The sequence below is a fragment of the Streptomyces sp. NPDC127100 genome (assembly GCF_042724095.1).
Taxonomy (GTDB): Bacteria; Actinomycetota; Actinomycetes; order Streptomycetales; family Streptomycetaceae; genus Streptomyces.
The window spans coordinates 1-56,715 of record NZ_JBHXFL010000017.1 but is presented as its reverse complement, the minus strand read 5'-3'; the positions used below and the strand labels follow the sequence as shown (position 1 = coordinate 56,715).

General features: G+C 72.2%; 48 protein-coding genes, 1 tRNA gene, 2 pseudogenes and 1 riboswitch (1 of these 52 only partly in view). Of the genes and pseudogenes, 16 read left to right on the top strand and 35 right to left on the bottom strand.

Annotated elements, in window-relative coordinates:
- The 10 genes from ACFWJB_RS18045 to ACFWJB_RS18000 form a co-directional block, all read right to left on the bottom strand.
- On the bottom strand, positions 1-832 hold the 5' portion of the coding sequence (locus ACFWJB_RS18045; RefSeq protein WP_386923247.1) for a diiron oxygenase. The gene continues 296 nt to the left of window position 1, outside the view; 832 of the gene's 1,128 nt are visible here — the first part of the coding sequence; it begins with the start codon at positions 830-832; its stop codon lies beyond the left edge, outside the window.
- A complete protein-coding gene (locus tag ACFWJB_RS18040) occupies positions 829-2,361 on the bottom strand; it encodes a class I adenylate-forming enzyme family protein (RefSeq protein ID WP_386923245.1) in 1,533 nt (510 codons plus the stop codon). The genes ACFWJB_RS18045 and ACFWJB_RS18040 overlap by 4 nt, the downstream gene beginning before the upstream one ends.
- A gap of 1 nt (position 2,362) precedes the next feature.
- Complete coding sequence (locus ACFWJB_RS18035; RefSeq protein ID WP_362497771.1) at positions 2,363-2,608, bottom strand: phosphopantetheine-binding protein; 246 nt, start codon at positions 2,606-2,608, stop codon at positions 2,363-2,365.
- The gene (locus ACFWJB_RS18030) at positions 2,605-3,624 is read right to left on the bottom strand and encodes a hypothetical protein (RefSeq protein ID WP_385458974.1); all 1,020 of its coding nucleotides are present in this window, start codon (positions 3,622-3,624) and stop codon (positions 2,605-2,607) included. The genes ACFWJB_RS18035 and ACFWJB_RS18030 overlap by 4 nt, the downstream gene beginning before the upstream one ends.
- Positions 3,621-3,878 (bottom strand): acyl carrier protein, encoded by a 258-nt coding sequence (locus tag ACFWJB_RS18025; RefSeq protein ID WP_385458976.1) that lies wholly within the window; start codon positions 3,876-3,878, stop codon positions 3,621-3,623. The genes ACFWJB_RS18030 and ACFWJB_RS18025 overlap by 4 nt, the downstream gene beginning before the upstream one ends.
- A complete protein-coding gene (locus ACFWJB_RS18020) occupies positions 3,875-5,548 on the bottom strand; it encodes an AMP-binding protein (protein ID WP_385458978.1) in 1,674 nt (557 codons plus the stop codon). The genes ACFWJB_RS18025 and ACFWJB_RS18020 overlap by 4 nt, the downstream gene beginning before the upstream one ends.
- 5 nt (positions 5,549-5,553) lie before the next feature.
- Positions 5,554-7,152 carry a class I adenylate-forming enzyme family protein gene (locus ACFWJB_RS18015; protein ID WP_385458980.1) on the bottom strand — a complete coding sequence of 533 codons (1,599 nt, stop codon included), beginning with the start codon at positions 7,150-7,152 and terminating at the stop codon, positions 5,554-5,556.
- 252 nt (positions 7,153-7,404) lie between these two features.
- Entirely contained in the window at positions 7,405-8,325 is a 921-nt protein-coding gene (locus ACFWJB_RS18010; protein WP_385458982.1) for an alpha/beta fold hydrolase, read from the bottom strand.
- Between the two features lie 227 nt (positions 8,326-8,552).
- The gene (locus ACFWJB_RS18005; protein ID WP_386923242.1) at positions 8,553-9,809 is read right to left on the bottom strand and encodes a 3-deoxy-7-phosphoheptulonate synthase; all 1,257 of its coding nucleotides are present in this window, start codon (positions 9,807-9,809) and stop codon (positions 8,553-8,555) included.
- A gap of 179 nt (positions 9,810-9,988) precedes the next feature.
- On the bottom strand, positions 9,989-10,585 hold the full coding sequence (locus tag ACFWJB_RS18000; protein ID WP_385458986.1) for a 4'-phosphopantetheinyl transferase superfamily protein: 597 nt from the start codon (positions 10,583-10,585) through the stop codon (positions 9,989-9,991).
- A gap of 352 nt (positions 10,586-10,937) precedes the next feature.
- Here ACFWJB_RS18000 and ACFWJB_RS17995 point away from each other — a divergent pair, with 352 nt between their 5' ends.
- The gene (locus ACFWJB_RS17995; protein ID WP_386923240.1) at positions 10,938-11,441 is read left to right on the top strand and encodes a hypothetical protein; all 504 of its coding nucleotides are present in this window, start codon (positions 10,938-10,940) and stop codon (positions 11,439-11,441) included.
- Here ACFWJB_RS17995 and ACFWJB_RS17990 read toward each other — a convergent pair.
- The gene (locus tag ACFWJB_RS17990; protein ID WP_385458990.1) at positions 11,418-11,954 is read right to left on the bottom strand and encodes an RNA polymerase sigma factor; all 537 of its coding nucleotides are present in this window, start codon (positions 11,952-11,954) and stop codon (positions 11,418-11,420) included. The two genes, ACFWJB_RS17995 and ACFWJB_RS17990, sit on opposite strands and share 24 nt — an antisense overlap.
- 662 nt (positions 11,955-12,616) lie before the next feature.
- Between ACFWJB_RS17990 and ACFWJB_RS17985 the strand changes: the two genes are divergently transcribed.
- The 3 genes from ACFWJB_RS17985 (at position 12,617) to ACFWJB_RS17975 (ending at position 14,243) form a co-directional block, all read left to right on the top strand.
- Positions 12,617-13,183 carry an RNA polymerase sigma factor gene (locus ACFWJB_RS17985; protein WP_385458992.1) on the top strand — a complete coding sequence of 189 codons (567 nt, stop codon included), beginning with the start codon at positions 12,617-12,619 and terminating at the stop codon, positions 13,181-13,183.
- Positions 13,180-13,671, top strand: coding sequence for a hypothetical protein (locus ACFWJB_RS17980; protein ID WP_386923237.1), 492 nt, complete (start codon positions 13,180-13,182; stop codon positions 13,669-13,671). Before ACFWJB_RS17985 ends, ACFWJB_RS17980 begins: the two co-directional genes overlap by 4 nt.
- A gap of 146 nt (positions 13,672-13,817) precedes the next feature.
- Entirely contained in the window at positions 13,818-14,243 is a 426-nt protein-coding gene (locus ACFWJB_RS17975; protein ID WP_385459059.1) for a hypothetical protein, read from the top strand.
- A 334-nt stretch (positions 14,244-14,577) separates the two neighbouring features.
- Here ACFWJB_RS17975 and ACFWJB_RS17970 read toward each other — a convergent pair whose 3' ends face one another.
- A complete protein-coding gene (locus tag ACFWJB_RS17970) occupies positions 14,578-15,966 on the bottom strand; it encodes a cystathionine beta-synthase (RefSeq protein WP_385458996.1) in 1,389 nt (462 codons plus the stop codon).
- Positions 15,967-16,133: 167 nt separating this feature from the next.
- Here ACFWJB_RS17970 and ACFWJB_RS17965 point away from each other — a divergent pair, with 167 nt between their 5' ends.
- From ACFWJB_RS17965 to ACFWJB_RS17955, 3 genes are all read left to right on the top strand, one after another.
- Positions 16,134-17,159 carry an SGNH/GDSL hydrolase family protein gene (locus ACFWJB_RS17965; protein ID WP_385458998.1) on the top strand — a complete coding sequence of 342 codons (1,026 nt, stop codon included), beginning with the start codon at positions 16,134-16,136 and terminating at the stop codon, positions 17,157-17,159.
- 269 nt (positions 17,160-17,428) lie between these two features.
- A complete protein-coding gene (locus tag ACFWJB_RS17960) occupies positions 17,429-18,649 on the top strand; it encodes an acetyl-CoA C-acetyltransferase (RefSeq protein ID WP_386923235.1) in 1,221 nt (406 codons plus the stop codon).
- 293 nt (positions 18,650-18,942) lie between these two features.
- A complete protein-coding gene (locus tag ACFWJB_RS17955; protein ID WP_385459002.1) occupies positions 18,943-19,725 on the top strand; it encodes a hypothetical protein in 783 nt (260 codons plus the stop codon).
- Between the two features lie 19 nt (positions 19,726-19,744).
- Here the strand turns inward: ACFWJB_RS17955 and ACFWJB_RS17950 are convergent, their stop codons facing one another.
- On the bottom strand, positions 19,745-20,056 hold the full coding sequence (locus ACFWJB_RS17950) for a hypothetical protein (protein WP_385459004.1): 312 nt from the start codon (positions 20,054-20,056) through the stop codon (positions 19,745-19,747).
- Positions 20,057-20,159: 103 nt separating this feature from the next.
- On the opposite strand from ACFWJB_RS17950, the gene ACFWJB_RS17945 reads away from it, so the two are divergent.
- Complete coding sequence (locus tag ACFWJB_RS17945) at positions 20,160-20,390, top strand: DUF4287 domain-containing protein (protein WP_189234328.1); 231 nt, start codon at positions 20,160-20,162, stop codon at positions 20,388-20,390.
- A gap of 120 nt (positions 20,391-20,510) precedes the next feature.
- Here the strand turns inward: ACFWJB_RS17945 and ACFWJB_RS17940 are convergent, their stop codons facing one another.
- The 3 genes from ACFWJB_RS17940 to ACFWJB_RS17930 form a co-directional block, all read right to left on the bottom strand.
- The gene (locus tag ACFWJB_RS17940) at positions 20,511-21,422 is read right to left on the bottom strand and encodes a Bax inhibitor-1/YccA family protein (RefSeq protein WP_385459006.1); all 912 of its coding nucleotides are present in this window, start codon (positions 21,420-21,422) and stop codon (positions 20,511-20,513) included.
- Positions 21,423-21,580: 158 nt separating this feature from the next.
- On the bottom strand, positions 21,581-22,756 hold the full coding sequence (locus tag ACFWJB_RS17935; RefSeq protein ID WP_385459008.1) for a 4-hydroxybenzoate 3-monooxygenase: 1,176 nt from the start codon (positions 22,754-22,756) through the stop codon (positions 21,581-21,583).
- 240 nt (positions 22,757-22,996) lie between these two features.
- A tRNA-Leu gene (locus ACFWJB_RS17930) sits at positions 22,997-23,080 on the bottom strand.
- A 439-nt stretch (positions 23,081-23,519) separates the two neighbouring features.
- Here ACFWJB_RS17930 and ACFWJB_RS17925 point away from each other — a divergent pair.
- On the top strand, positions 23,520-24,290 hold the full coding sequence (locus ACFWJB_RS17925; protein ID WP_385459010.1) for an ABC transporter ATP-binding protein: 771 nt from the start codon (positions 23,520-23,522) through the stop codon (positions 24,288-24,290).
- Between the two features lie 45 nt (positions 24,291-24,335).
- Positions 24,336-26,867 carry an ABC transporter permease gene (locus ACFWJB_RS17920; RefSeq protein ID WP_386923231.1) on the top strand — a complete coding sequence of 844 codons (2,532 nt, stop codon included), beginning with the start codon at positions 24,336-24,338 and terminating at the stop codon, positions 26,865-26,867.
- Between the two features lie 78 nt (positions 26,868-26,945).
- Here the strand turns inward: ACFWJB_RS17920 and ACFWJB_RS17915 are convergent, their stop codons facing one another.
- The 14 genes from ACFWJB_RS17915 to ACFWJB_RS17850 all read right to left on the bottom strand — a co-directional run bounded on the left by ACFWJB_RS17915 (position 26,946) and on the right by ACFWJB_RS17850 (position 43,741).
- Positions 26,946-28,262, bottom strand: a complete 1,317-nt coding sequence (locus tag ACFWJB_RS17915; RefSeq protein WP_386923229.1) for a class I SAM-dependent methyltransferase — start codon at positions 28,260-28,262, stop codon at positions 26,946-26,948.
- Between the two features lie 233 nt (positions 28,263-28,495).
- Positions 28,496-29,887, bottom strand: a complete 1,392-nt coding sequence (locus tag ACFWJB_RS17910) for an NAD(P)/FAD-dependent oxidoreductase (RefSeq protein ID WP_385459016.1) — start codon at positions 29,885-29,887, stop codon at positions 28,496-28,498.
- A 418-nt stretch (positions 29,888-30,305) separates the two neighbouring features.
- Entirely contained in the window at positions 30,306-31,247 is a 942-nt protein-coding gene (locus ACFWJB_RS17905; protein WP_386923227.1) for an exopolyphosphatase, read from the bottom strand.
- Complete coding sequence (locus ACFWJB_RS17900; protein ID WP_385459020.1) at positions 31,244-31,783, bottom strand: DUF501 domain-containing protein; 540 nt, start codon at positions 31,781-31,783, stop codon at positions 31,244-31,246. The genes ACFWJB_RS17905 and ACFWJB_RS17900 overlap by 4 nt, the downstream gene beginning before the upstream one ends.
- 29 nt (positions 31,784-31,812) lie before the next feature.
- Entirely contained in the window at positions 31,813-32,295 is a 483-nt protein-coding gene (locus tag ACFWJB_RS17895) for a septum formation initiator family protein (RefSeq protein WP_385459022.1), read from the bottom strand.
- Between the two features lie 123 nt (positions 32,296-32,418).
- Entirely contained in the window at positions 32,419-33,705 is a 1,287-nt protein-coding gene (eno, locus tag ACFWJB_RS17890; RefSeq protein WP_385459024.1) for a phosphopyruvate hydratase, read from the bottom strand.
- Positions 33,706-33,981: 276 nt separating this feature from the next.
- The gene (locus tag ACFWJB_RS17885; RefSeq protein ID WP_385459026.1) at positions 33,982-34,701 is read right to left on the bottom strand and encodes a transglycosylase family protein; all 720 of its coding nucleotides are present in this window, start codon (positions 34,699-34,701) and stop codon (positions 33,982-33,984) included.
- Between the two features lie 3 nt (positions 34,702-34,704).
- Positions 34,705-34,871, bottom strand: a riboswitch (cyclic di-AMP (ydaO/yuaA leader).
- Positions 34,872-35,048: 177 nt separating this feature from the next.
- Entirely contained in the window at positions 35,049-36,104 is a 1,056-nt protein-coding gene (locus ACFWJB_RS17880; RefSeq protein WP_386923224.1) for a transglycosylase family protein, read from the bottom strand.
- A 143-nt stretch (positions 36,105-36,247) separates the two neighbouring features.
- Complete coding sequence (locus ACFWJB_RS17875) at positions 36,248-37,555, bottom strand: cytochrome P450 (protein ID WP_386923222.1); 1,308 nt, start codon at positions 37,553-37,555, stop codon at positions 36,248-36,250.
- Entirely contained in the window at positions 37,552-38,538 is a 987-nt protein-coding gene (locus tag ACFWJB_RS17870) for a nucleoside triphosphate pyrophosphohydrolase (protein ID WP_386923220.1), read from the bottom strand. The genes ACFWJB_RS17875 and ACFWJB_RS17870 overlap by 4 nt, the downstream gene beginning before the upstream one ends.
- 71 nt (positions 38,539-38,609) lie before the next feature.
- Positions 38,610-39,254: a SurA N-terminal domain-containing protein gene (locus ACFWJB_RS17865; protein ID WP_385459036.1), complete on the bottom strand. Its 645-nt coding sequence runs from the start codon at positions 39,252-39,254 to the stop codon at positions 38,610-38,612.
- Between the two features lie 151 nt (positions 39,255-39,405).
- Entirely contained in the window at positions 39,406-40,896 is a 1,491-nt protein-coding gene (gene pkaE / locus ACFWJB_RS17860; RefSeq protein ID WP_385459061.1) for a serine/threonine protein kinase PkaE, read from the bottom strand.
- Between the two features lie 38 nt (positions 40,897-40,934).
- On the bottom strand, positions 40,935-41,582 hold the full coding sequence (locus tag ACFWJB_RS17855; RefSeq protein ID WP_386923218.1) for a hypothetical protein: 648 nt from the start codon (positions 41,580-41,582) through the stop codon (positions 40,935-40,937).
- A 125-nt stretch (positions 41,583-41,707) separates the two neighbouring features.
- A complete protein-coding gene (locus tag ACFWJB_RS17850) occupies positions 41,708-43,741 on the bottom strand; it encodes an N-6 DNA methylase (RefSeq protein WP_385459041.1) in 2,034 nt (677 codons plus the stop codon).
- 189 nt (positions 43,742-43,930) lie between these two features.
- Here ACFWJB_RS17850 and ACFWJB_RS17845 point away from each other — a divergent pair, with 189 nt between their 5' ends.
- Both ACFWJB_RS17845 and ACFWJB_RS17840 read left to right on the top strand, forming a co-directional pair.
- A complete protein-coding gene (locus tag ACFWJB_RS17845) occupies positions 43,931-44,623 on the top strand; it encodes a hypothetical protein (RefSeq protein ID WP_386923215.1) in 693 nt (230 codons plus the stop codon).
- Between the two features lie 85 nt (positions 44,624-44,708).
- Complete coding sequence (locus ACFWJB_RS17840) at positions 44,709-45,512, top strand: hypothetical protein (RefSeq protein ID WP_386923213.1); 804 nt, start codon at positions 44,709-44,711, stop codon at positions 45,510-45,512.
- Between the two features lie 16 nt (positions 45,513-45,528).
- Here the strand turns inward: ACFWJB_RS17840 and ACFWJB_RS17835 are convergent.
- Positions 45,529-45,951 (bottom strand): annotated as a pseudogene (locus tag ACFWJB_RS17835) (HNH endonuclease family protein); the annotation flags it as partial.
- 123 nt (positions 45,952-46,074) lie between these two features.
- Between ACFWJB_RS17835 and ACFWJB_RS17830 the strand changes: the two are divergent.
- The 3 genes from ACFWJB_RS17830 to ACFWJB_RS17820 are packed head-to-tail and all read left to right on the top strand — an operon-like array spanning position 46,075 to position 50,002.
- Entirely contained in the window at positions 46,075-47,205 is a 1,131-nt protein-coding gene (locus tag ACFWJB_RS17830) for a tyrosine-type recombinase/integrase (protein ID WP_386923211.1), read from the top strand.
- Positions 47,202-49,406, top strand: coding sequence for a tyrosine-type recombinase/integrase (locus ACFWJB_RS17825; RefSeq protein ID WP_386923209.1), 2,205 nt, complete (start codon positions 47,202-47,204; stop codon positions 49,404-49,406). The genes ACFWJB_RS17830 and ACFWJB_RS17825 overlap by 4 nt, the downstream gene beginning before the upstream one ends.
- Positions 49,403-50,002: a DUF6262 family protein gene (locus ACFWJB_RS17820; protein WP_386923207.1), complete on the top strand. Its 600-nt coding sequence runs from the start codon at positions 49,403-49,405 to the stop codon at positions 50,000-50,002. Before ACFWJB_RS17825 ends, ACFWJB_RS17820 begins: the two co-directional genes overlap by 4 nt.
- A 114-nt stretch (positions 50,003-50,116) precedes the next feature.
- On the opposite strand, the gene ACFWJB_RS17815 is transcribed toward ACFWJB_RS17820, so the two are convergent.
- The 3 genes and pseudogenes from ACFWJB_RS17815 to ACFWJB_RS17805 form a co-directional block, all read right to left on the bottom strand.
- Positions 50,117-51,247: a DUF6183 family protein gene (locus tag ACFWJB_RS17815; RefSeq protein WP_386923205.1), complete on the bottom strand. Its 1,131-nt coding sequence runs from the start codon at positions 51,245-51,247 to the stop codon at positions 50,117-50,119.
- 66 nt (positions 51,248-51,313) lie between these two features.
- On the bottom strand, positions 51,314-52,084 hold the full coding sequence (locus ACFWJB_RS17810; protein ID WP_386923203.1) for an HNH endonuclease family protein: 771 nt from the start codon (positions 52,082-52,084) through the stop codon (positions 51,314-51,316).
- Positions 52,085-52,166: 82 nt separating this feature from the next.
- Positions 52,167-52,520 (bottom strand): annotated as a pseudogene (locus ACFWJB_RS17805) (HNH endonuclease); the annotation flags it as partial.
- A gap of 135 nt (positions 52,521-52,655) precedes the next feature.
- Here ACFWJB_RS17805 and ACFWJB_RS17800 point away from each other — a divergent pair.
- Positions 52,656-52,856 carry an antitoxin gene (locus ACFWJB_RS17800; protein WP_385459049.1) on the top strand — a complete coding sequence of 67 codons (201 nt, stop codon included), beginning with the start codon at positions 52,656-52,658 and terminating at the stop codon, positions 52,854-52,856.
- Between the two features lie 92 nt (positions 52,857-52,948).
- On the opposite strand, the gene mfd is transcribed toward ACFWJB_RS17800, so the two are convergent.
- Complete coding sequence (gene mfd, locus ACFWJB_RS17795) at positions 52,949-56,482, bottom strand: transcription-repair coupling factor (RefSeq protein WP_385459051.1); 3,534 nt, start codon at positions 56,480-56,482, stop codon at positions 52,949-52,951.
- Positions 56,483-56,715 lie beyond the last annotated feature (233 nt).

The window sequence follows — 56,715 nt, the reverse complement described above, 5'->3', positions numbered from 1 at the left end:
CCTCCTCCCCGTACCCGAGGTGCTGCCAGATCTCGTCGTCGACGTACCGGTCGCGCAGCGCCCAGCAGCCCTCGACGACGAAGTCCTCGCGCTCCCTGAGCTCCGCCTCGGACAGCTGCGGGTAGTAGGCGCGCAGCAGCAGCCGTCCGAAGGCCACGTGCCGGGCCTCGTCACGGGCGACGTAGGCGCTGAAGGCGCGGGCCAGCGGGTCGCGCAGCCGCTCGCGGTGCACGCCGAAGGTCGCCAGGCCCATGTTCTCGACGAGGATGTGCGCCGCCAGCACCCCGAAGTCCCAGCGGGGTTCGCGCATCGCCTGCTCGAACATGGCGGAGATCGACGGGGACAGGCCGTAGCGCAGCCCGATCTTCGTGTGCAGGAACCGGTTGAAGCCCTCCACGTGCCGGGCCTCGTCCATCATCTGCGTGGCCGCGTACAGCTTGGAGTCGAGGTCCTCGACGGTGAGCAGGATCTTGCCGACCGCGATGAGCGCGGCCTGCTCGGAGTGGAGGAACTGCGAGTACAGCCAGCCGCTGCTGTGCCGGCGCACGATCCGCCGCTCGCTCTCCGGCAGCCGGTCCCACAGCTTGGAGCCGGCGATGGAGATGAAGTCGTCGGGCAGGCCCAGCGGGTCGTCGGGGTCCACCTCGTGGTCCCAGTCCAGCCGCTCGTCCATGTCCCACTGGCGCTGCTTGCCCTGCTGGTACAGCCGGACCAGTTTGTCGTTGCGCCGGTCGTAGTCCCACTGGATGACGGCCCTGCCGTTGACCGGGACGGCCCACTCGCCGGCGAGGTCCGTCAGTACCTCGGGACGCGTGTAGTCGGTGGTGCTCATGAGGTGTTCTCCCTGTCGGCGGTGAGCGTCTGCCGGGCGATCTCGCGCAGGTCGGTGCGCAGGGCCTTGCCCGCCGGGTTGCGCGGGATGCGCTCGATCGGCAGGAAGTGGGTGGGCCGCTTGTAGGGCGCGAGTCCCGCCACGCACAGCCGCAGCAGTTCCTCCGCGTCGAACCGGTCCTCACCGGTGGGCTGCACGAACGCCACCGGCGTCTGGCCCCAGGTGTCGGACGGCACCGGTACGACGACCACGTCGGCGACGTTCCCGGACTGGCGCAGGACGTGCTCGATCTCGGCCGGGTAGACGTTCTGGCCGCCGCGCAGGATGAGGTCGTTGCGGCGGTCGACGACCCAGACCCGGCCGTCCCGGTCGACGCAGCCCACGTCGTGGGTGTTGAGCCGGCCGTCGCGCAGGACGTCGGCGGTGGCCTCCGGGTTCTTCCAGTAGGCCTGCATCAGCCCGTCGCCGCTCACCTGGAGCTCGCCGATGACACCGGCGGGCACCTCTCGGCCGTCGGCGTCGGTGACGCGCAGCCCGGCGCCGAGCATCGGCACGCCGACGCAGACCGCGCCGGGCACCGGCGGCGGCCCGACGGGGGTGTCCGGACGCAGGGTGAGGACGGGCCCGCCGCCCTCGGTGATGCCGAAGATGGTCTGCAGGTCGGCGCCGAGCCGCTCGCGGGCCTCGCGGGCCAGGTCCTCGGGCATCGGGGCGGCGCCGTGCAGCAGCAGCCGCAGCCGGGAGAGGTCGGTGCCGGGCAGGCCCTTGGCGCGCAGCAGCAGCCGGACCATGGACGGCACCAGGAAGGCGTGCTCGATCCGCCACCGCTCCAGGGCGGCCAGGCAGCCCTGCGGGGTGAAGCGGTCCAGGACGCAGACGGTGCCGCCCGCGGCCAGGTGGTCCAGCGCGATGACGACGCTGCCGTGGAAGAGCGGGCCGGCGTTGAGGAAGGCGGTGCCCGGGCGCGGGCCGACGTCGGCGATCCAGGACAGCGCGTTGATCTGGAGCGAGCGCTGGTCGACGACGACGCCCTTGGCGCGGCCGGTCGTCGCCGAGGTGTGCAGGATGAGCACGGGGTCGGCCATGCCGGTGCCGGTGCCGTCCGCGGGCCCGGCACCGTCCTGCCCGGCGTCCTCGTCGGGCAGTTCGGCGACGGTCGCGATGTCGGTGACGGGCAGCCCCGGGTACAGGGCGCCCAGCCGGGCCGCGTACGCCTCCTCGGCGACGGCCGCCGAGGGCTCGACGGACTCCATGATGGCGCCGATCTCGGGATCGGTCAGCGCCGGGTTGACCGGCACGGCGACCAGGCCGGCGGCGGCGCAGGCGAAGTAGGTCTCCAGCACCTCGACGCGGTTGGCGCTGAGCACCAGGACGCGGCTGCCGGGCAGGGTGTCGTGGCGCAGCCGGGCGGCCAGGGCCCGTACGTCCCGGTGCAGGGTGTGCCAGCTGACGTCACGGCGGGCGTCGCGCAGGGCGAGGGCGTTGGGGTCCCGGTCGAGACCCCGGCGCACCACGTGGTTCAGCCACATGTCAGCTCGCCTCCGCCCCGGCCAGCCGGGCGACGGCGCGGACCGTGGTGAGGCCGAGGAGCTCCTCGTCCTCCAGGGGCCGGCCGAGTTCGTCCTCCAGGCTCAGCGCGATGCGGATCAGCTCGCCCGAGCCGATGCCGGCCCCGGCGAAGTCGTCGTCGTCGCCGAGCCGGTCCAGCAGGACGGGGTGGTCCAGGCTGCCCCGGATCAGGGCGCGTACGTCGGTCAGGGAGCGGACGGCGGTCATGAGCTCCTCCTGGGGCGGGCGCCGACGCCGACCATCGCCCAGTAGGGGGCGGGTTCGCCGTCGAAGTACACGAGGGGTTCGGCGCTGTCGGTGCGGCAGGGCAGCAGCCGGTTGAAGCGGCTGCCGAAGCAGGCGGCGGCGAACTCGGGGGACTCGGCGACGCCCCGTTCGTCACCGACCGTGGCGACGAAGGCGAAGACCGGGTCGAGCGACTTGTGCACGCCGTCCTCGACGACGTCGCACCAGGCGTGGTCGCTGCCGAACAGGCCGAGCAGGTAGCCGCGGCGGGCGGTCGCCTCCAGTCCGGCGGCGCGCAGCCGGTCGGCGAGCAGCCGGGAGGCGACGACGCAGTCGGCGATGCCGAGTTCCCAGGCCCGGTGGTGGTCGGCGCGCAGGGGTTCGGGCACGGTCTGGTAGATGACCCGGCGGGCGGCCAGGGCGTCGACGACCTCGGACCACGCCTCGTGGATCCGCGGGTCGCGCACGGTGTGCCGGGCGCCGGTCAGCCGGACGGCCGCGGTGTACCCCGAGGGGCGCAGCGGCTCGTCGAACGGTCCGCCGTCCAGCAGTTCCACGCCGGGCGCGGACAGGTCGGGGACCCGCACGGTCACCTGCCGGCCCGTGTCGCCGGCGGCGCGGTCCTCCGCCGCCTCGCCGCCGGCCGTACGGGAGGGGTGGACGCCGATCTCCCAGTCGCGGGGTGCGAACCAGCTGTCCCGCTGGGCGGCGGCGAAGCGCATCAGGAAGCGCAGCCCGAGTTCGGGCACGGTCTGTCCGGTGCCGCAGAACATGCCGACGTTCATCAGGTCGTCGTAGTCGAACAGCGGCCCCCGCGCCGGGTCGACGACGTGCGGCAGTCCCGCCGCGGCGAGCCGCGCGACCTGCTCGGGGGCGGCCCGCAGGGCGCGGGCCGCGGTCGGGGTGTCGGTGTCGTAGCGGGCGACGTCCGCCGGCGCGGTGCGGAACCGGTCGAGGGCGCCGAGCAGGGTGTCGGCGGCGGCGGTCTCCACGGTCATACGGAGCTGCCCTCCCGGGTCAGCCGGGCCACGAAGTCCGCCAGTTCGCGCACGGTCGCGGTCTCGAAGAGGAAGTCGTCGGGGATGACGACGTCGCACTCGTCCTCGATCTCGGTGATGGCGCGCAGGGCCTTGACGGACTCGATGCCCGGCACGGCCGACAGCGGCTTCTCGGGGTCGACGGACGACTCGGCGACGCCGGCCTGTGCGGCCAGTGCCCGTACGACGATGTCCAGGGTCGCGGTGACGCTCACGAGTGCTGTCCTTCCGGTGCGGTGGGCAGTGCGCAGTGGTGCCGGCGGTAGAGGTCGGCGGCGCCGGAGCGCTTGACCTTGCCGGAGCTGGTGAAGGGGAGGGTCTGCGGGGAGACCGCGAGGGTCTCGACGGCGGTGAGGCCGAGGTGTTCGGCCAGCCGGGTGCGGATGGCCTCGCCGACCGCGTGGGCCGTTTCGGTGTCGAGCTTCGTCTCCCAGATCACGACCATGTACTCCTCCTGGCCGTCCTCCCAGGCGAAGGCGGCGCAGTGCCGGCGGTCGACCCCGGGGGTGGCCTTGACGATCTCCTCGACGTCCTCGGCGTAGTAGTTCTGGCCGCGGACGACGGCCATGGCCTTGACGCGGCCCATGACGTAGAGCTCGCCGTCGTGGCGGAAGCCGATGTCGCCGGTGCGGAGCATGCCGTCCGCGGTGAAGGGCTGCTGGTCGGCGGGGAGTCCGAGGTAGCCGGACGTGACGGGGGCGCCGCCGATCTGCACCTCGCCGACCACGCCGTCCTCGAGGGGGGTGCCGTCGGCGTCGCCGATGCGCACGTCGACGCCCTCGACGGGCGCGCCGCAGGAGACGACGGTGCGGGTGGTGGGGCCGGGCTCGGCGGCCTCCCGGACGCGGTCGCCGACGGCGAGGCTGGAACGTTCCGCCTCCAGGCTGCGGTACGGGGAGCCGGGTACGCCGGTGCTGACGATGAGGGTGGCCTCGGCGAGGCCGTAGTTGGGCTGGACGACCTGGGGACGCAGGCCGTACGGCTCGAACGTCCGCTGGAACTCCTCCAGGCTGGAGCGGCGCACCGGCTCGGAGCCGTTGCCGCCGTAGCGCCAGGCGGACAGGTCCAGGTCGTCGGGGATGCCCTTGGCCGCGGCGGCCACCAGGTAGTCGTAGAAGAAGTTCGGGGCCGGGAGGATCGTGGCGCGGCTGGCGGCGAACTCGGCGAGCCACCGCATCGGGCGGCGCACGAAGTCGCCGGGCTGCCACAGGGAGACGGGCGAGCCGATGCGCAGCGCGGCGAGCATCGTGAACAGGCCCATGTCGTGGAAGAGCGGCAGCCACTCGCCGAGCCCGTCCTCGGTCGTCCACCGGGTCCCGGCCTCGATCGCGTCGAGTCCGGCGGACACGTTGGCGTGGGTGACCACGACGCCCTTGGGGGCGGAGGTGGAGCCGGAGGTGTACTGGACGATCGCGGGTGCCGTGCCGCCGCCGTGCGGGGCCGGCAGGTCCTCGCGGGAGTGCGGGGCGTCGGCGATGTCGACGAACGGGATGTGCGGGACGGCCTCGGCGACGCGGGCGACGATCCGGCCGCCGAGGCTGCCGTCGACGAGCATGGTGTCCAGTGCGGCGTCCTGGGCGATGCGCCGTACGTGGGCGGCGTAGGCGTCGGCGCCGCCGAAGGCGACCGGCAGGGCCAGCGGGACGGCCGCCGCGTCGAGGCGGAACGCGGCGAGCAGGCCGCGCACCCAGGGCTCGCCGTTGGCCATGAGCAGGCCCACCCGGCGCGGGGCGCGGCCGTCGCGGGCCGCGAGGACGGCACCGGCCGTGCGCTCGGCGCGGTCGAACAGGGCGGCGCCGGAGACGGGTTCCTCGGTGCGCGAGGGGGTGTGCAGCAGCGTGCCGTCGCGCAGGCCGCGGGACAGTTCGTGCCAGAGGTGCGTCATGCTGCTCAGGCCTCCTTCGGGGCGGTGGCGGCGGTGCGGTGGATCCGGCCGGCGAGCTTGCGGCGCAGCACGGACCTGCGGACCTTGCTGGTGCCGGTGACGGGCATGGCCTCCCACTCCCAGAAGCGCACCTGGAGGCCGGGGAGCCCGGCCTCGGCGGCGACCGCGCGGAAGCGGTCGGCGTCGGGGGTGGTGTCCGGGCGGGGGCAGGCCACCGCGAAGACGGTGCCGTCGTCGTCCTTGACCAGGACGAGTTCGACCAGTTCGGGCAGGGCCTCCAGCAGGTGGTCCTCCTTCTCCAGGAGGCTGCCGACGCCGTCGACGTGTTCGACGGAGCGGTCGAGCAGTTCCAGCGAGCCGTCGTCGAGGAGGCGGCCGATGTCGCCCATGGGCCACCAGGAGTCCTCGGGCGGCATCGGGTCGCCGCCGACGTAGCCGCGCATGCGGCCGGGCGAGCGGGTCTCGATCAGACCGGGCGTGTTCGGCGGCTGCGGGACGCCGTGCTCGTCGACGATCCGGATCTCCATGCCGCCGCCGCTGTGGCCGACGTTGCGCGGCGAGTAGTCGGCGGACTCCTCGCGGGTGACGATGCGCAGGCAGATGGGGCCGGACTCGGTCTGCCCGTACGCCTGGAAGTAGTGGGCGCGGGGGTGCTCGGAGGCGTTCAGCAGGGTCCGCACGGTGCGCGGGTGCATGGCGTCGAAGGTGCTGATGAACCGTTCGACGTGCTGGAACGGGCGGTCGGGGTCGTCGGCCAGGGACTCCCACTGGATGTAGACGTTGGGGTGGGTCTCGAGGGAGGTCGGGCGGTGTTCGAGCATGAGCCGCTTGACGTTCGCGGGGTCCGGGTCGGCGATGGCCAGGGCGGGCATCGCGGTCTCCAGCGAGGCGAGCGTGCCCGCGCAGGTGCGGGCGTGCACGAAGGACAGGTGCTTGGCGTTCAGGTCCTGCGGCGAGTACTGGTCGCGGAAGATCATGATCATCGGGGCGACCATGCCGAACAGGGAGCGAGTGGAGTGCGCGGCCATCTTGGGCGCCCCGGTGGTGCCCGACGAGTGGGTGATGACGAACCACTCGTCCGCGTCGCGCGGGCCCGCGGTGTGCGCGAGGCGTTCCTGGAGCGGTACGACCCAGTTCTCGTCGGTCTCCTCCAGGCACAGCACGTTGCGGGTCAGCCGGCGCAGCGCGTGCCGGTGCTCGGTGAGCCGCGCCAGCCCGGTCGAGTCGACGACGAGGTAGGGGTCGTCCAGGCGGGCGAAGCACTCCAGGAGCTCGCCGGTCTCCATGGCGGACGAGAGCAGGGCGGGCAGGGCGCCGATCTTGCCCAGGGCGCACATCACGCCCTCGACCTCGATGTGGTTGCGCTGCACCACCGCGACGACGTCCCCGCGGCGGATGCCGCCGGCCCAGAACCGGTCCGCGTAGTCGTCGACGGCCCGGGCGAAGTCCGCGAAGTCGCGGACCGGGCGGTCGTAGGTGCGCCAGGGCGTGTCGGAGAGGAAGGGGGTGTCGGGGTACTTCTCCGCCGCGACGGCCGGGAGGATCCCGAGAGGTGCGGTCGGCTGCGGCATGACATCGAGCTTCAGTGCGGATACGTCGGGCATGGAAGGTCCCCCTGCTCGGCCTGCGAAGACGTCCGGGCAGCACGAAGTGCGCGCCGGTATAGGGCTGTCCGGTGTCGGAAGTGGTCGGGATCGCTCACCGTCCGGTCGGGAGCGGCCGACATCAGACAAGAGGTGGTTTCCGGCCGATGCACTCCACCGGACTTCGAGAATTTCCGGACGCTTCGGCTCCGCCACGGCCGCACCCGGCACACCCCCGTGCGCGGTGAGCGGTGCGGCCGTGGCCGGGCGGGGTCAGCTCGGGCGGGAGAAGAGCCGCTCGGCGGTCCGGGCGACCAGGTCGGGCCGCTCCTCGTGGAGGTAGTGGCCGCAGCCGGGGACCACCTGGACCCGCAGGTCGTCGGCGTGCCGGCCGGCCGGGGTCAGCACGCCCGGGGGCAGCATGAAGTCGAGCTCCCCTCCCATGACCACGGTCGGGGTGGTGAGCCGGAGCTTCTTGTACCGGCCCGTCAGCAGCCGCGCGATGTCCCGCAGGGCGAAGGCCCGGTGCAGTGCCTCCCCGGCGCGCGCCCGCGCGGGCTCCCGGCTGGAGCGGACGAACTCCTCCATCGCGTCCGGGGTCCAGACCGCCGGGTCCGCCACTCCCTTGCGCATCAGGTAGCGCGTGAAGCCGGGGCGGCGGCGCAGCATCCAGCGCCCGAGGAGCGGCTGCTCCAGAAGCGCCGTGTACCAGAACCGCCAGGACTGCGGCATCAGGCGCCGGTGCAGCGGCCAGGGGTGCATCATGTTGAGCGCCAGGTAGTGCGTGACGCGCAGCGGTGCCCGCAGGCAGAGGTGGAACCCGGTCCACGCTCCCCAGTCGTGCCCGACCAGCCTCACCCGGTCCAGGCCCAGGGCGTCCAGCAGGGCGACCACGTCGGCCACCCTGCTGTCGGTGTCGTAGCCCTTGTCCGGCGCGTCGGACCAGCCGAAGCCGCGCTGGTCCACGCAGATCAGCCGGTAGCTGCCGGACAGCAGCGGAATCAGCCGCCGCCAGCCGTACCAGTGCTGGGGGAAGCCGTGCAGCAGCACGACCGGCTCCCCCTCGCCCGCCTCGGCGACGTGCAGGCGCACGCCGTCCCGCACGGTCACCCAGTGGTGGCGCACGCCCGCCAGTTCGGGCTGGGGCGGTGAGGCCGAGTCGTTCTCGACGGGCTCGTTCTCCACGGACTCCACGGAAAGCTCCTGAGGGTTGTCGGACCGGTTCGTTCGGTCGGTCAGGAGGCGGCGGACCGGGCAAAGGTTCCCCCGCACCCGGCCCGGGCCGGGCGGGCCCGGGTGGCGGAGGCAGGCCCCGGCGGCGCCGGACACACCGATGCCGCCGGCACCAGGTCCGGCGGCATCGTGCGTCGCGGGGCAGCGCCCGGGGCCGTCCGAGCCCCGTGGGGCCCGGACGGCAGGCGCTAGTCGCCGCCCTCGCACAGCCGCGCGGTGAGCGCGGCGATCTCGGCGGTCTGGGAGCCGTTGAGACGGGGGTCGCAGGCGGTCTCGTACCGCTGGTGCAGGTCGTCCTCGGCGATGCCCGCGCCGCCCCCGACGCACTCGGTGACCTCGGCGGGCGTGGCCTCCAGATGCACACCGCCGGGGGTCGCGCCGACGGCGCGTGTCGCCGCGAAGAAGCCGCGTATCTCGGCCCCCACCGTCGCCACGTCCCGGGTCTTGTGCCCGCTGCCGCCGACGTAGGTGTTGCCGTGCATCGGGTCGCACATCCACACCACCCGGTGCCCCGCGCCCGCCACCTCCTGCAGCAGCGGCGGGAGCAGCTCGCGCACCTGGCCGGCCCCCATCCGCGAGATCAGCACGAGGCGCCCCGGCTCCCGGTCCGGGTCGAGGCGGGCGCACAGCGCGGCCAGGCGGGCGCGGTCGGTGCCCGGCCCGATCTTGACGCCCACCGGGTTGGCGACCCCGGACAGGAACCGCACGTGCGCCCCGTCGGGGTCACCGGTGCGCGCGCCGATCCAGGGCAGATGGGCGGAGGTCAGGCACAGGCTGCCGGTGACGGGGTCGCGTCGTACCTGGGGTTCCTCGTAGTCGAGGACCAGCGCCTCGTGGCTGGTCCACACCGCCGGGGCGCCGGCCACCGTCGCCCCGGGCAGGGCCATGCCGGACTCGGCGAGCTCGCGCAGCAGGGCCAGCACCTCCCGCGCGTGCGCGTGCCCGTGCAGCAGCCGCATCGCGTCGGGGACGCGTGCGGCGGGCTCGGGGCGCGGATCGTTCACCAGGTGCCCGCGGAAGGACGGCAGCAGCAGGTCGCCCACCCGCTCGGTCGGGGAGGACCGCGGTTTGGCGTACTGGCCGGCCAGCCGGCCGATGGGGATCACGGGCCGGCCCAGCGCGGCCCGGAGGGTGCCCGCGGTGCCGTGCAGCTGGCCCACCCGCGCCGCCACACCGGCGAACGTCGGGGCGTCGAAGGTCTCCGCGCAGTCCCCCAGTTGGACCACGAAGGCCTCGCCCGCGGCGGCCTCGGCGAGCGCGCGGCGCAGATCGAGGATCTCGTCGGACCGTACGAGGGGTGCGGCGCCGGCCAGCCGGGCGCGGATCCGGCGCAGCAGCGCGGGATCGGGCCAGTCGGGCTGCTGCGCGGCCGGGCGTTCACGCCAGTCGGACGGCGTCCATGAGGGCACGCGGCGGGGTGAGGCGAGTACGGCGGGCGGGTGCATGACGAGATCGGCCTCCGTCGTCGGATGCGGCAAGGTGGTGGGGCAGGGGTGGTGGGGCAGGGGTGGTGGGGCAGGGGTGGTGGGGCAGGGGTGGTGGGGCAGACGTGGGGCAGGCGTGGGGCGGGACCGGGACACGCGTGGGGCGACGGGACGCCCGGGGCGCGGGAGCGGGTGTCCGGTCAGTCCCGGGGCAGCGCCCAGCACAGGACGCCCTCGCGGGGCAGCGGCCGGACGCTCACGTGGACGCGGGTGTGCGGGTGGCCCGCGGCCCAGGCGAGGTAGCCGGTCCCGTCCGGCTCCAGCCGCACGTCCCGCAGTCCCCGGGGGGCCGGGTCCACGACGGCGTGCAGCGCCTTGAAGGCGGACTCCTTCGCGGAGTAGAGCGCGAGCAGGCGCCGCGCGGCCGTGTGAGGCGGGCCGAGCAGCGGGCGTTCGGGGGCGCGCAGCACCAGGTGGGCCGCCCGGACGGGCAGTCGGGTCGTCTCCAGGTCGACGCCCAGGGTCCGGAACCGGGCCGAGGGGCCCGCGACGGCGACCGCGACACCGCCGGAATGACTGATCGACGCGGCGATCCCCTCGGGCAGCCGGGGGCGGGGCCCGTCGCACAGTACGGAGCCGGCGGTCAGGCCCGCCGCACGCACCGCGCGGTGCAGCGCGCTGCGTCCGATGAGGAAGTCGCTGCGGCGCGCCTGCGGCATGGTCCGCGCCAGACTCCGCTCCTCGTCGGTCACCGCGACGGGCGGCCCCTCGTGGGCCGAGGCGACCCCGAATCCCATGCCCGGAATGCGCGGCCCATTGCTGGAAAAAGCGCGGTGAAGGTTGTGGAGCGGCCCACTGAAATACACGATGCTCGCTTCCCCGTCCGTTGTCCTCGGTATCCGTGAGAACCGGTGACAGACCGCCCGCGCGAACCCTTCTCCCGGCGGGCGCGAGGGTCGGTATCCTGGTTTCTCACAGAGAGAAGAGGCGCCCCGGACGGCATGTACTCCCCCGGGTGCCAAATCCCTTCGTCCGCGGCCCGGGCGCACCCGCGCCAAAAGTTTTTCCAGCTCTTGACCATCCCGGGAGACAGTGCGACGCTCCCTCACATACGTCACCCCGCGTACGCGTGGAGAGGGAGCGACAGCAATGACCGGTGCGGTGGACAACGGCTGGCCGCGGGCCGAACTCGACCCGATCCGCCGGCTGAGGGTCATCGCGTCCGGCGCCCGGCACCCGGCCTTCGCCGAGCGCCGCTTCGACGTCCCCGTCGACCGCGTCTGGGCCGTGGCGTCCGACCTCGAGGCCGAACTCCCGCTCATCGTCCCGGGGCTGCGGTCCTTCACCGTCACGGAGTCCTCGGGGGAACGGCTGTCGGGCCGCGCGGCCGGCGCCTTCGGCTACCGCGAGCGCTTCGACGTCGTCCTGCGCCCCGGGTGGTGCCTGATGCAGGGCACCGCGCTGACCAGCGGCATGGCCGCCGCCCCGGACGGCGACGGCTGCCGCTTCGCCTTCTTCAGCACCCTGCGTCTGCCGGGTGGCGACACCCTGGACCGGATGCGCGCCCCCTGGTCGGCGAGGCGGGCCCAGCGGATGCTCGACCGCCTGGGCGAACGGGTGGCGGCCCGCTCAGCCCCAGGCCGAGCGGAATGACCGCCGGGCCCGGAACAGCCGGGACCTGACCGTCCCCACGGGAATCTCCAGCAGCGCGGAGACCTCCTGTTCGCTCATGCCCTCGACATGACGCAGCATCAGTACGGCACGGTGCTCCGGCATCAGGCGGCCCAGCGCGTCCGTGATGTCCGAGGCGAGGTGGAGGTCCCCCACGACGGGCGGGTCCTCCCACTCCATCGGCACGGTCGGCTGACGCCGGCGCTGGTTGGCGAACTTCAGCGCCTCGCGCACGGCGATCGCCCGCACCCAGCCGAACAGGGCCGCCGGCTCCTTGAGCTGACGGATGCTGCGGAACACCGCGATCAGCGCCTCCTGCGCGGCGTCGGGACCGTCCTGCAACGCCACGGGACCGCAGATCCGGCCGACGAAGGGCGCGAGGATCTCCAGCAGTTCGTCCATCGCCAGCGCGTCCCCGCGCCGCGCCCCCTCGACCAGGCGGGCCAGCAGCTCCGGATCATGGAACCCCGTGCGCCCCTCCCCGCCCGCACTCACCGCGCCCCCGCTGTCGCCGGGACCGGGACCGGACGGGAATGCGGGAAGGAAATTCCAGATTCAACCGAATAGCCGGACGGCGACGGGAACGGACGGCACCGCACCCTCGCGTATTGACGGAAATTAAAACAGGCTCGACCGTCAGCCGTTTTCCACAGAAATACCTGCACCATGTGTAACGGACCCCCCGTAGATGGCTAATTCAATAGCCGCACATCGCGCCCACCCTAGCACCGGGTGCAGAACTCCGGGAGGTTCGGCCGGGGAGTCCGCCGGGGCCAGGCATATGCCGGGTGGCGTCCGCAACAGATCGGCTCAGAACGCACCACCTCTCCACACCTCGGCGATAATCCGGCGCGATGGAATAGCCCGCCGCGCATGCCGGGGAGTGCCTCGGCGTTCGGTCCGCCCGGCACTCCCTGTCCACCCCGTCCGACGCCCGTCCGGCGACCGTGCGCCGGCCGCGGGACGGACATCCCCACCCGGACAGAGGCCCGCCGGGGCCCATGCACTCCCTCGGCCGCCGATTCCAGTTCAAGCCAGTTCCCGACGGACGGGAGTGCCCGGCCGCCGCCGCTCCTCCTCATCCACGAAAGCTCCCACACCGACGCCGTCCTGGTGCCGCCGCTGGAGCGCCGACGTCCAAGGGAGGAGAACGGCAGATGACCACAGCCCGAGCGGGCACCCTGCGCAAGGCCGCTGCCCCGCGGCAGGACACCCAGGAGGATCCCTGGGCCGCGGGAGGCGTCCTGGTGCGGGCCGCCCAGTCCGGTGACGCCCTGGCCCTCAACGACCTGCTGAGCCTGCTCACCCCGTACGTGAGCCGGCTGTGCCGGCCGATCGCCCTCGGCCACAGCGCCGACGCCGTGCAGGAGTCGCTGATCGCGGTGTTCCAGGGCCTGCCCCGGCTCCGCGACCCCCGCGCCCTGTACGCGTGGGTGCGCACCGTCACGGTGCGCGAGGCGGTGCGGGTGGCCCGCCGGGCCGAACGGGAGACACCCGTGTGCGAGTTCGACGACATCGCCTGGCCGGGCAGCCCGGAACTGGCGGTGGACATCCGGGACGTGCTCACCCGCATGTCCACGGAACACCGCGCGGTCCTGGTGCTGCGCGAACTCGAGGGCCTCGACGAGCGGTCGGCGAGCCGGATCCTCGACATCTCCCGCGGCACGATGAAGTCCCGGCTCCACCGTGCCCGTCACAGCTTCCGAAAGGCCTGGCCGCGATGAAGACGAACTGGCCGACGGCGGAACTCGACCCGGTCCGGCGCCTGCGCGTCATGGCCGCGGGACTTCACGCCGTCATGTACGCGGAGTCCCATGTCGACCTGCCGATGGCGGACCTGTGGTCCGTCGCCGGGGACCTGGAGGGTGAACTCCCCCATCTGCTGCCGACGCTGCGCGAGTTCCACTGCCATCCCTGCGGCGGGGACCGCTTCCACGGCCGGGCGTACGGGCCCTTCGGCCACACCGCCCGTTTCGACGTCCGGCTCCAGCCCGGCTGGTGCCTGATGCAGAGCCGGCACGTGGTCGGCGGCATGGCGGCCGTCGCGGAGGGGTCGGGCACGCGCTTCGCGGTCCTCGGCGGGCTGCGCCGGCCCTGGTCGGCTCCCCTCCAGACCGCCCTGCGCCCGGTCGGCCGCACCCGGGGCCTGCTGATGATCGACCGGGCCGCCCGGCGCGCGCGGCTGCGGCGGGACACCCGGGAGGCGGACTGAGCACTCGCCCGCCCGGCCGCCGGACGGCCCGGGTGGCGGGGCCCCCGCCCGCCGCCCCGTCCGTACCGCTCGCCCCCCGCCGGAAACGGGGGTTAGCCCCCGTGCCGACGCGGCCCCCGCCGCATACCGTGGTGGCCATGACGGGAATGGACGGGCGGGACACCGACCTCAAGAAGGAACTCGACGCCACCCTGCAGACCCGCAGGGAACTCGGTGAGGAGTACGAGTCCGCGCTGGTCGAGTCGTTCCTGGAGAAGGTCGACCAGCGCATCGACGGCGCGGTCGAGCGCCGGGTGCGCAGGCAGCTCGCCGAGCAGCAGATGACGGCGGCCCGGGACAGCCGGTCGCCGCGGGCCACCGACTCCTTCGGCGATCGCTTCGGCTTCGGCATCGTCTCGCTGGTCCTCGCCGTCCCGCTCTCCGCGATCGGCGGCGGCGTCGCCAACCTCCCCGGGCTGCTGGCCGCGTGGGCGGGCATCGTCGGGGTCAACGTCGTCCAGGCCGCCCGCACCAACCCGGACCTCTTCGCCCGGCGCCGCACCGCCGGCCGCGAGGACGGCTGGAAGGACTGAGCGCGACCGGGCGCGCGGGAAGTCTGCGCGGGGACCGCCGCACCCCCATCGCTGAGGGGCGGGACGACGACGGTCCCCGCGGGGGACGCGGTGCCCGGCCGCACGGCCGGGGCGACGCGTCCGTGGCGTCCGTGGAGGTCCGGGAGCCGCTCCGGAAGATCCTCGACGCCGTTCGGTGCCGGCCCGGACGGGGAGCCTCCCCCCGTGCTCAACGCCTGGGAGGTACCTCCATCGCCCTGCCGACACCCCTACTCTGCCGAACCCGTGTTAAGCGGGTGCTGCGCGAACGTGACGTGCGCGTACCACTTCCGCGAAGTCCGTGCGGACCACGGTCCTACTTGCCGCCCTTGGCGAGGAAGGCCAGCAGGTCCTGACGGCTCACCACACCCGTGGGCCTGCCCTCGACCAGGACGATCGCCGCGTCCGCCGTGCCGAGCACGGACATCAGGTCGGCGACCGGTTCTCCCGAGCCGACCTGCGGCAGCGGCGACGACATGTGCTTCTCCAGCGGGTCCTCCAGCGAGGCGCGCTGGGTGAACAGGGCGTCCAGCAGCTCCCGTTCCACGACCGAGCCGACGACCTCGGCGGCCATCACGTCCGGGTGGCCGGCGCCGGGCTTGACGATCGGCATCTGCGAGACGCCGTACTCGCGCAGCACCTCGATGGCCTGGCCGACGGTCTCGTCCGGGTGCATGTGGACGAGCGAGGGGATGGCGCCGTGCTCCTTGTCGTTGAGGACGTCGGCGACGCGGGCGCTGGGGCCGGTGTCCTCCAGGAAGCCGTAGTCGGCCATCCACTCGTCGTTGAAGATCTTGCTGAGGTAGCCCTTGCCGCTGTCCGGCAGCAGGACGACGACCACGTCGTCCTCGCCGAGCCGGGCGGCCACCTCCAGCGCCGCGACGACGGCCATGCCGCAGGAGCCGCCCACCAGCAGGCCCTCCTCCTTGGCGAGGCGGCGGGTCATCTGGAAGGAGTCCTTGTCCGAGACGGCGACGATCTCGTCCGCGACGTCGCGGTCGTAGGCGGTGGGCCAGAAGTCCTCGCCGACGCCCTCCACGAGGTACGGGCGTCCGGAGCCGCCGGAGTAGACGGAGCCCTCGGGGTCGGCGCCGATCACCTTCACGGCGCCGCCGCTGGCCTCCTTCAGGTAGCGCCCGGTGCCGGAGATGGTGCCGCCGGTGCCGACGCCGGCGACGAAGTGGGTGATCCTGCCCTCCGTCTGCTCCCACAGCTCGGGGCCGGTCGAGTGGTAGTGGGAGAGCGGGTTGTTCGGGTTGGAGTACTGGTCCGGCTTCCAGGCGCCCGGCGTCTCGCGGACCAGGCGGTCGGAGACGTTGTAGTAGGAGTCCGGGTGCTCGGGGTCGACCGCCGTCGGGCAGACGACGACCTCGGCGCCGTACGCGCGCAGCACGTTGATCTTGTCCGTGGACACCTTGTCAGGGCAGACGAAGATGCACTTGTAGCCCTTCTGCTGGGCCACGATGGCGAGGCCGACGCCCGTGTTGCCGCTGGTCGGCTCGACGATCGTGCCGCCGGGCTTCAGCTCGCCGCTCTGTTCGGCGGCCTCGATCATGCGCAGGGCGATGCGGTCCTTCACCGAGCCGCCCGGGTTGAAGTACTCCACCTTGGCCAGGACGGTGGCCCTGATGCCCTTGGTCACGCTGTTGAGCCGCACCAGCGGGGTGTTGCCGACGAGGCTGATCATCGAGTCGTGGAAATGCACCGTGGTCTCCGGATGCCGCAAAAGATGTGTCGTGATTGGTTCCGCCAGCCTATGGCCTGCCGGGCCGTCGATGCCCTGTGTCGGTCGTTCACTCCCCGTTGAGATTGGGCCACCGTCCGTACGGGGCAAGCAGTGGGTGAACGGCTTGGAGGAGGTGGCGGCGACGTATGACGAGCATGTGGAGGGCGAGGGCGGCCCGGCGCATCGCGGCCGGCGCGGCGTACGGCGGCGGCGGGATCGGGCTGGCCGGTGCGGCGGCGGTCGGTCTGCTGCTGGCGGAGGTGCAGCTGGCCAGGCGCCGGGTGGGCATCGGCACACCGGACCGGGTGCCGAACGCGGCGGGACTGTACGGCGGCACCCTCTCGACGGCCGTCGGGGCGCCGCTGCGGCTGGTGATGCTGGGTGACTCCACGGCCGCCGGCCAGGGCGTGCACCGGGCCGGCCAGACGCCGGGCGCGCTGCTGGCGTCGGGGCTCGCGGCGGTGGCCGAGCGGCCGGTGGAGCTGACCTCGGTCGCGGTGCCGGGGGCCCGGTCGGACGACCTGGACCGGCAGGTGACGCTGGCGCTCGCCGGCCGGTACCCGCTGCCCGACGTCTGCGTGATCATGGTCGGTGCGAACGACGTCACCCACCGCATGCCGGCCACCCGCTCGGTGCGGTACCTGTCGGCGGCGGTACGCCGGCTGCGCACGGCCGGCGCGGAGGTGGTGGTCGGCACCTGCCCGGACCTCGGCACGATCGAGCCGGTGCCGCAGCCGCTGCGCTGGCTGGCCCGGCGCACCTCGCGGCAGCTGGCGGCCGCGCAGACGATCGGCGTCGTGGAGCAGGGCGGGCGCACGGTGTCGCTGGGCGACCTGCTGGGGCCGGAGTTCGCCGAGAACCCGCGGGAGCTGTTCGGCCCCGACAACTACCACCCGTCCGCGGAGGGCTACGCCACGGCGGCGATGGCGGTCCTGCCGTCGGTCTGCGCGGCGCTCGGTCTGTGGCCGGCGGACGAGGAGCGTCCCGACGCCGCCCGCCGCGAGGGCTTCCTGCCGGTGGCGCGGGCGGCGGCCGAGGCCGCGGACGAGGCCGGCACGGAGGTCGCGGCAGTGATGCCCACGGGGCCGCGGGGCCCCTGGGCCCTCCTCAAACGCCGCCGCCGCCGACGCGTCTCGGAAACGGAACCGACGGCATCCACACAACGCAGATAGAGGACGGCGGCTCGCCCGCGGAGCGCGGGAGACGCGCCCGCCGGGCCGCGGGGAGTCACGCCCGGGGACGCGCGGCGCCGTGGGACCGGCCGGGGGCGCCCCGCGCCCGGGCGGTCGTGCGGCGCGTCCCGTCGGCCCACCGCCGCAGGCCCAAGCAAGCGCTTAGAAAGTTGCGGTCCATGTCACACCGCCGTAAGCGTGACCCGGGCCATACGTCCGGGTAACTTCCCAACCAGCCGCCTCATCCCCGCGACGCCACTGGAGCCGTGATGCCCGAAGCCGTGATCGTCTCAGCCGCCCGCTCCCCCATCGGCCGCGCCTTCAAGGGCTCGCTGAAGGACCTGCGCCCCGACGACCTGGCCGCCACGATCATCCAGGCGGCCCTCGCCAAGGTCCCCGAGCTGGACCCGAGGGACATCGACGACCTGATGCTCGGCTGCGGCCTGCCCGGCGGCGAGCAGGGCAACAACCTCGGCCGGATCGTCGCCGTCGAGATGGGCATGGACCACCTGCCCGGCTGCACCGTCACCCGGTACTGCTCCTCGTCCCTGCAGACCTCCCGCATGGCCCTGCACGCCATCAAGGCCGGCGAGGGCGACGTCTTCATCTCGGCCGGCGTCGAGATGGTCTCCCGCTTCGCCAAGGGCAACTCCGACAGCCTGCCGGACACCCGCAACCCGCTCTTCGCCGAGGCCGAGGCCCGTACCGCCGAGGTCGCGCAGCAGGAGGGCACCACCTGGCACGACCCGCGCGAGGACGGCCTGGTCCCCGACCCCTACATCGCGATGGGCCAGACCGCCGAGAACCTCGCCCGCTGGAAGGGCGTCACGCGGCAGGACATGGACGAGTTCGGCGTCCGCTCGCAGAACCTCGCCGAGGAAGCCATCAAGAACGGCTTCTGGGAGCGCGAGATCACCCCGGTCACCCTCCCCGACGGCACCGTGGTGTCCAAGGACGACGGCCCGCGCGCCGGCGTGACCCTGGAGGGCGTCCAGGGCCTCAAGCCGGTCTTCCGCCCCGACGGCCTGGTCACCGCCGGCAACTGCTGCCCGCTCAACGACGGCGCCGCCGCCCTGGTGATCATGAGCGACACCAAGGCCCGCGAGCTGGGCCTGACCCCGCTGGCCCGCATCGTCTCCACCGGCGTCTCCGGCCTCTCCCCCGAGATCATGGGCCTGGGCCCGGTCGAGGCGAGCAAGCAGGCGCTGTCCCGCGCCGGGCTGACCATCGACGACATCGACCTGGTCGAGATCAACGAGGCCTTCGCCGCGCAGGTCATCCCCTCCTACCGGGACCTGGGCATCCCGCTGGAGAAGCTGAACGTCAACGGCGGTGCCATCGCCGTCGGCCACCCCTTCGGCATGACCGGTGCCCGCATCACCGGCACGCTCATCAACTCCCTCCAGTGGCACGACAAGCAGTTCGGCCTGGAGACGATGTGCGTCGGCGGCGGCCAGGGCATGGCCATGGTCATCGAGCGCCTCAGCTGAACCGGGACGGGCCGCTGAGGAACCGTCAGTAGCCCTCCGGGCGCCCAGCGTCACCCCTCGGCCCAGGACCCCGCGCACACCAGGGTTCTGGGCCGTTTTGTGACCCAAACTCCCTCAGGATGTGACCTAGCTCTCCGTCCCGCCGATTCCCGCAGGTCAGACCCGTCACACCCGCCCCTCCCGGGCCCAAGGTCCTGTCCGTTTCGTGACGTTACGCACTGACAGACGGTTAGTCCACCCTTCAAGCTGAGGTAGTAAGTCGGGGGTCGACTTTGAACCGGGAGAGTACGTCAGTGAGCGCCATGCCGATCGCCCTGCTGCTCACCACGGCCGCCACCGGCGCCGTGGGCGTCGCCGTCCTGCGCGCTGTCCTCGTGCTGCGCCGCCAGGTCGCGGCCCTGCATACCGAGCTGGCCGAGAGCCGCGCCGCCGCCGCGCGGGGCCGGGTCCCGGCCGCCCGCGGCACCAGCGACGCCGAGGAGATACGCGCCGCCGTCGCCGAGGCGCTCGCCGAGGAGCGCGAGCGGGAGCTCGCCGAGGCACGCGCCTTCTGGGCGGCCCAGGAGAGCCGCGACGCCTCCGACGCCCCCCTGCTGCTCGGCCTGTCCGACAGCGAGATGTTCCTGCCCCGCCAGGCCGACCTCGTGGGCCTGGAGCCGGTGGCCGAGCCGGGCGCGGACGCCGACGAGCCGGCCGGGGAGTCGGCCGAGCTGGCCGCGGCCCGCCGCCGTCACCCCTCGCACCCGGACTTCGTGCCGAATCCGGCGCCGGCCGTGAACGACCACGAGCGCACCGTCGCCGCGCTGGAGGAGCTGGCCGCCTCGCACGTCGCCCTGGCGGACGTCCGCCCGGGCCCGCTGGGCACCCTCGACGTGTACGTCTTCGCCGACGGCACCACCCTGTGCATGACGCCGGGCCACCGCGAGACCGCGGAGCGACTGGCCGGCGCCCTGCGCGCGGGCCGGACGCCCTACCTGCTGGGCGGCTCGGGCATCTCGGGCGCCTACACGCTGACCTTCGCCTGCGGCGAGGAGAACGTCTACATCCTGGCGGACCGGGTCATCGCGTCGCTGTAGCCGCGGGCACCCCCGGCCGTCACACCCCGGCCCGCTTGCGGGCCTCCTCCACCAGCCCCACCGCCTCCTCCACCTGGTCCGCGCCCGTCAGGACGACGGCCAGGTCGTGCGCGGCGACGGCGATCTGGTCGGCCGCGGCGAACATCCCCGCGTCCGGCATCTCCCGCGGCTCGGCGTCCGGGTCCTCCACGAGCTGGGCGCGCCGGGACAGCTCCCTGGCCAGCTCCAGCGCCTCGGCGGCGGCCCCGCGTTGCAGCCTGCTCTGCGGGGCGGCCCGCAAGCGGTCGGCGAAGTCGTCCACGGCACGGGTCAAGGGCGTCGTATCAACCACGGCGCGAGCGTACGCGGCGTTCCGGGACTGTTGCCAACGGACGCACGCTCGGGCACGGTGACCTGAAGGACCGGCCTACATCCCCTTTCGCCCGGAGGCGCCGATGTCCCACGTCTTCTCCGAGGAGACCCACCGCAATCTGCTCGCCCGCATTCCGCACTGCACCGGTCGTGAGATCGCCGACTGGCTGCGCGCCGTCGAGGACGGACCCTCTCTCTTCCGCTTCGAGGAGAAGGTGAGCTGGCTCCGTCACGAACACAACCTCGCGTACGGCCACGCGAAGGCCATCGTCCACGAGTACGACCTGAGGAGGGCGGCGCGCAACCTGCTCTAGGCGTGCACCGTTCCCGCCGGCGGTGACGGCGGGAGCGACGGCATACGGCGAAGGGGCCCCGGGCACAGTGCCCGGGGCCCCTTCACGCTGCGCTCCGGCGGACGGGGCGCGGCGCTGCCGTCAGTCGCTGCTGTTGAGGATCGAGATGAGCCGCAGGAACTCCATGTAGATCCACACCAGCGTCAGCGTGAGGCCGAAGGCGGCGAGCCAGGCCTCCTCGCGCGGGGCACCGTAGGCGATGCCGTCCTCGACCTGCTTGAAGTCCAGGGCGAGGAAGCAGGCGCCGAGGATGATGCCGACGACGCCGAAGACGACACCGAGGGCGCCGCTGCGGAAGCCGAGGCCGTCACCGCCGCCGAAGACGGCGAACAGCATGTTCACCATCATCAGGAAGACGAAGCCGAGCGCGGCCGCCATCACGAAGCCGTAGAAGCGGCGGTTGACGCGGATCCAGCCGGCCTTGTACGCGATCAGCACACCGGCGAAGACCGCCATCGTGCCGATCACGGCCTGCATGGCCGCACCGTCGGCGATGCGGTTGTCGACGACGCTGGAGACGACGCCGAGGAACACGCCCTCGAACGCCGCGTAGGAGAGGATCAGCGCGGGCGAGGCCTTGCGCTTGAAGGACTGGACGAACGCCAGCACCATGCCGATCAGCGCGGCGCCGATACCGATGCCGTAGGAACGGCTGATGTGGGCGTCGTCGACCGGCAGCAGCGCCCAGGCGAGCGCGGCGGTGACGATGAGGACACCGAGCGTGGAACCGGTGCGGACGACGACGTCGTCGATCGTCATCCGGCCGGTGGTCGCCGGCGCCTGCGGCGGCGTGCCGTACTGCTGGTCCTGCTGGGCGTACGGGTTCTGCGCGTAGGGGTTGCCGGCGGGCTGGGCGTACGGACTGCCCTGCGCGTACGGGTTGCCCTGCGTGGCGACGGCGGGACCCCCGGCCTGCGGCGCGGCGTTGAAGCCCGCGTAGCCGTTGTCGCGGCTGAACCCCCGTCGCGAGAAGACCGGGTTTCTGCTCCTCATTTCACTCCTCCATGGCCACGCTGCGCGGCCTTGGCTCAAGAGTAATAGAACGGCAAAGGATTGACCCTACTGCTTGGGGAGGATCTTTCCCTCGCCTTGTCCCGCAACACGCTACGGGCCAGGGTGATTCCCCTCACTGGCGGGGTGCCGTCCGGCGTTCAGCCGATCGGGAAGCCGGTGTACGCCTCGGCGAGGTCGGTCTCGGCGGCGCGGGAGGAGGCGATCCGGTCCAGGCGCGCCACCTGGAGGCGGTCGTCGAAGGGCGTGGCGTCGGGCGCGCGGTGCAGAAGGGTCGTCATGTCGTAGGAGAACCGCTCGGCCTGCCACACCCGGCGCAGGCAGGTGGCGGAGTAGGCGTCGAGCAGCTCGGCGGAGCCCGTCTCCCGCCGGTGCGTCAGGGCGCGGGCGAAGGTGACGACGTCGCCGACGGCCAGGTTGAGGCCCTTGGCGCCGGTGGGCGGCACGATGTGCGCGGCGTCGCCGGCCAGGAAGAGGCGGCCGTGCCGCATGGGCTCGTGGACGTACGAGCGCATGGGGGTGACGGACTTCTGGGTGACGGGGCCGCGCCGCAGCGTCCAGTCGTCGTCCGTCTCGAGGCGGCGTTCCAGCTCGGCCCAGATCTCCTCGTCGCTCCACGCCTCGGCGTCCGTGCCCTCGGGCACCTGGAGGTAGAGCCGGGAGACGGACGGGGAGCGCATGGACAGCAGGGCGAAGCCGCGGTCGTGGCGTGCGTAGACCAGCTCGTCGTGGGAGGGGGCGACGTCGGCGAGGATGCCGAGCCAGCCGAAGGGGTACGTCCGTTCGAAGGTGCGGCTCAGCCCGGCCGGGACCGCCTTGCGGGCGACGCCCCAGAAGCCGTCGCAGCCGACGACGTAGTCGCACTCCAGGACGTCCTCCGTGCCGCCGTGCCGGAAGCGGACCCGCGGCCGGTCGGTTTCGGCGCCCTCGACGGCCAGCGCCTCCGCCTCGAAGAGCAGCGGGCCGCCCTCCGCGAGCCGGAGGGCGATGAGGTCCTTGCAGACCTCGGTCTGGGCGTAGACCGTCACGGACCGGCCGCCGGTGAGGGCGGGGAAGTCGACGCGGTGACGGCGCCTGTCGAAGCGCAGCTCGATGCCGTCGTGGCGCAGCCCCTCGCGGTCCATCCGCTCCGCCGCGCCGGCCGCGCGCAGGACGTCCACCGTGCCCTGCTCCAGGATCCCGGCGCGCTGGCGCCGCTCGACGTAGTCGCGGTCGCGGCTCTCCAGGACGACCGAGTCGATCCCGGCGTTGTGGAGCAGCCGGGCCAGCAGGAGTCCGGCGGGGCCGGCCCCGATGATGCCGACGGTGGTGCGCATCGGTCGTTCCCTTCGATTGGCGTCGTTGCCGCAAACGTTGTTCGCGTGGTGAACTTTCCTTCACGAACATCCGCGCTGAGTCTCGGCCCCCCGCGCGCCACTGTCAACGGTCTCGAGCCGGTTCGGGAGGGGGCGACGGCCGCGGCGCCGGAGGCATGACACCGGCCGTGCGGGACACCTGTGAGGGACGCGCGCTCCGCAGTGCCGCCGCGGCGGGTGGGGACGCGGCATCGCGGTGAGTGCCCGGAGCCGGACTTGAACCGGCACGCCCGCGAAGGGGCAGCGAGGTTTAAGCTCGCCGTGTCTGCATTCCACCATCCGGGCAGGCCATGGGCACCGCGTCGAGTGCTCCGACCCTATCGGGACACCCCCCTCCGACAGCGGGTGGGCAGACCGATGTTGTCTTATTTTATTGGCGCCTGAGGGTGCATCAGCTCCGTGAGCAGGCCATCCGCACTTGCCAACAGCCTTGCGCGCGGCGGTCCGCCACGCATACGGAATGACGGGATTTCACCGCCTCTACCAGGACGCCCGCCCTGTTCTCACCCTCGCGGGCGACAGCGGGTCCGCCGGGAGTGCCGCCGGGGACCCCGCCGGACGGCGGGTGGGGGACGCCCGTCATCCGCAGGTATGACACGGGCCGCGGCCGTCCGACCACAGTCGCCCCCCGAAACCGGAACAGCGGCTGACTCGACGGCGCCCCCCGGGCGGGACGATGGACAGGTCCCCGAGCACACCGCCGCACCGACAGGAGCACCCTCCCGTGACCACCGCACCCATCGCCGACCGGTCCACCACCGTGGCCGCGCGCGCCACGGAGCTTTCCAAGATCTACGGCCAGGGCGAGACCCAGGTGGTCGCCCTCGACCGGGTCTCCGTCGACTTCCGGCAGGCCGAGCTCACCGCCATCATGGGCCCCTCCGGCTCCGGCAAGTCGACACTGATGCACTGTGTCGCCGGGCTGGACACCTTCTCCTCCGGCGCGGTGCGCATCGGGGACACGGAACTGGGCTCCCTGAAGGACAAGCAGCTCACCAAGCTGCGCCGGGACAAGATCGGCTTCATCTTCCAGGCGTTCAACCTGCTGCCGACGCTCACCGCGCTGGAGAACATCACCCTCCCGATGGACATCGCCGGCCGCAAGCCGGACCGGCAGTGGCTGGACTCCGTGATCGAGATGGTCGGCCTGTCCGGCCGGCTCGGTCACCGCCCCTCGCAGCTCTCCGGCGGCCAGCAGCAGCGCGTCGCCGTGGCACGGGCGCTGGCCTCCAAGCCGGAGATCATCTTCGGTGACGAGCCGACCGGCAACCTCGACTCCCGCTCGGGCGCCGAAGTGCTGGGCTTCCTGCGCAACTCGGTGCGCGAGATGGGCCAGACCGTCGTGATGGTCACCCACGACCCGGTGGCCGCCGCCTACGCGGACCGGGTGGTCTTCCTCGCCGACGGGCGCATCGTCGACGAGCTGCACGGGCCGACGGCCGACTCGGTGCTGGACCGCATGAAGCGTTTCGACGCCAAGGGCCGCACGAGCTGACGCCCCGCCCGCCTTCCGCCCCGTACCCCTGGACGAAGTAGACCCATGTTCCGTACCGCCCTGCGCAACGTCTTCGCGCACAAGGCCAGGCTGTTGATGACCGTGCTCGCCGTGATGCTCGGCGTGGCGTTCGTGTCCGGCACCCTGGTCTTCGCCGACACCCTCTCCAACGCCTTCCGCAACCAGTCGGCGAAGAGCTACGCCGACGTCGCCGTCGCCGTCACCTCGCACGCCGACCCGGACGACCCCGGGGAGGAGCCCGGCCTCTCCGGAAAGGTCCTCGACCGGATCTCCGCCGTGGACGGCGTCGCCGGGGTATACGGCCGCGTCGAGGGCTTCGCCGGGGTCGCCGACCCCGACGGGAAGCTGATCGGCGTCGGCTGGTCCAACAAGGGCGGCAACTTCGCGCCCGGCAAGGACGGCAAGGACGCCGCCTACACCTTCACCGACGGCTCCGGCCCGGTGAAGGACGACCAGATCGCCCTGGACGAGGAGTCCGCCGCCAAGGGCGAGTACCGGGTCGGCGACCGGGTGCGCGTCGCGACCAACGGCCCGGTGAAGGAGTACACCCTCAGCGGTGTGTTCACCACCGAGGACGGCGCCGTCAACGCCGGCGGCAGCCTCGTCCTCTTCGACACCGCGGTCGCCCAGGAGCAGTACCTCGAGCCCGGCTACTTCGAGAGCGTCACCGTCACCGCCGCCCCCGGCGCCGACGACGCGAGGATCCTCTCCGCGGTCGAGCCGCTGCTGCCCGCCACGGCCGAGGCCCGGACCGGCAAGGCGCTCGCCGACGAGCAGGCCGATCAGATCGAACAGGGCCTGGGCAACCTCAAGCAGGTGCTGCTCGGCTTCGCGGGGATCGCGCTCTTCGTCGGGATCTTCCTGATCTCCAACACGTTCACCATGCTGGTGGCCCAGCGCACCAAGGAGATCGCCCTGATGCGCGCCGTCGGCGCCTCCCGCAGGCAGGTCACCCGCTCGGTGCTCGCCGAGGCCGCGCTGGTGGGTCTGGTGGCCTCGGCGGTCGGCTTCGCCCTCGGCGTCGGCCTGGCCGTCGGACTGCGCTCGGGCATGGCCGCGTTCGACATGAAGATGCCGGCCGGTCCGCTGGTCCTGTCCGCCACGCCGGTGGTCGCGGCGTTCGCGGTGGGCGTGCTGATCACGGTGTTCGCCGCCTGGCTGCCCGGCCGCCGGGCCGCGAAGATCCCGCCGGTGGCGGCCATGAACAGCGTCCACGCGGTGGCCACCACCAAGTCGCTGGTGCTGCGCAACTCCATCGGCGCCGCCGTCACCGCCCTCGGCGCGGCGGCGATCGTGGCGGGTGCCTCGACCGGCGGCGACGACGGCCGGATGTACATCGGGGCGGGCGCGTTCCTCGCGCTGATCGGCGTGATCGTGCTGATCCCGCTGCTGTCCCGGCCCGTGATCGCGCTGGTCCGCCCGCTGCTCGTCGGCCCCTTCGGGGTGGCGGGCAAGCTGGCCGGCCAGAACGCGGTCCGCAACCCGCGCCGCACCGGCGCCACCGCCTCGGCGCTGGCGATCGGCCTGACGCTGGTGACCGGCCTGTCGGTGCTCGGCGTCACGGTCGGCGCGGCCATCGACAAGATGACCACGGACAACATCAGGGCCGACTACATGGTCTCGATGGCCAACGGCGGCGACCTCGACCGGTCCGCGCTGACGGCGCTGGAGAAGGCCGACGGCGTGTCCGCGGTGTCGCCGCAGCAGGACGCCTACTTCCGGGTCGGCGACGACTACGTGTCCGCCTCGGCGGTCACCCCGGGCGACATCGAGAAGGTCCTGACCGTCGACGTCGTCAGCGGCAGCGCGGGCTCGCTCGCCCAGGGCCGGATCGCGGTCGCCGAGAAGACGGCCGAGAGCAGGGGCTGGAAGACCGGCGACACCGTCCCCGTCACCTTCGACGACGACAAGAGGGCCACGCTGACGGTCGGCGCCGTCTACAAGGACAGCGAGTTCCTCTCCCCCGTCCTCGTCGACCGGAAAATCGTGGACCCGCACGAGGCGAAGCCGTCCATCCGGCAGATCTTCGTGAAGGTCGACGGCGGCCAGTCCGCGGCGAACGAGAAGGTCCTCGTCGACGCGCTGGGCGACAACCCCGCGATCACCGTGATGGACCGCCAGGACATCCGCGACGAGTTCGGCGGCGCCATCAACACCCTGCTGAACGTCATGTACGGCCTGCTGGCGATGGCGCTGATCATCGCGGTGCTGGGCGTCGTCAACACCCTCGCGATGTCGGTCTTCGAACGGCAGCAGGAGATCGGCATGCTGCGCGCGATCGGCCTGGACCGGCGCCGGGTGAAGCGGATGGTCCGGCTGGAGGCCGTCGTCATCTCGGTGTTCGGCGCGGTGGTCGGCATCGGTCTCGGCACGTTCCTCGGCTGGGCGATCGGCGAGACCGTCGCGGACCAGATCCCGGGCTACGCGCTGGTCCTGCCCTGGGACCGGATCGGGATCTTCGTGGTGCTGGCCGGCCTGGTGGGTGTGCTGGCCGCGATGTGGCCGGCCCGCAACGCCGCCCGGCTGAACATGCTGAACGCGATCAAGGCCGAGTGACCTCGCCGCGCCGCGGCACGAAAAAGGAAGGCCGGGCTCCCCACGGCGGGGGGCCCGGCCCTTTCGGTCGCGTCCGGGTCAGGCGTCGCCGGGCGCACCCCACACGCGGGCCCGCAACGGCATCCCGGAGGCACCCGAGTCCGGCGTCCGGACGGCGAGGACCTGGTTGACGCCGATGCGGTTGCGCTCGAAGGCGAGCGCGGAGGCCGCCATGTAAAGGCGCCAGACGCGGGCCCGGCCGGGGCTTACCAGCCGGGTGGCCGCCTCCCAGCCGGACTCCAGGTTGGCGACCCAGCGGCGCAGGGTCAGCGCGTAGTGCTCGCGGATCGACTCCACGTCGCGCACCTCGAACCCGGCGCGCTCCAACTGGGTGACGGTGGTGCCGACGGGGGCCAGCTCGCCGTCGGGGAAGACGTAGGCGTCGATGAACTCGTCCACGTTGTAGGCGGACTCGTCCCGCCGGGGGCGGCGGGCGATCTGGTGGTTCAGCAGCCGCCCGCCGGGCTTGAGGAGCCGGAACAGGTCGGCGGCGTACTCCAGGTACCGCTCGGCACCGACGTGCTCGGCCATGCCGATGGACGAGATCGCGTCGTACGGCCCGTCGGTGACGTCGCGGTAGTCCTGGACGCGGATCTCCACCCGGTCGGTGAGCCCCTCGTCGGCGACCCGCTTGCGCGCGTAGGCGGCCTGCTCCTGCGACAGGGTGACACCCACGACGCTCACACCGTGCTCGCGGGCCGCGTGGACGGCCATGGAACCCCAGCCGCAGCCGACGTCGAGGAGGCGCTGACCGGGCTTCAGGCCGAGCTTGCGGCTGACGAGTTCGAGCTTGTCGCGCTGCGCGGTCTCCAGGGTGCCGCCCTCCGCCTCGGGGGCGGGCCAGTAGGCGCAGGAGTACACCATGGACGGGCCGAGGACGAGTTCGTAGAAGTCGTTGCCGACGTCGTAGTGGTGGCTGATGGCCCGCCGGTCGGTGCGCTTGGTGTGCAGGTGAGCGCGGGGCCTGCGGATCTCCTCCGGCGGCGGCGCCGGCGGCAGCGGCGGCCCGGCGAGCTTCACGAGCCCGCGCACGGCGGCCCGGACCTCGTGGTCGCGGAGGGCGGCGGCGAGTCCCCGGGCGTCCTCGCCGCGTTCCCAGACGAGGCCGGCGAGCAGGTCGAGGGTGGCGTAGAGGTCTCCCTCGATGTCGAGGTCCCCGGCCACCCAGGCCCGGGCCAGCCCCAGCTCGCCCGGCTTGAACAGCAGGCGGCGCAGCGCCCTGCGGTTGCGGACGACGAGGGTCGGCGCGCCCGGCGGTCCCGCCTGCGAGCCGTCCCAGGCCCGAACGCGCACCGGAAGCGGCGTTCCCAGCAACTGCTCGAAGAGGTTCTGCAGCCGCAGCGCGGCATCAGCCATGGCGTACCTCCGTGACAAGCGATCCCGGAATGTCCTGACACCACGTAAACACCTGTCACCCCGGCGCACAGTCCCCGGCACGCGTTACGACTGAGCAAAATACTTGTACACACCACGCTTTGTGGGCCTGACGGCGCAACGGCGCGGCACGGCACGCCGAAGGGGCCGCCCGCACCACGGATGGCGGGCGGCCCCTTCGGGGAGCTCGGACTACTTGTGCGGCGGACCGGGGGTCAGGAGGCCTTGGCCTCGGTCTTCTCCGCCGGCTTCTCGGCCTTCGGCGCGGCCGGGGCCGGCTTGGCGGCCTCGTAGAACTCCTCGCGCGGGGTCTCGATCGCGCCGAGGGAGACGACCTCGCGCTTGAGGAACATGCCGAGGGTCCAGTCCGCGAAGACGCGGATCTTGCGGTTCCAGGTCGGCATCGCGAGACCGTGGTATCCGCGGTGCATGTACCAGGCGAGACGTCCCTTGAGCTTGATCTTCATCTTGCCCATGACGATCATCGCGACGCCCTTGTGCAGGCCGAGACCCGCCACCGCGCCCTTGTTGGCGTGGCTGTACTCCTTCTGCGGGAAGCCCCGCATGCCGGAGACCACGTTGTCGCCGAGGACCCTGGCCTGGCGCAGCGCGTGCTGGGCGTTCGGCGGGCACCAGGCGTTCTCGTTGCCCGCCTTGCGGCCGACGAGGTCCGGGACCTGGGCGTTGTCGCCCGCGGCCCAGATGTAGTCGGTGCCGGTGACCTGGAGGGTCGGCTGGCAGTCGACGTGACCGCGGGGGCCGAGCGGCAGACCGAAGCGGGACAGGGCCGGGTTCGGCTTGACGCCGGCCGTCCACACGATCGTGCTGGAGTCGACCTCGAGGCCGTTCTTCAGCACCACGTGGCCGTCGACGCAGGAGTCCATGGAGGTGGACAGGTAGACCTCGACACCGCGGCCCTCGAGGTGCTCCTTGCCGTACTGGCCGAGCTTCGGGCCGACCTCGGGGAGGATCTTGTCGGCGGCGTCGACGAGGATGAAGCGCATGTCCTCGCGGGACACGTTCTTGTAGTACTTGGCCGCGTCGCGGGCCATGTCCTCGACCTCACCGATGGTCTCCGCGCCGGCGAAGCCGCCGCCGATGAAGACGAAGGTGAGCGCCTTGCGGCGGATCTCCTCGTCGGTGGTGGAGTCGGCCTTGTCGAGCTGCTCCAGGACGTGGTTGCGCAGCCCGATGGACTCCTCGATGCCCTTCATGCCGATGCCCTGTTCGGCGAGGCCGGGGATCGGGAAGGTGCGGGAGACCGCGCCCATGGCGATGACCAGGTAGTCGAAGGGCAGCTCGTACGCCTCGCCCACCAGCGGGGCGATCGTGGCGACCTTGCGGTCCTGGTCGATGGTGGTGACCCGGCCGGTGAGGACCTCCGCCTTCGGAAGCACGCGTCGCAGGGGGACGACGACGTGCCGCGGGGAGATGTTGCCGGCGGCGGCTTCGGGGAGGAAGGGCTGGTAGGTCATGTACGACCGCGGGTCGACGACGGTGACGGTCGCCTCGCCGTAACGCATCTTCTTCTGGATGCGTCGAGCTGCGTACAGGCCTACGTACCCACCGCCTACTACGAGGATCCTGGGACGCTCCGTGGTGCTCATGGCATCGAGTATCCACCCGCTCCAGGGGGGTGGTTCGTGCGCCCCTTCACAAGCTTCGGCAGCCCTTGTGCTACCATCCGCGACCCACGTGACGGAGATCATGGCGCGACGAGGAACCGGCGTGTAGTGCGTCCCGTTGTCAATGCCGCGTGAGCTGCCACTCCGCGCCTCCGAGGGCGGTGGACCGGCCCCCTGCGCACCCTCTCCGGGGCCCTCTCGCGACCCCGTCCTGAACACGTTCAAAGGGCAGTTGAACCCCCAAAAGGGTCAACGGGCGGCCTTTCCTCGTCCGCCGGGACCGAAATCCTTGTGAAGAACTTCACGAACTTTGCCGACGAGATGTCGCCGGGGCCCCTCACGGGGCCCCCGGGGCGCGCTCAAACGTTGTCCGGCCTGCTCAGAGAGCCACCGCGGACACCTATGCCACCGACCACGCGATGCCGTCGAGGATGTCGTGCTCGCTCACGACGACCTCCTCCGCGCCCGTCCGCTCCATGATCGCCAGGAGCACCAGCGCCCCGGCCGCGATCACGTCGACCCGGCCCGGGTGCATCGAGGGCACCGCGGCGCGTTCGGCGTGGGTGGAGCGCAGCAGCCAGTCGGTGATCCCGCGGACCCGGTCGCGCGAGATGCGGGAGTGGTGGATGGCCGCCGAGTCGTACTCCGGCAGCTCCTGCGCGATCGCCGACACGGTCGTGACGGAGCCCGCGAGGCCGACCAGCGTGCGCGCCTCGTCCAGCGGCACGGACCGGCCGGCCTCGTCCAGGGCCGCCTCGACGTCGGCCCGTATGGCCGCGATCTGCTCCTCGGACGGCGGGTCGGTCACCACGCCGTCGCGGACCAGGTGCCGCTCCGTCATCCGGACGCAGCCGACGTCCACGGAGCGGGCGGCCCGCACGTGGTCGTCGCCGACGACGAACTCGGTCGAGCCGCCGCCGATGTCCACGACCAGGTAGGGCCGGGCCAGGTCCGCGCGGCCGGTCAGCTCCTTCGTCGCCCCCGTGAAGGAGAACTCGGCCTCCTGGTCGCCGGAGATGACCTCCGGCTCCACGCCGAGGATGTCCAGCACCCCCTGCACGAACTCGTCCCGGTTCTCCGCGTCGCGGGAGGCGGAGGTGGCCACGAACCGCAGCCGCTCGGCGCCGTGCTCCTTGATGACCGCGGCGTACTCGCGGCAGGCGGCGAAGGTCCGCTCCAGCGCCTCGGGCGCCAGCCGCCCGGTGCGGTCGACGCCCTGCCCGAGCCGCACGATGGTCATGCGGCGGTCCAGGTCGGTCAGCTCGCCCGTCGCCGGGTCCGCGTCGGCCACCAGCAGCCGGATGGAGTTCGTACCGCAGTCGATGGCGGCGACTCGCGTCACTTGCCGTCCTCCCCGCAGGTCTCGGAGACCGTCACGCACGGCCCCTTGCGCCACCACTCGGGCAGCATCGCGATCGCCTCGTCGCCCAGCGGGTTGACACCCGGGCCGGCCGCCAGCGAGTGGGCGACCAGCACGTGCAGGCACTTCACCCGGTCCGGCATGCCGCCCGCGCTCGGGAAGCCGGTCAGCTCCTCGATCTCGTCGCGCCGCCGGACGTAGTCCTCGTGCGCCGCCCGGTAGGCGTCGGCCAGCTCCGGGTCGGAGGCCAGCCGCTCGGTCATCTCCTTCATGACCCCGTTCGCCTCCAGCGTGCCGATCGCGGAGGCCGCCTTCGGGCACGTCAGGTAGTACAGCGTGGGGAACGGCGTGCCGTCGGGCAGCCGCGGCGCCGTCTCCACGACGTCCGGCTGTCCGCAGGGGCAGCGGTGCGCGATGGCGCGCAGGCCGCGCGGAGGACGCCCGAGCTGCTGCTTGAAGGCCTCCACGTCCGCGTCGGTGGGCTCGGTGCGCGGGGTGGTCGGCGGGGGAGTCTGCATGACTGTCTTCTGCTGGTCTTCCTGTTGAGTCACTGCCGGTGGGCGGCGGCGTCGGCCTTGTCGACCCCGTCCCACACGTTCCGGTACCAGGGACGGTCGGCCGCCCCGACGTCGGCGTGCGACTGCTCGGCCGCGTGCGGGTCGACGACGACGAAGCCCGTCTCCCCCGGCATCACGTAGTGCAGCCGAAGCCGGATCTGCTGCTCGGCGTAGGCGTCGTCCTGCCAGCGCGCCTTGAGGTCGCGCAGGTCCTCGACCCGCTGACGGGTCCGCGCCTGCTCCTCGCGCAGGTCGGCGATCTCCGCGCGCTGGGCGACGTACTGCCGTATCGGGTAGGCGAGCGCCACGACGAGCGAGCACAGCACCATCGCGAGCAGCGCCGCCCGGCCGGTCAGGCGGGAGCGGCGGGCCTGGCGCTTCGTCTGCGAGCGATAGACCCGGGCCGCGGTCTGTTCCCCGATGATCCGGATCCTGGTCGCGGTGGAGAAACGGTCCCGGTCCTTCACCGCCATGTCTCCGCCTCCGCCTTCATGGTCGCTGTACGCGTACGTCCCCGCACACGGTACGGGACCGAGTACGGGGACGTACGTACGACGCTGCCCGCAGGGGGTGACGCTCAGCCCCTGCCGTGCCGGCTAGTTCGCGGAGCGGAACCGCGGGAAGGCGCTGCGGCCGGCGTACACCGCGGCGTCGTCGAGGATCTCCTCGATGCGCAGCAGCTGGTTGTACTTGGCGACGCGCTCGGAGCGGGCCGGGGCGCCGGTCTTGATCTGGCCGCAGTTGGTCGCGACGGCCAGGTCGGCGATGGTGACGTCCTCGGTCTCGCCGGAGCGGTGGGACATCATGCACTTGAAGCCGTTGCGCTGGGCCAGCTCCACGGCGTCCAGGGTCTCGGTCAGCGAGCCGATCTGGTTGACCTTGACCAGCAGGGCGTTGGCGGCGCCGTCCTCGATGCCGCGGGCCAGGCGCTCGGGGTTGGTGACGAACAGGTCGTCGCCGACGAGCTGGACCTTGTCACCGAGCTTGTCGGTGATGGTCTTCCAGCCCTCCCAGTCGTCCTCGAACAGCGGGTCCTCGATGGAGACCAGCGGGTACGCCTCGACCAGCTCGGCGTAGTACTCGGTCATCTCGGCGGCCGAGCGCTCCTTGCCCTCGAAGGTGTAGGAGCCGTCCTTGTAGAACTCGGACGCGGCCACGTCGAGCGCGAGCGCGATCTGCTCGCCCGGGGTGTAGCCGGCCTCCTTGATGGCCTCGAGGATGAGGTCGAGGGCCTCGCGGTTGGAGCCGAGGTTCGGGGCGAAGCCGCCCTCGTCGCCGAGGCCGGTGGCCAGGCCCTTGCCCTTCAGCACCTTCTTGAGGGTGTGGTAGACCTCGGTGCCCCAGCGCAGCGCCTCGGAGAAGGACTCCGCGCCGATCGGGGCGATCATGAACTCCTGGATGTCCACGTTGGAGTCGGCGTGCGAGCCGCCGTTCAGGATGTTCATCATCGGCACCGGCAGCAGGTGCGCGTTCGGGCCGCCCAGGTAGCGGAACAGCGGCAGGTCGCTGGCCTCGGAGGCGGCGTGCGCGACGGCGAGGGAGACGCCGAGGATGGCGTTGGCGCCCAGCGAGCCCTTGTTGTCGGTGGCGTCCAGGTCGAACATGGCCTGGTCGATCAGGCGCTGCTCGGTGGCGTCGTAGCCGACCAGCTCCGGGCCGATCTGCTCGATGACGGCGAGGACGGCCTTCTCGACACCCTTGCCCTGGTAGCGGTTGGGGTCGCCGTCACGGAGCTCGATGGCCTCGAAGGCACCGGTGGAGGCGCCGGACGGAACGGCGGCACGCCCCGTGCTGCCGTCGTCGAGGCCGACCTCGACCTCGACCGTGGGGTTGCCTCGGGAGTCCAGGATTTCCCGGGCTACGACGACGTCGATGGACGGCACGAGCATCTCCTTCTTCAATGTGACGCTTCGGTGTGACGCGGGTCCGCAGGACCGCAGCGGCTCTGCGGGACGAGCCTAACCGGCTCCGGGCGATCGGCCAGCCGGTCGCCCACCCGATGGACAGAACCGAGAGTAAATTGTTTCCGAACGGAACAAAGGCGGTTCACGGAAACTGGGCCCGCCCGGACCGTCCCCCGGCTCCGCGGGCGTGAAAAAACCCGCCCCGGTGCGTACGGGGGAACACGCACCGGGGCGGGAGCAGGGGCGGGCCGCCGCCTACTTGAGGTGCAGCTGCTGGCCCGGGTAGATGAGGTCGGCCTCGTCGACGATGTCGTCGTTCAGGTCGAACAGCTTCGCCCAGCCGCCCTTGACGTGGTGCTCCGCGGCGATCGAGCTGAGCGTGTCGCCCTTGACGACCTTGTACTCGCCGTCACCCTTCTCGACCTTCTTGCCGGTCGGGGTGGTGACGGTCTTCTTCTCGGCCTTCGGCTCGGCCTGCTTCTCGGCGGCCGGACGCTCCGAGGAGCGGGAGGCCTTCTGCTCGGTGGAGCGCTCGGCCGTGGAGCCGCTGGAGGACTGCGAGGAGCCGCTGTCCTGGCTCTCGGCGGAGCCACCGGTGTACGCGGCGCTCGACAGGCCGGTGCCGCAGACCGGCCAGGCACCCTTGCCCTGGCTCGCGAGCACCTTCTCGGCGACCGCTATCTGCTGCGCCTTGCTCGCCTGGTCGGCGGTCGAGGCGTACTGCGTGCCGCCGTAGGCGGCCCAGGTGGACGCCGAGAACTGCAGACCGCCGTAGTAACCGTTGCCGGTGTTGATGGACCAATTGCCGCCGGACTCGCACTGGGCGACGGTGTCCCACTCGGAGGCGGTGGCGGCGGAGGCGTTGCCGGCCGCCATCAGCGGGGCGGCGACGGCCGCACCGGTGACACCGGCGACGGCGATGACCCGGGTGGCCTTGAACGGACGACGGTGCTTGCCCTTGCCGGAAAACAGCATGGTTGATCCCCTCACCGACGCCTGCGAGGTGAGCTGTCGGGTTCGGGCCGGTTGAGTTGCCCGGCCGGGTCCCTCACGGGACTCGGCTCCACCCCTAGCCGCTCCGGCCGAACTGCCCGGTGCGGCACTTACCTTGGGTCCCCCGCTCCTGCCTGCGGCGCTTGACGCGACGACTGTTCCCGTACCGCCGCTGGCAGGATTCGGCGTTGCGACGGCCGGGGCCCGCGATGGCGAGCGGTCACGACCGTAGACACGCGCTCCGCGGATTTTCAAAGACGATCACGGCTTCTGAGACCTATATCTCACGTGATCCAAAACGGACATACAGCCGCGAACCATGACGCGAACTACCGCTGGTTTTCGCCCGGTTCGCCCACGACCGTGAGCGTCTGACCGGGCAGGATGTGGTCCGGGTCGGCACCCACGACGTCCTTGTTGCCGTCGTACAGGGAGCGCCATCCGCCGCTGAGGTCAAGGGAGTCGGCGATGCCCCACAGACTGTCCCCGGAACGGACGGTGTACGAACCGTCCGTGAGACCGCGGGCGGCGTCCTCGCCGCGCGAGGCGTGCCGCCCGGACGACTCCGCGGCGCGGCCGTCCGCCGCGCCCTCCTCGGCGCTGCCGCCGCGATGCCGGCCGGTCGAGGACTCGTCGGTACCGGTGCCCGCCGAAGCGGCGCCGCTCTGCCCCGACTTGTCCGACTCGTCACCGCTCGATGCGGTGGCGTCCACCCCACCGGACCCCCGCGCGCCACCGGCCGCCGGAGCGCCGGACGCGGAGGACGTGTCGGACTTGGCCGTTTCGTCCCCCGCGCTCGACGCGACGTCAGGCGTGGCCGACGCGGACGGCGACGAGGGCTGGGACTGGGACCGGGACGGAGAGGGAGTCGCCGAAGCGGACGATTCAGGGGCGGACTTGGTGGAATCGGTCAGACCGGACGAGCCGGACGCGCCCGATCCGTCCGTTCCGTCCTTGCGCGTCGACGCCCCGTCATCCGAGCCCCGGGTGCCGTCGGTCACGCTGCCCGAGTCGTTGCCCAGACCCGCGAGCAGGCCGCAGGTCGGCCAGGCGGCGATGCCCTGGTCCGCGAGCACCTTCTCGGCGACGGCGATCTGCTGCGAACGGCTCGCCTGGTCGGCGCTCGACGCGTAGCCCAGGCCGCCGTACCGCTCCCAGACGTCCTGGGAGAGCTGGAGGCCGCCGTAGTACCCGTTGCCACCGTTCTGGCTCCAGGCGCCGCCCGTCTCGCACTCGGCGACCCGGTCCCAGTTCGTTCCGTCGGCCGCGTGGGCGCCGGTGGCCCCCAGCAGCGGGATCGCGATGGCGGAGCCGGTCACTCCTGCAGCGACGACCAGGGCGGGAGCCTGGCGGGGGCGACGGTGACGACCGTTCCCGGAGAGCATGCGACGACCTTTCACGAGACAGCGGGGACGGCGCGGCGAGTGAGGCTCGGCGCCACGCTGATCCGTGAAGGTATAGGCAGATGATCGCTTGTCACAAGTTCATGCCGCGCAGATCACGTGAAGATCACAGAGTTGAGCGCGTGTCATGTTTGCGGTGGCGACGGACTGCTCCCGGGCCGCGGCGGGACCGGTGTGAACGACACCGGGAGGGTACGCAGTCCCCGCATGATGAGCCCGCCGCGCCACCGCAGATCGGCCGGATCCGCGGCGAGGGCCAGGTCCGGAAGGCGGGTGAGGAGTGTGGCGAGCGCGGTCTGCCCCTCGAGCCGGGCGAGCGGCGCGCCGAGGCAGTAGTGGATGCCGTGTCCGTACCCGAGGTGCTGGCTGTCCCGGCGGGAGAGGTCGAGGGTGTCCGGGTCCGTGAACCGCTTCGGATCCCGGTCGGCGGCGGCCAGGACGACGAGGACGGGATCGCCGGCGGCGATCTCCTGCCCGCCGATGGTGAGCGCCCGGGTGGCGAAGCGCCAGGTGGCCAGCTCCACCGGACCGTCGTAGCGGAGCAGCTCCTCGACGCCGGTCTCCAGCAGGCCGCGGTCGCCGGCGGCAAGGGAGTGCTGCAGCCGGGCCCGCTCACCGGGGTGGGTGAGCAGGGCGTACGTGCCGTTGCCGACCAGGTTGACCGTGGTCTCGAATCCGGCGAACAAAAGGATGAAGGCCATCGCCGCGGCCTCGTTCTCGGTGAGGTGCTCGCCGTGGTCGGAGGAGCGGATGAGACCGGAGATGAGGTCCTCGCCGGGGCCCGGCTCGGCCGGCAGCGCGGCGCGCTTGCGGTGGATGAGATCGGCCAGGTAGCCCCGCATCTTCTTCACCGAGCGGGCGACACCGCCCCGGGGACCGCCGCCGTGACGGATCATCATGCCCGCCCAGTCCCGGAAGTCGTCCTGGTCCTCGCGGGGGACGCCGAGCAGGTCGCAGATGGCGTAGATGGGCAGCGGGAAGGCGAACTCGTGGATGAGGTCGGCGGAGCCGGTGGCTGCGAACCGGTCGATCAGGCCGTCGGCGAGCTCCTGCACCCGCGGCGCGAACTCGGCGACGCGCCGGGGCGTGAACGCCTTGCTGACCAGTCGGCGCAGCCTGGTGTGGTCCGGCGGGTCGATGTTGAGCAGATGCGTCATCAGCTCGGCCTTGCGCTCGCCCGGAATGCCGGTCTTCCCCTTTGCGTGCGCGGGCTCGTCGTGGTGTGCCGGGTTCTTGGACAGCCGCTGGTCGGCGAGGGCCTGCCGGGCGTCGGCGTACCGGGTGACCAGCCACGCCTCCACGCCGCTGGGCAGCGTCGTCCGGTGCACCGGAGCATGCTCGCGCAGCCAGGCGTACGCCGGGTAGGGATTACTGGCGAACTCCCAGGTGAACAGCTCGGGAGCCGGACCGCCGGGGTCGGTGCGGCCGGTCACCCCTCGACCTCCCTGATCGCGTCCCGGTACGTCCGGGCCGCCGCCCTCAGGGCCGCCTCCGGGTCCGTGCCCTCGGACTCGGCGCGGGCGGCCAGGGCCAGGAGGTCGTAACCGACGCCCTCGCCCGTGGGGAGCGGCACCCGGAGGCCCGCCGTGCGGACCCGGGAGGCCAGCTTGGCGGCGAGGGCCAGGCCGGGCTGGCCGAGGGGGACGCCCTCGGTGACCGAGGTGCGCCGCTTCTCCACCGCCTTGGTGCGCAGCCAGTGCTCCCGGACCTCCTCCGGCGTGGTCGCCGTCTCGTCGCCGAAGACGTGCGGGTGGCGGTGGATGAGCTTGGTGACGATGGTGGCCGCGACGTCGTCCACGGAGAACGGCGCCTCGGGGTCCTCCTCGGCGATCCGGGCGTGGAAGACGACCTGGAGGAGGACGTCGCCCAGTTCCTCGCGCAGTTCGTCGCGGTCGCCGTCCTCGATGGCCTCGACGAGTTCGTAGGCCTCCTCGATGGCGTACTTGGCCAGGCCCTGGTGGGTCCGCTGCGAGGACCAGGGGCATTCCACGCGGATGCGGTCCATGACCTGGACGAGGTCCAGCAGGCGGGCGCCCGGCAGGTCGTAGGAGGCGGGGAGCAGTTCCAGCTCGGGCATGGCGACGCGGCCGGAGCCGGCCAGGCGGGCCAGGCCGTCGGTGAGGGCGGGCTCGCCCTCACCGGTCGCGACGACGACCACCGTGCGGCCGCCCTCGCAGGCGCCGACCAGCTCCTCCGCCGCCGGGGACGCCTCGTCGACCCGGACGCCCGCCTCGCGCAGGTACGGCAGCTGCGGGTGCGCGGCGTCGGCGCACAGCACGCGGTCGGCCGTGCGCAGCGCCTGCCAGGCGGGCCAGGACAGCAGGCCGGGGGCGACGCGGTGGCTGGTGGTGAGCAGGACGATGCGGCCCGGGCCGGAGCCGGTACCGGGAGCGGGGTCGGCGCTGGTTGCGTTCACGGTCCGAACGTAACGCACGGCGCCGGCCGGCCCGTGAGCCGTCCGGCGCGAGGCGGTCCCCGGCGGGAGCGCTACGCCGGCTGGTTCCCGGCCTCCGCGACCTCCCGCACCCACGGTGCCGTCGCGTCGACGCGGCTGCTCTTCTGGACGTCCCAGGTGCCGTAGCGCGGGTTGAGGTCGATGTCGAGCTGCTTGGACGCCTTGGACAGGGCCTGCCAGAACTCGGGGCGGCTGGTGTCGGTGCCGAGGTGCTCGGCGAGCTTCTGGGCCTCGAGCTGGAGGCGGAGGTTCTCCTCGAGGCGCTCGGGGGCGACGCCGTACTGCTGGAGCCAGACGGTCTCCAGCTCCTTGGCGCCCCCGGCCTGCTGCTCCAGCCCGGTGCGCATCTGCTGGACCTCCTTGCGGGTGACGGTCACGCCCGCGTCCTGGGCGGCGCGGTGCAGGACCCGGTCGAGGACCATGCCGTGCAGGGTGTCGCGGGTGAGGGTGCCGCTGCGGGCGACGACCTGCTGGTACTGGGTCTCGTCCGGGACGGCGGCCCGCTGCGCCTCGCGTACCTCGTCGACCCGGTTCTCCAGCTGGGCGACGGTGATCCGCTGGTCGCCGACGACGGCGGCCGCGCCGGGATGCGCGTCGTTCCCGCAGGCGGTGAGCAGGGGTGCCGCGGCGGCGATCGCTGCGGTGAGGAGGAGCGCGGTGCGACGGCGGCGGTGCAAGGAAACCTCCCGAGGAGATTGTGCGACGGTGCACAAAGTCTTGCGATGATCGATGGTAGGCAGTGGCCCGGCTTTGGCCAACCCATTCGACCAACGATTCACGGGGACTTCGGGCACCGCCGCGCCGCCGGCGTGATCCGGACGACAGGCCCTAGCCGCGTACCTGGCCGAGCCACTCGAGGGTGCGGCGGATCTCGGCCGCGAGGGGGTGTCCGGGGCCGTGGACGCGGTCCACGTCGTGCAGGAGCCGGGCCAGTGTCTCGTGGGCGGCGGCGCGGTCGCCGAGGGCGAGGAGCAGGTGGCCGATGCGGCGGCGGACGTCGTGGGCGAGGTCGGGGTCGCCGGCGACGTACTGGTTCTCGTAGTACGGCAGCAGGGCGCGGTACTCGGCGAGGGCGGCGGCCGGTTCGCCGAGCTGCTCCAGGCACTGGGCGGCGTCGTAGCGGTGGCGCAGGGACTGCGGGTCGGCCTGACCGGCCTCGGCGGCGCGTTCGTCGGCGAGGCGGCGCAGTTCGGGCAGGGCGCGGCGGTACTGGCCGTCGTCCATGAGGGTGGCGGCGTACTGCTTGCGCAGGGTGCGGACGACCGGGGAGCGTTCGCCGTGCTGTTCGGCGGCGGCGGGCAGGATCGCGCCAAGGATGTCGACGGCCTGGGTGATGCGGCCCTCGCCGAGGAGGCGTTTGACGTCGTCGACGGCGCGGGCGACGTCGGGCTTGCCGGCCTCGGCGACGGGGGGTGCCGGGGCGGGCTGGGGTGCGGGGGTGCGGGCGCGGTCGGGCCAGGGGGCGTGCGGGCGCACGAAGGGGCGGGTGGGGTCGAGGGGGCCGCCGGTGGGCATGCCGCGCGCGGGCAGCAGCAGGGCCAGGTGTTCGTAGACCTCCTGGGCGGAGGCGGGGCGGTGCTGCGGGTCCTTGGCGAGCAGGCGCAGGACGAGTGCTTCGAGGGCCTCGGGGACCTCGGGGCGGACGCGGCGCACGGGCAGCGGCGGTTCGTACAGGTGCCGGTGGAGGACGCCGAGCGCGGTGGAGCCGGCGAAGGGGACGTCGCCGCTGAGCAGTTCGTGCAGGAGGACGCCGAGTGCGTACAGGTCGGTGTAGGGGCCGACGGCGCCGCCCATCGCCTGTTCGGGGGCCATGTAGGCGGGCGAGCCTATGGGGGTGCCGGTGTGGGTGAGGCGGGTGGTGTCGGCGTCCATGACGGAGGCGACGCCGAGGTCGAGGACGGTGACGGTGCCGTCCTGCTTCACCATCACATTGCGCGGCTTGAGGTCGCGGTGGACGATCGGCACGGCGTGCACGGCGCTGAGGACGGCGCAGAGCTGGGCGGCGACGGCGACGGCCCACTGCCAGGGGTAGGGGTCGTGCTCGGCGAGGTGGTCGGAGAGGTCGGCGCCGTCGACGTACTGCATGACGAGGAAGAGTTCCTCGCCCTCGCTGCCCGCGTCGTGCACGGTGACCAGACCCGGATGGTCGACCTGTGCGGTCACCCGGCATTCGCGCACGAACCGGCGCCGCAGTTCGTCGGCCTCCTGGCCGGCGACCTTGTCGGGGCGCAGCAGCTTCACGGCGACGCGCCGGTCGAGCCGCTGGTCGTAGGCCGTCCAGACCTGTCCCATGCCGCCCTGTCCGATGAGCGTGGACAGCTCGTAGCGGCCGGCGACGACCCGTCCCGTCGTCACGGTCACCGCGGGCCCTCGTGGTCGCCGTTGCCGTCGTGCCTGCGGAGGTAGTCGCTGAGCTCGTCGAGTTCGGCGCGGACCTGGTCGATGCGGGCGGGGGCGGGGGTGTGCGGGGGCGGGGTCCGGGCCGGCGGAGGCGTCGGTATGTGGGCCGGCGCCGGCGGCATCGGGGGCGGGGTGTGGAGGGGGTGCGGTGCGACCGGCCGGTGGGCCGTCTGCGGGGCGGTGGTGGCGGTGTAGGGCGCCGCCGGGGGCTGCGGGTAGCCGTATCCCGGTACGGGCCGCGGCGGGTGGCCGGCCCCGTAGCGGAGCTGGTGGAAGTGGCGGACGTCGGCCGCCAGGTAGTACGCCAGGGCGGCCACGAGTGTGCCGAACAGCAGGGCCATGCCCGTCCAGCCGCCGGCGGTGTGGATCTCGTCGCCGGGCTCGGTGCCGATGAGGACGAGTGCGAGGGCGTCGGCGGCGAGCGAGGCCACGAACAGGCCCCAGTCCAGGCCCTTGCGCGTGACGATCGCGAGGCGCAGCAGCATCGTCCAGGCCAGCAGGCCGATGGTGAGGACGGAGAGGGCCACGAACAGCACGCGCAGGAAGACCAGCCAGCCCGTCCGGGGTGGCTGCTTCGACGGCTGCTGGTAGCCGTGGCCATGCATGGCTGCTCCTGGTACCTGGGACGTGGACCGACGTTGTCGGCATCGAGCGTATAGGCCGACGAGGACAACCGGCCCCGGGTTGTACCGAACCGTTGTCGTGCTGGTCACTTCGCGTGCCCGGGGCCTCAGTCGGGGGTGACCGTGCCGTCCGTCAGGCCGTCGTACATGCCGCGTACGAGCTGTTCGCCGAGGCGGCCCGCGTGCCTGAGCGCCCGCTCGAACTCGTCGAGGGCGCGGAAGCGGGCTCCGTAGCGGTGCTGTGCGTCGAGCGGGAGCCGGGGGAGCTGGAGCCGGCGCACGTCGAGGCGGGTGGCGGTGGAGGCGTAGCTGCTGGCCTGGCGGTTGTTGGCGGTGCCGCGCAGGAACCCGGCGAGGAACCAGGGGTCGAGCGCGGCCGGGTCGGGGCGCAGCAGGACGAGGTGGCGTCCCAGGGCGGCGCCGGCGGTGGCGTCGTCGATCACGCGGGCGACGGAGTCGCCGCCGAGGACGGGCAGGACGACGTCCCCGGGCTCGGTGAGCACGGGTTCCTCGTCGCTCTCCGGGAGGGTGCCGGAGGGGCCGGTGCCGGCGAGGACGTCGAGGTCGGTGAGGACGGGCACGCGCGCGTGGCCGCCGTTGGTGCCGGTGCGCATCCTCAGGGCGCCGCCGCGGGCGAGTTCGCCGACGGTGGTGAGGGGCCAGCGGGGTGCCGTCCGTGCGTGGCCGGCGGGCGGCGGGGTGAGGTCGGCGGCCAGGCGCAGGGTCTCGCCGAGGCGTTCGCGTACGTCCGTGAGCTGTTCGGCGCCGTCGGCGGCGGTGGGCGGCGGCAGCCGGCGGGCGGGGGCGAGGTCGACGTCGTCGTCGAGGAGTTCGATGACGGGCAGGGAGCGGGCCAGGCCCGGGCGTTCGTCGAGGTGCCCGGCGCGGTCGAAGTCCCGCCAGGCGTCGAGCACGGCTTCCCGCACGGCCCGCCAGTCCGGTCCGCCGCGTCCCTCGCCGGCGAACTGCCCCACGTCGGCCAGGAGTACCTCGGGCTGCGCGGGCGCCTTCTCGGGGCGCCGCAGCACCCACAGGTGGAGCGGGATGTTGTACGGCGGCGCGGCGCCGACCGGCAGGGCGACGACGGCGCGCAGCGCGCCCAGGCGGAGCAGGCCGGCGCGGATGCGGCGGCCGGAGCGGCGGGAGGCGGCGGCGGGCGGCATGAGGAGGACGGCCGTGCCGCCGTCGGTCAGGCGGGCGAGGGCGTGCTGCACCCAGGCCAGCTCGGACTCGGTGCGGGCCGGGAAGCCGTACTCCCAGCGGGTGTCGTAGGCGAGTTCGTCGTGCCCCCAGTTGCGCTCGTTGAACGGCGGGTGGCACAGGACGGCGTCGGCGCGCAGCTCGGGGAAGGCGTCCGCGCGCAGGGTGTCGCCGGCGGCGATGCGCACGGCGGCCGTCGTGCTGAGGGCGAGCCGCAGTCCGGTGAGCGCGGCGAGTTCGGGGGCGCTGTCCTGGCCGTACTGCTCCTGGCCGGGGCGGGCGGCGACGGCGCGGAGCAGGGTGCCGGTGCCGCAGGCGGGGTCGAGCACCGTCCGGGCGGGGCCGGCGAGTTCGGCCATCAGCTCGGCGAGGGAGGCCGGGGTGAGGGTGTAGTGCCGCGGGTTGGCGTCGAGGTGCCGGCCGAGCAGGAACTCGTACGTCTGCCGGGCGCCCTGGGCCGCGGCGAGTTCGGCGGTGCCGCGCAGGAGGGGGACGGAGGGGAGCAGCCGGGGGCTGACCGGGGTGGGGACGGTGCGGTCGCGGTCGGTGCCGAAGCGCGGGGTGAGCACCTGGTCGAGTGCGGCGGGCAGCAGGGCGGCGAGGCGCTCGTCGGAGCCGGCGCTCAGGTCCAGCCAGTCGGTGGGGCGGTCGTGGATGAGCAGGAGGAGGCAGCCGGCGTGGGTGAGGGCCGTGACCGGGCCGTCGGGGTGGCCGGCGAGTTGCTGCCAGACGCGTTCGCGCAGGGGGACCTCGGCGAGCTTGCCCTGGTCGCGCAGCCACTGCTCGACGTCGGCGAGGGCGAAGGAGGGGCTGGTCTCGGTGCCGCCGACGGGTTTGGGGAAGTCCGCGTGCCGGCGGCGCCAGTTGCTCACGGCGGCGCGGCCGACGCCGGCGAGCCGCGCGATTCCGGCGGCGGTCACTTCTGTCGCGTTGTCCTGCACCCGCACGGCTCCCCTCGTCCAGTGTGGCGACGAGCATACCGAGGACCGCATGGAGCGACGCATTCACGGGCGTGTACTCACTCCACCCTGTGAGCCTGGTTGACTCGGTTCACAGCTTCTGTTCTTATTGACCTCGCCAACGAGCGAACGCCGACAGGAGGCGGTCGCCGTACGGGAGGGGACACAGCCATGGGCATGAAGGGCAAGGTCGCGCTGGGCGCCGTCGTGGGGATCGTCGTCATCGGAGCCGTCTCGGCGAACTCCGGCGGCGACGACGGCGGGTCCGACGTCAAGGGCTCTTCCGCGTCCGCGGGGCAGCAGGCCGGCAGCGAGAAGGACGCGGGTGCGGCCGAGGGCGCGGACACGGCGAAGGCGGAGAAGAAGGCCGCCTTCGAGGGGGACGGCGACTTCGAGGTCGGCTCGGACGTCAAGCCCGGCACCTACCGCACCACCGGCAACACGGACGGCATGTGCTACTGGGAACGCGCCAAGGACGCGTCGGGCGAGCTGGACTCCCTGCTGGCCAACGACAACGTGACCGGCACCTCCTACGTCACCGTCCAGGCCACCGACAAGTTCTTCAAGTCGAACGGCTGCGGCGACTGGGAGGCGGTCGACCCGAAGGCGAAGGGCACTCCCGCCGCCACGATGTCCGGGGACGGCGGCATGTTCGCGGTCGGCACCGACATCGCCCCCGGCACCTACAAGTCCACGGGCAACACCGACGACATGTGCTACTGGGAGCGCACCAAGGACGCCGCCCACTCGCTCGAGTCGATCATCGCCAACAACAACGTGTCCGGCACGGCGGTCGTGCGCATCAGCGCCTCGGACGCCTACTTCAAGACGGTCGGCTGCTCGGACTGGAAGAAGACCGGCTGACCCGCCGCGCACCCCCCGGGGCCCGGCCCCACCGGTCCACCGCCGACCCCTCCCGATCCACCCCCAGCACCATCAAGGAGCCCCCATGCGGCGCACCACACTCGTCGCCCTCTGCCTCGTGGCGACGACCACCGCCGGACTCGCCGGCTGCCAGTCGGGCACGGACGACGACCGGTCCGGCGGTTCGGGCACACCGGCCACCGCGTCCGCGTCGAAGCCGGCGTCGAAGGCCGCGTCCGCGGACCCGTTCGCCGGGCTGACCGGGGCGGAGATCGCCGACCGGGCCGTCGAGGCCACCACCGGGGCACGCTCGCTGCGCATGACCGGCGACGTCCCCGACGACGAGAGCGGCGGCACCATCCGGATCGACATGGCCATGGACCGGCAGGGCGAGTGCGCCGGCACGATGAGCATGGACGGGCAGGGCCAGGCCGAGCTGGTCAGGACCGGCGGCACGCTCTACATGAAGTACGACGAGAAGTTCCTGCGCGCCCAGAGCGAGGGCGAGCCCCAGGCGGACACCGACGCGGCCGTGGCGATGCTGGCCGGCCGGTGGACCAAGATGTCCGCCGGCGGCCAGGACGCCAAGGACATGACGGGCTTCTGCGACCTGGACACCATGCTCGGCGAGATGGAGGGCGCCGGCCAGGACGTGACGCGCGGCGAGTCCACCACCGTCGGCGGCACGCCCGCGCTCGTCCTGCACGAGAAGGACGGCGCGGACCGCAACACGCTCTACGTCGCCACCGAGGGCAAGCCGTACCTGCTGCGCTTCGACAGCGCGTCGAAGCAGGACCCCGGCACGATGACCCTCAGCGCCTACGACGAGCCGGTGGCCGCGAAGGCGCCCTCCGGGACGGTCCTGGACCTGGACGCGCTGGGCGGCTGAGGCGGCGCGGCCCGGCTCAGCCGCCGCACTGCCGCAGCATCGCCTGCCGGTCCGGCGCGGTCACCGCCAGTTCGTACTTGACGGCGACCTGGGCGAACCGGACGGCGTACGCGCACCGGATGCCCTTGCTCGGGGGCAGCCAGGTGGCCGGCCCGGAGTCGCTCTTGGCCGAGTTGGCCCGGCCCTCGACCGGGATGAGGTTGAGGGGGTCGTTCGCGAGCTGCCTGCGCTTGCTCTCCGGCCACCGCGAGGAGCCCAGCTGCCAGCTGTACGACAGCGGCACCACGTGGTCGATCTGGACCTCGCTCGCCTTCTGCTTGCGCCACTCGATGGTCGTGGCGGTGTACGGGTCGTCCAGCGTCATCGCGACGACCACACAGTTGGAGCCGGACCGGAAGCGCACGTCCTGGCCGTCGCGTCGCAGCAGGTCGTTGCGGGTTATCTCTATCGCCCTCCTGGCCTCGATGCACATGAGGCACAGCCGTAACCCCTTCCTGTCTCTCGCAGTTATCAGTCATGCCATGAGGCACATGAGTGACAACGGAGACAGGAAGCAGATCCCGTGACGTTACGTGCAGAGAAGGCCGTGTCGCCCACCACCGGCGAGGTCACCTGGCTGCTGGTCGACGAGGAGACTTACGCGCCTCACCCCGAGGCCCGTGAGTTCTCCCTGTACCTGCGCGGAGCCGGGCGGTCACCGCAGACACAGCGCGCATACGTCCCCAGAATCGGCCGCTTCCTCAACTGGTGCACTGAGCGGGGCACCGACTGGCAGACCGTCCGACTCGGGGACATGAGCCTGTTCAAGTTCCACGTCGAGCGGACACCGACCCGGTACGGGCGGCCTCCGACCGGCAGAACGGTCAACGCCACGCTCACCGCGGTCTGCGAGTTCCTCCGCTTCTGCGCCGTCCAGGGACACGTGGCCCACGAAGTCGCCGCGCGTCTCAGCGAGCCCCGCTTCCTCGCACACGCCCCGGCCGGCTTCGATCCCGGCGAGGGCGGCCAGCACCTGATGGTCAAAGCCCGCGTCCTGAAGGCGCCGGAGATCGCGCGGGCGCCGCAGACGCTCACCCGCGCCCAGACTGATCAGATCCTCGACGCCGCTCGCACCGCGCGTGACCGGCTGCTGCTGACCGTCCTCCTGGAGGCAGGCGTGCGCATCGGCGAAGCCCTCGGACTGCGGCGCGAGGACATGCATCTGCTCCCCGACTCCACCCATCTCGGCTGCCGGACCGGTGGCGCGCACCTGCACGTCAGGCCTCGGCAGGACAACGTCAACGGGGCACGGGCCAAAGCCGGGCGTCCTCGCATGGTTCCGCTGACGCCAGAGGTGGTGCATCGGTATCGCGATCATCTCGCCGAGCGTGAGCAGGTGGCCAGCTCCGCCGACTGTGACTACGTCTTCGTCAACCTCGTCGGCGTCCACGCGGGACGCCCCCTGTCGTACTCCAACGCCAAGCAAGTGGTCGAACGGATCGGGAGGCGCTGTGGTCTGACCGCCCGGCCGCACATGATGCGGCACACTGCCGCCACCCGCTGGATCCGCAACGGGGTCGCTCCGGACGTCGTGCAGACACTCCTGGGCCATGCCTCGTCGGCGAGCACAGCCGTGTACGTGCACGCCCGGGACGAGGATCTCCGCGCGGCCGTCGCAGCCGTCGACAGTCTCGCCTCGGAGCTGCTGCGATGACCATTGCGCCTCTCCGCTCGGCTGTCGTTGCCTCCGTCTCCGTTGAACCGGAGTGGTCATCATGGCTCGCGGCGCGCCTCCCGTCGGGCTGGCGGGCAGATGAGTGGGACCCCGTTCAGGCACTGTTCACTGCCGATCCCGGTAGTCCGACGACCAGCGTGTTCGTCTGCTCCGTCGCCTTCTGCACCACCCATGTGGCGAGCAACGGATCCCGCTGCGACGCCTGCCGGAAAGCCCGTTACCTCCTCGGGAACCCTGCGGACTTCGACACCACGCACACCCCGGATCCGTCCCGCCGCAAGCCCAACAACTCCGCGAACGGGGCGATGCCAGGCGTCTCCCAGTTCTCGCTCGCCGATGTGAGCCCGGCGGTCCGCCAGGAGCTCTTGTACGGGCTCCAGCAGCGCGACGACGCCGGCATCAGCCTGGTCCCCCAGCGAGTGCGCCGCATCGTGGCCGGCCTCCCCTCCGGACTCGGCTCGCTCCTTGAACTGGACGCCTCTTTCTCCTCCGGGCTTCCGGCTGCGGCCTCCGGCGTCCTGAACGGTGTTCTCCTGCACGTCCGACGCGCACGCGTCGAGTTCGAGGGCACCGATCCGACCTCGGGCGACATATGGGAGTGCGCTCTCATCGGGCTGACGGCCGGACGCGGTCGCAAGTACGCCGCTGTCCACGGCGAGATCGACTTCCGTCCGGTGCGGCAGCGTTGGCTGCGGGAGCTGGTCAAGGAGTACGGCCGCACGGCGCGCCCCAACGTCATGGACCTACGGCAGACCGTCTACGCGGCGACCATCGCGTCCTCCGCGTTGGCAGGCCGCCCCCACGGGGATGAGCCGGGGCTCCTCGCCATGGCTGACATGAACGCCGTAGTGGACATGTTCCGCATCACCAAGCGGCCCGAGGACGGGCACGACTACTCCACCAGCCACCGCAGAGCCCTGCTCCGCCACTGGCGCACGTTTCTGGACTACGCACGGCAGGCCGGGATGATGGATCACGTGCCCGGCGGGTTCGCGCTCAACCCCCGCTTCCACAGCATCGCCGCCGTGGAAGTGGCCGAGGACGATCTCGGCCGTGCGATCCCCGAACACGTCATCGCCCAGCTCGACGCGCACCTCGATCTGCTGGGCACCTCGACGGGGTACGCGAGCGGCGGCTGGGCGGCCGCCGACTTCGCGCGGATGTACCAGGTGGTCTACGCGGTCCTCCGGGACACCGGCCGGCGTCCGGGCGAGATCACCAGCCTGCGCCGCGACTGCCTGGAGCGGATCGACGGCAAACCGACGCTGATCTACGACAACCACAAACGGCGCCGCCACGGCCGTCGGCTGCCCATCTCGGAGAGCACTGCCCAGGTGATCGAAGCCTGGCAGAAAGCACTCGATGCACTACCAGCCGTCCCGGCCTGCGGCCAGTGGCTGTTTCCCTCGCCGGGACAGCGCAACCGTCCGCGGCGCGGGCATCTGAACGCTTCGCATTTCTGCAACCGGATCTTCCGGAACTGGGTCGACGAACTGATCCCAGACCTCGTGGACGACCGGATCGGCAAGGACGGCACCCCACTCGCCTACGACCGCACCCAGGTCGTCCCGTACGGCTTCCGCCACGCTTACGCCCAGCGCCATGCGGACGCGGGCACCCGCCCCGACGTGCTGCGGGAACTCATGGATCACCGTTCGCTGGACGTGACCATGGGCTATTACAAGGTCTCCCTCAGCCGAAAGCAGGAGGCCGTGCGCACGGTCGCGGCACTCGCCGTCGACCGGCACGGAGCAGCCCGCGGATTCGGCGATCCCCTCGCCTACGAGGTGGAAAGCGTCGGGGTTCCCTACGGCGGCTGCACCGAGCCGAGCAACGTCAAGGCCGGCGGCGGGCACTGCCGCATCCGCTTCCAGTGCGCCGGGTGCGACTTCTACCGCCCCGATCCCTCCTACCTCCCCGCCTTGGAACAGCAGGTCGCGGACTTGCGCGCCGACAAGGAAGCGGCCCTCGCCATGGAGGCCGCCGACTGGGTTGTGCGCAATCTCGACGACCAGATCCGCGCCTACTCGAAGTCGGCCGACGAGATGCGGCGGAAGCTCGACGCCCTGCCCGCCGAGGAGCGGGCCACCGTCGAATCCGCCTCAAGCGAGCTGCGCAAGGCCCGCGCGGCAGCGGCCTTCATCCCTCTGCAGGCGCTGACGGCACGGAGCTCGGAATGAAAATCCCTGCTGCTTCCGGCGGCAACGACCGGCACGCCCGGGTCGAGCGGCTGCGCGTCAGCCGCGCCAAGGACAGCGAAGACAAGACCAGGCGTGCACTCGACACCGTGGACGGTCTTCTCCGCTTGGGACGACGAATCACCGTCGCCCAAGTAGCCCGGGAGGCCTCGGTATCCACGTGGTTCGTCTACAACCAGCCGCAGGTGCACCAGGCCGTTCAGGACGGCATCACCGCCCAGCGAACGCGGGGTCGCCAGAACTCCCATGCTCCGGAAGCGTCCCAGGTGTCTCCGGCCGGGTTGCGGACGGATCTCGCACTGGCCCGCGAAGAGATCAAGGACCTCAAGAAGGAGCGCGATCGGCTCCGTAACCGGGTCAGGCTGTCTCTGGGCGCCGAATTGGAGGGCGTGAACCAGCACGAGCTGGTCGAGCGGGTACAGCAGATCGAGCAGCGGAATACCGCGCTGGAGCAAGCGTTGTCAGAGGCCAGGGATCAGATCGCCGCCCTGGAGGGTCAACTGCGTGAGGCGGAGGACGACCTCACCGCCGCACGAGCCGGTCTCCGCCGTGCCATGCGGGCTGTTCCGTCTCCGTAGCCCTTGCGATACCGCCCACTCGCGGCTGTCCGGCTTTCATACCGTCTTCGGGACAGCCGCGAGGAGGTCGGCGAAGTGGTCAGGAATTGACTCACGCGCCGGTCAGGACCGCGCTCAGTCGGTGTCCGTCGCGGCCAGCATCGCCAGTCGTCGGCGTTCTGGAGAGACCGCGACGAGGCCGATGTCCCAGGCCACACGGTCGAACCACTTGGTATCGGCGCCAAAGGCATACCAAGCGCATGCCCGTGCACTCGCCTCGACCTCTTCCGCGCGGCAGCCCTGTTCCGTACCGGAGAGGCTGGCCATGGACTGCCAGGCGGCCAGTCGGCCGTAGGCACCACGGACGCCGGAGTTGTAGGCACCGCCCGTGGATGCGGCGGCGAAGAGAACCCGCCATGGGTGCTCTGGAGGGCAGGCCGCAACCGATAGGGCGGCCTTCTTCGTCCCTGCGCCTTCCAAGCACTTCAGCCCGAGTGCCAACAGCATCCTCGGAACCGACTCGGCTTCCAGAGGAGCTGCCAGATCGAAGACTCGTGCTTCGATCCGGCCGTTCGACTCCTCGGCCCAGTTCGTCACAGCAACGCCGGTGGCCTTGGCAACGGCTTCGGTCGTCGTCTCCTCGACCGGCGGCACGGGCGCCCGGTCATCACGCGGCACCTCACGGTTCGCCGGCGGGCCATACGGCGTCGAGTGGCTGCCACCGCGCGCGCTGTAGCTCGGCAGATCCGGCTGGCCTTCCAGCTCCGACAGCGCCAACGGCAACCACCCCAGCGGATGAAGCCTCCAGTGCGGCGACGTCGCCCATCCGGCGACTCCCGGTGACTCCGTGACGTCCACGCCTCTGAGAACCAGCTCATGGACCAGGCACGCCCGAAGTTCCTCAGTGGCGTGTCCAGTGAACGCCACTGCGAGTTCCTCGACCGGCTGGCCGGAGGCCAGCAGGGAGGCGCTATAGCGGTCCAGCTTCCTGTCAGCGGCCCCTGCGCAAGAAATCAGCCGCAGTGCTTGGGCGACGTTGCCGGGACCAGGCGTGGTGGCCAGCAGCCGGAGCAAGTAGTTGAAAACGCTCCTGTACTGCCATATCCGACCGGCATCAGAGGCGTAGGCCCCGGCGAGCGCAATAGCGAGGTCCGCGACGAAAGCAGCGTCTCCCCGCCCGAGACTGCGGTCAGCCGTCTTCCACACGTCGGTGACGCTCTTCATGCCGGGCAGCTTCGTCACGATCTTTTGTATGCGGTCAGCCACGGCAATGGACCCTATGCGGCCCACAGCCCGAAAGCGACGGCATTTCCCCAGTTCACCGCGCTCCTCTCAGCTCCCGCACTGCTTGAGCATCACGCTCTTGTCCGGGGCTGTTACCGGGAGCCCGTACTTTTCCGCGACCTGTGCGAACCGCACCGCGTACGAGCACCGGATCGACTTGTTCGGCGGCAGCCAGGACGCCGGGCCCGAATCGCGCTTGGCAGAGTTCGTGGAGCCTGAGACCGGCAGAAGATTGAGCACGTCGTTGGCCAGCTGCTCCCGCTTCTCCTTGCTCCAACGCGAGGCACCCATCTGCCAGGCGTACGACAACGGCACCACATGGTCGATTTGCACCTCGGCGGCCTTCGCCTTCTTCCAGGCGATGTCCTTGCCGGTGTACGGGTCGTACAGGTCCATCGACACGACCACGCAGTCGGAACCCCTACGGAACTCGACGTCCTGTCCATGAAGTTTCAGCAAGTCGTTCCGCGTGTCGCAACCGTTCCGCGCCAGCGGCACCCCGTCCGCCGTGTCCATCCACGCATAGCCGAACTTGTCCCGTTCGTAGCCCGTCTTCGGCCCACGCCCCTTGACCGTGAGTGCGTCGACGAGCTTGCGCGCGTTGGCCCTGTCCGCCTCCGACGTGAGCGCGCCGAGCCCCGGCTTCGTTCCGTCCGGATTCGTCAGCGGGCTCGCCGCCTGCCCGGCAGCGGCGTCCGGTCCGGATCCCGCGGAGCTTCCGCCCGGCTCCAGGCCATCACAGCCTGCGACGAGCGTGACGGCAACGGTGACCGTGAGGACGCCCCTCTTCCCGCGCGTAAGCAGCGGCCTGTGGCTCATGTGCCTCTCACTACGCACAGCTGACCACACCCCACGTACGCTGCGAGAACAGATCCATCACGGCGCGAAGCATAGAGATAATGCGGGTATCGCAGCCGTTCCTCGCCAGTGGCACCCCGTCGGCGGTGTCCATCCAGGCGTAGCCGAACTCGTCCCGGTCGTAGCCGGTCTTGGGGCCGCGCCCCTTGGTCCTCAGGCTCTCGATGAGCTTGCGGGCCGTGGCCCGGCCGGCGTCGTCCGCGACCGGGGCGAGACCGGGCTTGGTCCCGTCCGGGTTGCGCAGCGGGCTGACGGCGTGCCCCGCGGCCGGTGCCTCGGCGCCGGCGCCCGGCGACGAGGTGCCCTCGCCCTCGAGGCCCTCGCACCCGGTGACCAGGGCCAGCGTGAGTGCCGCCCCGGCGGCCCATGCGGTACGGATTCTGCTGCGCCGGCTCATGCGCGCCCCTCCCCTTGCGGATTCCCGGCACCACCGTAGCGAGGAAGAGGTCCAGACCATAGAGGGCGTTACTGGGCATGCGGGACATATCTGCCGTACGGTCGAGGGTGAGTCCCGTCTCGAAAGGAGCGCCGCATGGGCTTCCTCGACAAGATGAAGAGCATGGCCGGCAAGGACAAGGACCGCTCACGGAAGATGTCCGACGCCGCCGAGCGCCAGGTCAACCAGCGGACCGGCGGCAAGCACGAGAAGCAGGTCGACGCCGCGCAGCAGCGTGCCGAGGACCAGCTCGGTTTCGGGCGCGAGCGGGGCGGTGACCGTCCGGAGCGGCCGTAGGCCCGCCGCTCCCTCACACCGCGCACGCGAGAAGCCGTCCGGGGAGAGAGGTCCCCGGACGGCTTCTCGCGTGTCGGTGCGCGGGCGGGTGGCTACGAGCCCAGGATCGAGGTCAGGAACTCCCCGACCCACGCCAGCAGTTCCCGCCCGAGGAGCGGCTTGCCGCCCACCTTCGCGGTCTTGGGGCGCGGCACCAGCACCTGGTGGGCGGTCTCCTTGACGACCGTGCCCGGGTACAGGCGCTTGAGCCGCAGCTCCTGCGACTCGCGCAACTCCACCGGGGCGAAGCGGACGTTGTTGCCCTGGAGGACGATCTCGCCGACCCCGCAGGCCCGCGCGAGCATCCGCAGCCCCGCGACCAGCAGCAGGTTCTCCACCGGTTCGGGCAACTTGCCGTAGCGGTCGACGAGTTCCTCGCGTACGGCCTTGACGTCCTCCTCGCTGTTGGCCGAGGCGATGGCGCGGTACGCCTGGAGCCGCAGCCGCTCGCCGGGGGCGTAGTCGTGCGGGACGTGCGCGTCGACCGGCAGCTCGATCTTCACCTCGAGCGGCGGCTCCTCCTCGACACCGCCCTCCAGCGAGGCCCGGTAGTCGGCGACGGCCTCGCCGACCATCCGCACGTACAGGTCGAAGCCGACGCCCGCGATGTGGCCGGACTGCTCGCCGCCGAGCAGGTTGCCGGCGCCGCGGATCTCCAGGTCCTTCATCGCCACGTACATGCCCGCGCCCATCTCGGTGTGCTGGGCGATGGTCGCGAGCCGCTCGTGCGCGGTCTCCGTCAGCGGCTTCTCCGGCGGGTACAGGAAGTAGGCGTAGCCGCGCTCGCGGCCGCGGCCGACCCGGCCGCGCAGCTGGTGGAGCTGGCTGAGGCCGAAGTTGTCGCCGCGCTCGACGATGAGGGTGTTGGCGTTGGAGATGTCGATGCCGGACTCGACGATGGTCGTGGAGACCAGCACGTCGAACCGCTTCTCCCAGAAGTCGACGACGACCTTCTCGAGGGCCTGTTCCGACATCTGGCCGTGGGCGGTGGCGATGCGCGCCTCAGGCACGATCTCACGCAGCCGCGCCGCGGCCCGGTCGATGGACTCGACCCGGTTGTGGATGTAGAAGACCTGGCCCTCGCGCAGCAGTTCGCGGCGGATGGCGGCGCCGATCTGCTTCTGCTCGTAGGGGCCGACGAAGGTCAGGACCGGGTGGCGCTCCTCGGGCGGGGTGGTGATCGTGGACATCTCGCGGATGCCGGTGACCGCCATCTCCAGGGTGCGCGGGATGGGCGTCGCGGACATGGTCAGGACGTCGACGTTGGCGCGGAGCTTCTTCAGCTGCTCCTTGTGCTCGACGCCGAAGCGCTGCTCCTCGTCGACGATGACCAGGCCCAGGTCCTTGAACTTGGTCTCGGAGGAGAACAGCCGGTGGGTGCCGATGACGACGTCCACCGAGCCCTCGCGCAGGCCCTCCAGGACCGCCTTGGCCTCGGTGTCGGTCTGGAAGCGGGACAGCGCCCTCACGTTGACCGGGAACTGGGCGTACCGGTCGCCGAACGTCCCGAAGTGCTGCTGCACCAGCAGGGTGGTGGGCACGAGGACGGCGACCTGCTTGCCGTCCTGGACGGCCTTGAAGGCGGCACGGACCGCGATCTCGGTCTTGCCGTAGCCGACGTCGCCGCAGATCAGGCGGTCCATGGGGACCGTCTTCTCCATGTCCTCCTTGACCTCGGCGATGGTGGTGAGCTGGTCGGGCGTCTCCGCGTAGGGGAAGGCGTCCTCCAGCTCGCGCTGCCAGGGGGTGTCGGCGCCGAACGCGTGGCCCGGCGCCGCCATCCGGGCGCTGTAGAGCTTGATCAGGTCGGCGGCGATCTCCTTGACCGCCTTCTTCGCGCGGGCCTTGGTCTTGGTCCAGTCGGCGCCGCCCAGGCGGTGCAGGGTGGGGGCCTCGCCGCCGACGTACTTGGTGATCTGCTCCAGCTGGTCCGTCGGGATGTACAGCCGGTCGCCGGGCTGGCCGCGCTTGGCGGGGGCGTACTCCACGACCAGGTACTCGCGGGTGGCGCCCTGCACGGTGCGCTGGACCATCTCGATGTAGCGGCCCACGCCGTGCTGCTCGTGGACGATGTAGTCGCCCGCCTCCAGGGTGAGCGGGTCGATGGTCTTGCGCCGCCGGGCCGGCATCCGGGCGCCCTCGCGGCCGGCGGCCTTCTGGCCGGTCAGGTCGGTCTCGGTGAGCACGACGAGCCTCAGCGCCGGGTCGACGAAGCCGTGGTCGACCGAGCCGCAGGAGACGTGCACGACTGCGGGGGACAGCTCGTCCAGGTCGTTGTCGAGGCGGGCGGCGATGCCCTCGCCGCCCAGCACCTCGACGGTGCGGGACGCCGGGCCGTGGCCCTCGGTGAGGTAGACCGCACGCCAGCCGTCGGACAGCCAGCCCTTGGTGTCGGCCAGGGCCCTGGCGGTGTCGCCGCGGTAGGTCTCGGTGGCGCGCATGCCGAGCTTGAGCGTGTCGGCTTCGTCGAGGGCGTCGTCGGCGGCGAACGGCGACACCGACCACCACATCATGTCGAGCTCGCGGGCCCGGTCCCGGACGTCGGCGATGGACCACAGGGAGGCCGCGTCGACGTCGATCGGCGCCTCGCCGCCGCCCGCGGTGGCGGCCCAGGACGCCTGGAGGAACTCCTGGCTCGTGGCCACCAGGTCGGCGGCCCGGGTCCGCACCCGCTCGGGGTCGCAGACTACGGCCATGGCGCCTTTGGGCAGCACGTCCAGCAGCAGCTCCATGTCGTCCACGAGGACGGGCGCGAGGGACTCCATGCCCTCCACGGCGATGCCCTCGGCGATCTTGCCGAGCAGCTCGCCGAGCTCGGGGTGCTCCTCGGCGAGGGCGGCGGCCCGCTCGCGGACCTCGGGGGTCAGCAGCAGCTCGCGGCAGGGCGGCGCCCACAGTCCGTGCTCGGCGATCTCCAGGGAGCGCTGGTCGGCGACCTTGAAGTAGCGGATCTCCTCGACGTCGTCGCCCCAGAACTCGACGCGCAGGGGGTGTTCCTCGGTGGGCGGGAACACGTCGAGGATGCCGCCGCGCACCGCGAACTCGCCGCGCTTCTCCACCAGCTCAACGCGGGCGTACGCGGCGGCGGCGAGGGCCTCGACGACCTCGTTCAGGTCGGCGTTCTGCCCGGTGCGCAGGGACACCGGCTCCAGGTCGCCCAGGCCCTTGACCTGGGGCTGGAGCACGGAGCGCACGGGTGCGACGACGACCGAGACCGGGCCGGTCTCCGGGTCGTCGGGCCGCGGGTGGGTCAGGCGCCGCAGGACGGCCAGGCGGCGGCCGACGGTGTCGCTGCGCGGGCTGAGCCGTTCGTGCGGCAGTGTCTCCCAGGACGGGTACTCGACGACGCCCTCGGGCGGCAGCAGCGAGCGCAGGGCCGCGGCCAGGTCCTCCGCCTCGCGGCCCGTCGCCGTCACCGCCAGGACGGTCCGGCTCGTCTCGCGGGCCAGCGCGGCGACCGAGAAGGGGCGGGCCGCGGGGGGACCGACCAGGTCGACGTGCATGCGGTTGCCGTCGGCGGCCGCGGTGATCGCTTCCGCGAGTGCGGCGTCCTTGACGACGGCGTCGAGCAGACCGTGCAGGCTCATTCGGGGCGCTTTCCGTCCGGGGATGTACAACACGACGGGCCCGACGCGCGCTGCGGGCCGGGGGGTCTCCAGCGTACGTCGCCGCGCGGGCGGGTGCGGGAGCTGTGGACGGCGTCCCGCCCGTGTACGGGTGCCCCACCCGGCCCGGCCGGCCGGGAGGCGGGCCGATCGAAAGGAGCCCGGCGCCGGAGGACCCGGGGTCGCCGGCGGCGGGGCGCACCTCCCCCCCCCCC

Bases quoted from the DNA above. Each gene is read 5' to 3' on its own strand.
- ACFWJB_RS17985 (WP_385458992.1), top strand. From the start codon at position 12,617: ATGACCACAGCCCGAGCGGGCACCCTGCGCAAGGCCGCTGCCCCGCGG.
- ACFWJB_RS17900 (WP_385459020.1), bottom strand. From the start codon at position 31,783: ATGCAGACTCCCCCGCCGACCACCCCGCGCACCGAGCCCACCGACGCG.
- ACFWJB_RS17980 (WP_386923237.1), top strand. From the start codon at position 13,180: ATGAAGACGAACTGGCCGACGGCGGAACTCGACCCGGTCCGGCGCCTG.
- ACFWJB_RS18040 (WP_386923245.1), bottom strand. From the start codon at position 2,361: ATGTGGCTGAACCACGTGGTGCGCCGGGGTCTCGACCGGGACCCCAAC.
- ACFWJB_RS18015 (WP_385458980.1), bottom strand. From the start codon at position 7,152: ATGCCCGACGTATCCGCACTGAAGCTCGATGTCATGCCGCAGCCGACC.
- ACFWJB_RS18035 (WP_362497771.1), bottom strand. From the start codon at position 2,608: ATGACCGCCGTCCGCTCCCTGACCGACGTACGCGCCCTGATCCGGGGC.
- ACFWJB_RS17855 (WP_386923218.1), bottom strand. From the start codon at position 41,582: ATGCATGGCCACGGCTACCAGCAGCCGTCGAAGCAGCCACCCCGGACG.
- ACFWJB_RS17935 (WP_385459008.1), bottom strand. From the start codon at position 22,756: ATGCGCACCACCGTCGGCATCATCGGGGCCGGCCCCGCCGGACTCCTG.
- ACFWJB_RS17885 (WP_385459026.1), bottom strand. From the start codon at position 34,701: ATGCTGTTTTCCGGCAAGGGCAAGCACCGTCGTCCGTTCAAGGCCACC.
- ACFWJB_RS17945 (WP_189234328.1), top strand. From the start codon at position 20,160: ATGTCCCACGTCTTCTCCGAGGAGACCCACCGCAATCTGCTCGCCCGC.
- ACFWJB_RS17845 (WP_386923215.1), top strand. From the start codon at position 43,931: ATGGGCATGAAGGGCAAGGTCGCGCTGGGCGCCGTCGTGGGGATCGTC.
- ACFWJB_RS18000 (WP_385458986.1), bottom strand. From the start codon at position 10,585: ATGGGATTCGGGGTCGCCTCGGCCCACGAGGGGCCGCCCGTCGCGGTG.
- ACFWJB_RS18030 (WP_385458974.1), bottom strand. From the start codon at position 3,624: ATGACCGTGGAGACCGCCGCCGCCGACACCCTGCTCGGCGCCCTCGAC.
- ACFWJB_RS17975 (WP_385459059.1), top strand. From the start codon at position 13,818: ATGGACGGGCGGGACACCGACCTCAAGAAGGAACTCGACGCCACCCTG.
- ACFWJB_RS17995 (WP_386923240.1), top strand. From the start codon at position 10,938: ATGACCGGTGCGGTGGACAACGGCTGGCCGCGGGCCGAACTCGACCCG.
- ACFWJB_RS17880 (WP_386923224.1), bottom strand. From the start codon at position 36,104: ATGCTCTCCGGGAACGGTCGTCACCGTCGCCCCCGCCAGGCTCCCGCC.
- ACFWJB_RS17800 (WP_385459049.1), top strand. From the start codon at position 52,656: ATGGGCTTCCTCGACAAGATGAAGAGCATGGCCGGCAAGGACAAGGAC.
- ACFWJB_RS17965 (WP_385458998.1), top strand. From the start codon at position 16,134: ATGACGAGCATGTGGAGGGCGAGGGCGGCCCGGCGCATCGCGGCCGGC.
- ACFWJB_RS17810 (WP_386923203.1), bottom strand. From the start codon at position 52,084: ATGAGCCACAGGCCGCTGCTTACGCGCGGGAAGAGGGGCGTCCTCACG.
- ACFWJB_RS17940 (WP_385459006.1), bottom strand. From the start codon at position 21,422: ATGAGGAGCAGAAACCCGGTCTTCTCGCGACGGGGGTTCAGCCGCGAC.
- ACFWJB_RS17895 (WP_385459022.1), bottom strand. From the start codon at position 32,295: ATGGCGGTGAAGGACCGGGACCGTTTCTCCACCGCGACCAGGATCCGG.
- ACFWJB_RS17840 (WP_386923213.1), top strand. From the start codon at position 44,709: ATGCGGCGCACCACACTCGTCGCCCTCTGCCTCGTGGCGACGACCACC.
- ACFWJB_RS17820 (WP_386923207.1), top strand. From the start codon at position 49,403: ATGAAAATCCCTGCTGCTTCCGGCGGCAACGACCGGCACGCCCGGGTC.
- ACFWJB_RS18020 (WP_385458978.1), bottom strand. From the start codon at position 5,548: ATGACGCACCTCTGGCACGAACTGTCCCGCGGCCTGCGCGACGGCACG.
- ACFWJB_RS17825 (WP_386923209.1), top strand. From the start codon at position 47,202: ATGACCATTGCGCCTCTCCGCTCGGCTGTCGTTGCCTCCGTCTCCGTT.
- ACFWJB_RS17920 (WP_386923231.1), top strand. From the start codon at position 24,336: ATGTTCCGTACCGCCCTGCGCAACGTCTTCGCGCACAAGGCCAGGCTG.
- ACFWJB_RS17910 (WP_385459016.1), bottom strand. From the start codon at position 29,887: ATGAGCACCACGGAGCGTCCCAGGATCCTCGTAGTAGGCGGTGGGTAC.
- mfd (WP_385459051.1), bottom strand. From the start codon at position 56,482: ATGAGCCTGCACGGTCTGCTCGACGCCGTCGTCAAGGACGCCGCACTC.
- ACFWJB_RS18005 (WP_386923242.1), bottom strand. From the start codon at position 9,809: ATGCACCCGCCCGCCGTACTCGCCTCACCCCGCCGCGTGCCCTCATGG.
- ACFWJB_RS17915 (WP_386923229.1), bottom strand. From the start codon at position 28,262: ATGGCTGATGCCGCGCTGCGGCTGCAGAACCTCTTCGAGCAGTTGCTG.
- ACFWJB_RS17960 (WP_386923235.1), top strand. From the start codon at position 17,429: ATGCCCGAAGCCGTGATCGTCTCAGCCGCCCGCTCCCCCATCGGCCGC.